54 protein-coding genes, 1 tRNA gene and 1 pseudogene (1 of these 56 running past the window's edge) are annotated in these 56738 nt (G+C 74.5%); 35 read left to right on the forward strand and 21 right to left on the reverse strand.

Going from position 1 to position 56738, the window contains the following annotated elements; translation table 11 throughout:
• A partial coding sequence (locus C5N14_RS24840) for a DMT family transporter (protein ID WP_371685900.1) occupies positions 1 to 522 on the reverse strand: 522 nt, incomplete at its 3' end.
• A 29-nt stretch (positions 523 to 551) separates the two neighbouring features.
• A complete protein-coding gene (gene glpX / locus C5N14_RS24845; RefSeq protein ID WP_117671206.1) occupies positions 552 to 1583 on the reverse strand; it encodes a class II fructose-bisphosphatase in 1032 nt (343 codons plus the stop codon).
• A 261-nt stretch (positions 1584 to 1844) separates the two neighbouring features.
• Between glpX and C5N14_RS24850 the strand changes: the two genes are divergently transcribed.
• Positions 1845 to 2654: a DUF4245 domain-containing protein gene (locus C5N14_RS24850; protein WP_117671304.1), complete on the forward strand. Its 810-nt coding sequence runs from the start codon at positions 1845 to 1847 to the stop codon at positions 2652 to 2654.
• 213 nt (positions 2655 to 2867) lie between these two features.
• Complete coding sequence (locus C5N14_RS24855) at positions 2868 to 3725, forward strand: hypothetical protein (RefSeq protein ID WP_117671208.1); 858 nt, start codon at positions 2868 to 2870, stop codon at positions 3723 to 3725.
• A 46-nt stretch (positions 3726 to 3771) separates the two neighbouring features.
• Here C5N14_RS24855 and C5N14_RS24860 read toward each other — a convergent pair whose 3' ends face one another.
• Both C5N14_RS24860 and xseA read right to left on the reverse strand, forming a co-directional pair.
• Entirely contained in the window at positions 3772 to 3996 is a 225-nt protein-coding gene (locus tag C5N14_RS24860) for an exodeoxyribonuclease VII small subunit (protein WP_117671210.1), read from the reverse strand.
• A 121-nt stretch (positions 3997 to 4117) separates the two neighbouring features.
• A complete protein-coding gene (gene xseA / locus C5N14_RS24865; RefSeq protein ID WP_117671212.1) occupies positions 4118 to 5338 on the reverse strand; it encodes an exodeoxyribonuclease VII large subunit in 1221 nt (406 codons plus the stop codon).
• A 176-nt stretch (positions 5339 to 5514) separates the two neighbouring features.
• Between xseA and C5N14_RS24870 the strand changes: the two genes are divergently transcribed.
• Both C5N14_RS24870 and C5N14_RS24875 read left to right on the forward strand, forming a co-directional pair.
• Positions 5515 to 6507 carry a 4-hydroxy-3-methylbut-2-enyl diphosphate reductase gene (locus tag C5N14_RS24870; RefSeq protein WP_117671214.1) on the forward strand — a complete coding sequence of 331 codons (993 nt, stop codon included), beginning with the start codon at positions 5515 to 5517 and terminating at the stop codon, positions 6505 to 6507.
• A 130-nt stretch (positions 6508 to 6637) separates the two neighbouring features.
• Positions 6638 to 7075: a hypothetical protein gene (locus C5N14_RS24875; RefSeq protein WP_117671216.1), complete on the forward strand. Its 438-nt coding sequence runs from the start codon at positions 6638 to 6640 to the stop codon at positions 7073 to 7075.
• A gap of 78 nt (positions 7076 to 7153) precedes the next feature.
• Here C5N14_RS24875 and C5N14_RS24880 read toward each other — a convergent pair whose 3' ends face one another.
• On the reverse strand, positions 7154 to 8332 hold the full coding sequence (locus C5N14_RS24880) for a DNA recombination protein RmuC (protein ID WP_117671218.1): 1179 nt from the start codon (positions 8330 to 8332) through the stop codon (positions 7154 to 7156).
• Between the two features lie 54 nt (positions 8333 to 8386).
• Between C5N14_RS24880 and C5N14_RS24885 the strand changes: the two genes are divergently transcribed.
• Complete coding sequence (locus C5N14_RS24885) at positions 8387 to 9163, forward strand: hypothetical protein (protein ID WP_117671306.1); 777 nt, start codon at positions 8387 to 8389, stop codon at positions 9161 to 9163.
• A gap of 164 nt (positions 9164 to 9327) precedes the next feature.
• On the opposite strand, the gene ppc is transcribed toward C5N14_RS24885, so the two are convergent.
• The gene (gene ppc / locus C5N14_RS24890; RefSeq protein ID WP_117671220.1) at positions 9328 to 12114 is read right to left on the reverse strand and encodes a phosphoenolpyruvate carboxylase; all 2787 of its coding nucleotides are present in this window, start codon (positions 12112 to 12114) and stop codon (positions 9328 to 9330) included.
• A 130-nt stretch (positions 12115 to 12244) separates the two neighbouring features.
• Positions 12245 to 13297: a hypothetical protein gene (locus tag C5N14_RS24895; RefSeq protein WP_117671222.1), complete on the reverse strand. Its 1053-nt coding sequence runs from the start codon at positions 13295 to 13297 to the stop codon at positions 12245 to 12247.
• 95 nt (positions 13298 to 13392) lie between these two features.
• Here C5N14_RS24895 and C5N14_RS34285 point away from each other — a divergent pair.
• From C5N14_RS34285 to C5N14_RS24920, 5 genes and pseudogenes are all read left to right on the forward strand, one after another.
• Positions 13393 to 13669: pseudogene (locus C5N14_RS34285) on the forward strand (LD-carboxypeptidase); the annotation flags it as partial.
• A 118-nt stretch (positions 13670 to 13787) separates the two neighbouring features.
• Positions 13788 to 17468, forward strand: a complete 3681-nt coding sequence (gene mfd, locus C5N14_RS24905) for a transcription-repair coupling factor (protein WP_117671308.1) — start codon at positions 13788 to 13790, stop codon at positions 17466 to 17468.
• Positions 17469 to 17566: 98 nt separating this feature from the next.
• Positions 17567 to 18370 (forward strand): hypothetical protein, encoded by an 804-nt coding sequence (locus C5N14_RS24910; protein WP_117671224.1) that lies wholly within the window; start codon positions 17567 to 17569, stop codon positions 18368 to 18370.
• Positions 18367 to 19353 carry a nucleoside triphosphate pyrophosphohydrolase gene (locus tag C5N14_RS24915; protein WP_117671226.1) on the forward strand — a complete coding sequence of 329 codons (987 nt, stop codon included), beginning with the start codon at positions 18367 to 18369 and terminating at the stop codon, positions 19351 to 19353. The genes C5N14_RS24910 and C5N14_RS24915 overlap by 4 nt, the downstream gene beginning before the upstream one ends.
• 107 nt (positions 19354 to 19460) lie before the next feature.
• On the forward strand, positions 19461 to 21080 hold the full coding sequence (locus C5N14_RS24920) for a DUF885 domain-containing protein (protein ID WP_117671228.1): 1620 nt from the start codon (positions 19461 to 19463) through the stop codon (positions 21078 to 21080).
• An 11-nt stretch (positions 21081 to 21091) separates the two neighbouring features.
• Here C5N14_RS24920 and C5N14_RS24925 read toward each other — a convergent pair whose 3' ends face one another.
• Together C5N14_RS24925 and C5N14_RS24930 are read right to left on the reverse strand one after the other, a co-directional pair.
• Positions 21092 to 21904, reverse strand: a complete 813-nt coding sequence (locus tag C5N14_RS24925) for an NAD(+) diphosphatase (protein ID WP_243640008.1) — start codon at positions 21902 to 21904, stop codon at positions 21092 to 21094.
• A gap of 32 nt (positions 21905 to 21936) precedes the next feature.
• Positions 21937 to 22629 (reverse strand): hypothetical protein, encoded by a 693-nt coding sequence (locus C5N14_RS24930; protein WP_117671232.1) that lies wholly within the window; start codon positions 22627 to 22629, stop codon positions 21937 to 21939.
• Between the two features lie 214 nt (positions 22630 to 22843).
• On the opposite strand from C5N14_RS24930, the gene eno reads away from it, so the two are divergent.
• Genes eno through C5N14_RS24960 form a run of 6 tightly spaced genes read left to right on the forward strand, consistent with a single transcriptional unit; the run spans position 22844 to position 28161 of the window.
• Positions 22844 to 24127 carry a phosphopyruvate hydratase gene (eno, locus tag C5N14_RS24935; RefSeq protein WP_117671234.1) on the forward strand — a complete coding sequence of 428 codons (1284 nt, stop codon included), beginning with the start codon at positions 22844 to 22846 and terminating at the stop codon, positions 24125 to 24127.
• Positions 24128 to 24161: 34 nt separating this feature from the next.
• Positions 24162 to 24794, forward strand: a complete 633-nt coding sequence (locus tag C5N14_RS24940; protein WP_117671310.1) for a septum formation initiator family protein — start codon at positions 24162 to 24164, stop codon at positions 24792 to 24794.
• A gap of 38 nt (positions 24795 to 24832) precedes the next feature.
• Positions 24833 to 25390: a DUF501 domain-containing protein gene (locus C5N14_RS24945; RefSeq protein ID WP_117671312.1), complete on the forward strand. Its 558-nt coding sequence runs from the start codon at positions 24833 to 24835 to the stop codon at positions 25388 to 25390.
• Between the two features lie 2 nt (positions 25391 to 25392).
• Positions 25393 to 25902 carry an amino-acid N-acetyltransferase gene (locus C5N14_RS24950; protein WP_117671236.1) on the forward strand — a complete coding sequence of 170 codons (510 nt, stop codon included), beginning with the start codon at positions 25393 to 25395 and terminating at the stop codon, positions 25900 to 25902.
• Between the two features lie 31 nt (positions 25903 to 25933).
• On the forward strand, positions 25934 to 27211 hold the full coding sequence (locus C5N14_RS24955) for a hypothetical protein (RefSeq protein WP_207892863.1): 1278 nt from the start codon (positions 25934 to 25936) through the stop codon (positions 27209 to 27211).
• An 8-nt stretch (positions 27212 to 27219) separates the two neighbouring features.
• Complete coding sequence (locus C5N14_RS24960; protein ID WP_117671238.1) at positions 27220 to 28161, forward strand: Ppx/GppA phosphatase family protein; 942 nt, start codon at positions 27220 to 27222, stop codon at positions 28159 to 28161.
• 105 nt (positions 28162 to 28266) lie between these two features.
• On the opposite strand, the gene C5N14_RS24965 is transcribed toward C5N14_RS24960, so the two are convergent.
• Positions 28267 to 28458: a hypothetical protein gene (locus tag C5N14_RS24965; RefSeq protein WP_201753284.1), complete on the reverse strand. Its 192-nt coding sequence runs from the start codon at positions 28456 to 28458 to the stop codon at positions 28267 to 28269.
• Positions 28459 to 28743: 285 nt separating this feature from the next.
• On the opposite strand from C5N14_RS24965, the gene C5N14_RS24970 reads away from it, so the two are divergent.
• From C5N14_RS24970 to C5N14_RS25035, 13 genes are all read left to right on the forward strand, one after another.
• Entirely contained in the window at positions 28744 to 28947 is a 204-nt protein-coding gene (locus tag C5N14_RS24970) for a hypothetical protein (RefSeq protein ID WP_128763655.1), read from the forward strand.
• A gap of 60 nt (positions 28948 to 29007) precedes the next feature.
• A complete protein-coding gene (locus C5N14_RS24975; protein ID WP_117671242.1) occupies positions 29008 to 29232 on the forward strand; it encodes a hypothetical protein in 225 nt (74 codons plus the stop codon).
• Positions 29233 to 29724: 492 nt separating this feature from the next.
• A complete protein-coding gene (locus C5N14_RS24985) occupies positions 29725 to 30057 on the forward strand; it encodes a PadR family transcriptional regulator (protein ID WP_117671319.1) in 333 nt (110 codons plus the stop codon).
• Positions 30054 to 31094 (forward strand): hypothetical protein, encoded by a 1041-nt coding sequence (locus C5N14_RS24990; RefSeq protein WP_207892864.1) that lies wholly within the window; start codon positions 30054 to 30056, stop codon positions 31092 to 31094. The genes C5N14_RS24985 and C5N14_RS24990 overlap by 4 nt, the downstream gene beginning before the upstream one ends.
• 180 nt (positions 31095 to 31274) lie before the next feature.
• Positions 31275 to 31979, forward strand: a complete 705-nt coding sequence (locus tag C5N14_RS33395) for a hypothetical protein (protein ID WP_243640012.1) — start codon at positions 31275 to 31277, stop codon at positions 31977 to 31979.
• 278 nt (positions 31980 to 32257) lie between these two features.
• On the forward strand, positions 32258 to 32944 hold the full coding sequence (locus C5N14_RS25000; RefSeq protein WP_117671246.1) for a dienelactone hydrolase family protein: 687 nt from the start codon (positions 32258 to 32260) through the stop codon (positions 32942 to 32944).
• Between the two features lie 19 nt (positions 32945 to 32963).
• A complete protein-coding gene (locus C5N14_RS25005; protein ID WP_117671248.1) occupies positions 32964 to 33677 on the forward strand; it encodes a uracil-DNA glycosylase in 714 nt (237 codons plus the stop codon).
• Positions 33678 to 33695: 18 nt separating this feature from the next.
• Complete coding sequence (locus tag C5N14_RS25010; protein WP_117671249.1) at positions 33696 to 34445, forward strand: DUF4129 domain-containing protein; 750 nt, start codon at positions 33696 to 33698, stop codon at positions 34443 to 34445.
• The gene (locus tag C5N14_RS25015; protein WP_117671251.1) at positions 34442 to 35023 is read left to right on the forward strand and encodes a hypothetical protein; all 582 of its coding nucleotides are present in this window, start codon (positions 34442 to 34444) and stop codon (positions 35021 to 35023) included. The genes C5N14_RS25010 and C5N14_RS25015 overlap by 4 nt, the downstream gene beginning before the upstream one ends.
• Positions 35023 to 36030, forward strand: a complete 1008-nt coding sequence (locus C5N14_RS25020; RefSeq protein WP_117671253.1) for a MoxR family ATPase — start codon at positions 35023 to 35025, stop codon at positions 36028 to 36030. Before C5N14_RS25015 ends, C5N14_RS25020 begins: the two co-directional genes overlap by 1 nt.
• Complete coding sequence (locus C5N14_RS25025) at positions 36027 to 37403, forward strand: DUF58 domain-containing protein (RefSeq protein WP_117671322.1); 1377 nt, start codon at positions 36027 to 36029, stop codon at positions 37401 to 37403. The genes C5N14_RS25020 and C5N14_RS25025 overlap by 4 nt, the downstream gene beginning before the upstream one ends.
• 28 nt (positions 37404 to 37431) lie before the next feature.
• Positions 37432 to 38001: a hypothetical protein gene (locus tag C5N14_RS25030; RefSeq protein ID WP_117671324.1), complete on the forward strand. Its 570-nt coding sequence runs from the start codon at positions 37432 to 37434 to the stop codon at positions 37999 to 38001.
• 103 nt (positions 38002 to 38104) lie between these two features.
• Positions 38105 to 39433, forward strand: a complete 1329-nt coding sequence (locus tag C5N14_RS25035) for an NAD(P)/FAD-dependent oxidoreductase (RefSeq protein WP_117671255.1) — start codon at positions 38105 to 38107, stop codon at positions 39431 to 39433.
• A 50-nt stretch (positions 39434 to 39483) separates the two neighbouring features.
• Here C5N14_RS25035 and C5N14_RS25040 read toward each other — a convergent pair whose 3' ends face one another.
• Entirely contained in the window at positions 39484 to 41364 is a 1881-nt protein-coding gene (locus tag C5N14_RS25040) for a hypothetical protein (protein ID WP_117671257.1), read from the reverse strand.
• Between the two features lie 101 nt (positions 41365 to 41465).
• Here C5N14_RS25040 and C5N14_RS25045 point away from each other — a divergent pair.
• The 3 genes from C5N14_RS25045 to C5N14_RS25055 all read left to right on the forward strand — a co-directional run bounded on the left by C5N14_RS25045 (position 41466) and on the right by C5N14_RS25055 (position 42942).
• A tRNA-Leu gene (locus C5N14_RS25045) sits at positions 41466 to 41546 on the forward strand.
• A 120-nt stretch (positions 41547 to 41666) separates the two neighbouring features.
• A complete protein-coding gene (locus C5N14_RS25050) occupies positions 41667 to 42482 on the forward strand; it encodes a Bax inhibitor-1/YccA family protein (RefSeq protein ID WP_117671259.1) in 816 nt (271 codons plus the stop codon).
• A 139-nt stretch (positions 42483 to 42621) separates the two neighbouring features.
• On the forward strand, positions 42622 to 42942 hold the full coding sequence (locus tag C5N14_RS25055; protein ID WP_117671261.1) for a hypothetical protein: 321 nt from the start codon (positions 42622 to 42624) through the stop codon (positions 42940 to 42942).
• 45 nt (positions 42943 to 42987) lie between these two features.
• Here the strand turns inward: C5N14_RS25055 and C5N14_RS25060 are convergent, their stop codons facing one another.
• The 3 genes from C5N14_RS25060 to C5N14_RS25070 form a co-directional block, all read right to left on the reverse strand.
• Positions 42988 to 44250: an acetyl-CoA C-acetyltransferase gene (locus tag C5N14_RS25060; protein ID WP_117671263.1), complete on the reverse strand. Its 1263-nt coding sequence runs from the start codon at positions 44248 to 44250 to the stop codon at positions 42988 to 42990.
• Between the two features lie 107 nt (positions 44251 to 44357).
• Positions 44358 to 45188, reverse strand: coding sequence for an SGNH/GDSL hydrolase family protein (locus tag C5N14_RS25065; protein WP_117671265.1), 831 nt, complete (start codon positions 45186 to 45188; stop codon positions 44358 to 44360).
• Positions 45185 to 46237 (reverse strand): SGNH/GDSL hydrolase family protein, encoded by a 1053-nt coding sequence (locus tag C5N14_RS25070; RefSeq protein WP_117671267.1) that lies wholly within the window; start codon positions 46235 to 46237, stop codon positions 45185 to 45187. The genes C5N14_RS25065 and C5N14_RS25070 overlap by 4 nt, the downstream gene beginning before the upstream one ends.
• A gap of 130 nt (positions 46238 to 46367) precedes the next feature.
• Between C5N14_RS25070 and C5N14_RS25075 the strand changes: the two genes are divergently transcribed.
• On the forward strand, positions 46368 to 46724 hold the full coding sequence (locus tag C5N14_RS25075) for a YkvA family protein (protein WP_117671326.1): 357 nt from the start codon (positions 46368 to 46370) through the stop codon (positions 46722 to 46724).
• Between the two features lie 75 nt (positions 46725 to 46799).
• Positions 46800 to 48170 (forward strand): cystathionine beta-synthase, encoded by a 1371-nt coding sequence (locus C5N14_RS25080; protein WP_117671269.1) that lies wholly within the window; start codon positions 46800 to 46802, stop codon positions 48168 to 48170.
• Positions 48171 to 48187: 17 nt separating this feature from the next.
• Here C5N14_RS25080 and C5N14_RS25085 read toward each other — a convergent pair whose 3' ends face one another.
• From C5N14_RS25085 to C5N14_RS25115, 7 genes are all read right to left on the reverse strand, one after another.
• Positions 48188 to 48718, reverse strand: coding sequence for a GNAT family N-acetyltransferase (locus tag C5N14_RS25085; protein WP_117671271.1), 531 nt, complete (start codon positions 48716 to 48718; stop codon positions 48188 to 48190).
• Positions 48715 to 49644 carry a ribonuclease Z gene (locus C5N14_RS25090; protein ID WP_117671273.1) on the reverse strand — a complete coding sequence of 310 codons (930 nt, stop codon included), beginning with the start codon at positions 49642 to 49644 and terminating at the stop codon, positions 48715 to 48717. Before C5N14_RS25090 ends, C5N14_RS25085 begins: the two co-directional genes overlap by 4 nt.
• Before the next feature lie 643 nt (positions 49645 to 50287).
• Entirely contained in the window at positions 50288 to 51475 is a 1188-nt protein-coding gene (locus C5N14_RS25095; RefSeq protein ID WP_117671275.1) for an osmoprotectant NAGGN system M42 family peptidase, read from the reverse strand.
• On the reverse strand, positions 51472 to 53310 hold the full coding sequence (gene ngg / locus C5N14_RS25100) for an N-acetylglutaminylglutamine synthetase (RefSeq protein ID WP_117671277.1): 1839 nt from the start codon (positions 53308 to 53310) through the stop codon (positions 51472 to 51474). The genes C5N14_RS25095 and ngg overlap by 4 nt, the downstream gene beginning before the upstream one ends.
• 2 nt (positions 53311 to 53312) lie before the next feature.
• Positions 53313 to 55097 (reverse strand): N-acetylglutaminylglutamine amidotransferase, encoded by a 1785-nt coding sequence (locus tag C5N14_RS25105; RefSeq protein ID WP_117671279.1) that lies wholly within the window; start codon positions 55095 to 55097, stop codon positions 53313 to 53315.
• A gap of 241 nt (positions 55098 to 55338) precedes the next feature.
• A complete protein-coding gene (msrA, locus tag C5N14_RS25110; RefSeq protein WP_117671281.1) occupies positions 55339 to 55998 on the reverse strand; it encodes a peptide-methionine (S)-S-oxide reductase MsrA in 660 nt (219 codons plus the stop codon).
• Positions 55999 to 56145: 147 nt separating this feature from the next.
• Entirely contained in the window at positions 56146 to 56565 is a 420-nt protein-coding gene (locus C5N14_RS25115; RefSeq protein ID WP_117671283.1) for an HIT family protein, read from the reverse strand.
• 33 nt (positions 56566 to 56598) lie between these two features.
• On the opposite strand from C5N14_RS25115, the gene C5N14_RS25120 reads away from it, so the two are divergent.
• A protein-coding gene (locus tag C5N14_RS25120) for a cystathionine gamma-synthase (protein WP_117671285.1) crosses the window boundary here: on the forward strand, positions 56599 to 56738 show its 5' end (the start). The gene runs 1003 nt beyond the window's last position; only the first 140 of its 1143 coding nucleotides appear in the window; the start codon lies at positions 56599 to 56601; its stop codon lies off the right edge, out of view.

The raw sequence follows: 56738 nt of genomic DNA on the forward strand, positions 1-56738 counted from the left end.
GGCCAGCAGCGGCAGCACGGCCAGGCCCAGCGTGCCGGGGTCACCCAGCCGGTGGCCGACCGCCAGCAGCACGGCCAGCACGGTCAGCACCGCGCCGACCAGGCGGTTCGGGGTGACCGCCTGGCGGCCGGCCGGACCGATCCCGGCCCGGTCGACCAGCAGGCTGCTGCCGGACTGCCCGGCGACCACCGCCACGGTGAACACGGCCACGCCGAGCGTGCCGATGGTCAGCCCCTGGCTGGCTACCAGGAACGCGCCGCAGACGCCGCCGAGGCACTGCCACGGCCGCAGCGAGCCGTCCGCCAGCGCCGCCCGCAGCGCGGACAGGCCCCGCCGCCCGGCCGGGGTGGCGGGGACCAGCACCAACAGCACCAGCAGGCCGAGGCCGAACGAGACCACCGCCGCGGCGATCCCGTCGGCCAGGCGTACGCCCAGTTCGCCGTTGATCCGGGACTGCACGGCGACGGCGAACCCGGAGGCGACGGCCAGCCCGACGCCGGCGATCCGGCGGGTGGCCGTCAAGGTCGGCGGCGCGGTCGTGGTGGTGCCCGTCACTCCTGCTCGGCCAGCGGACGACCGTCGAAGTCGACCGCCGAGTACAGCGCCAGCTTCTCCAACCGGTGGTACGAGTCGATCACCCGGATCGTGCCGCTCTTGGAGCGCATGACGATCGACTGCGTGTACGCCCCGCCGGCCCGGTAGCGCACGCCGCGCAGCAGGTCGCCGGAGGTGACCCCGGTCGCGACGAAGAAGCAGTTGTCGCCGGTGACCAGGTCGTCGGTGGTGAGCACCCGGTCCAGGTCGTGCCCGGCGGCGAGCGCCTTCTCCCGCTCCGCGGAGTCGCGCGGCCAGAGCTTGGCCTGCATCACCCCGCCCATGCACTTGAGGGCGCAGGCGGCGGTGATCCCCTCCGGGGTGCCGCCGATGCCCATCAGCACGTCGACGTCCGACTCGCCGCGGGCGGCGGCGATGGCGCCGGCGATGTCGCCGTCGGAGATGAACCGGATGCCGGCCCCGACGCGGCGGACCTGGGCGACCAGGTCGTCGTGGCGCGGGCGGTCCAGCACGCAGACGGTGACCTCGGAGACGTCGGTGCCCTTGACCTTGGCGATCCGGCGCAGGTTGTCGGCCACCCCGGCGTTGATGTCGACCACGTCGGCGTAGGCCGGGCCGACGGCCAGCTTCTCCATGTAGAAGACGGCGCTCGGGTCGAACATCGCCCCCCGCTCGGCCACCGCGAGCACGGCGAGCGCGTTCGGCATGCCCTTGCTCATCAGCGTGGTCCCGTCGATCGGGTCCACCGCGACGTCCACCTCGGGGCCGGTGCCGTCGCCGACCTCCTCGCCGTTGAAGAGCATCGGGGCATTGTCCTTCTCGCCCTCGCCGATCACCACGACGCCCCGCATCGGGATCGAGTTGATCAGCTTGCGCATGGCGTCGACGGCTGCCCCGTCGCCGCCCTCCTTGTCGCCCCGGCCGACCCACCGGCCGGCGGCCATCGCCGCCGCCTCGGTGACCCGGACCAGGTCGAGGGCGAGGTTGCGGTCCAGATCCTGGGGGGTCCGCGTCCTGGTGCTCGTCATGACGGCTTTCCTCCTCGCGACGTTGCGGGGTGGACCGGCGGCACACGGTCGTCACCGCCGCCGGCTTTGTCGCTGATCCTCACACGATCGTCAACCTATCGCCGGGTCGGGGCGCTGGTGGCCAGCTTCCCGCCAACCGGGTGGTGGGACGGATCACCCTTTCCCCCTGCCGCCCACCGCCGGCAGCCGGCCGGGGGGACGCGCCGGCTGCCGGCGGTGGTGGGCCGCTTCCCGGTCGCCGGGGGCTGGAAGAATGGGGAGGTGGATCCCGCCCAGCCCGCCGAGCACACCCCCGCCGAGCCGACCCCGCCGACGCCCGCTCCGTCGGACCCGGCTCCGCCCGCCGTAGCCGGGGACCCGGCTCCGCCCGCCGCCGCCGGGGACCCGGCCCCGCCCGCCGCCGCCGGGGACCCGGCTCCGCCCGCCGCCGTCGGGCAACCGGCCCTGGTCGAGTCGGCGTCCGCGAGCCAGGCCGGTCCGGACGAGCACCCCGTGCCGCCCCCGGGCCGGCCGGCGGTGTCCCCGGGCCGGCCCGGGGGCCGGCCGGCGGGCAAGGAGAAGGCCAGGTCCGAGCGGTCGCCGAAGGACATGGCGATCTCGCTGCTGGTGCTGCTGGTCCCCATCGCCCTGCTGCTCGCCTTCTACCGGGGCTTCCTCGGTGGCGACCAGCCGAGCACCGTCGACCCGGCCCCGGCCCTGGAGCAGGCCCGCGCGGCCAGCGCCTTCCCGGTGAGCCAGCCCACCGGGCTCGGCGACGACTGGAAGACGGTCAGCGCCAGCTACCGCAGCGTCGAGGGCGGCTCCAACCTGCGGATCGGCTACCTGACCCCGGAGGGGCGGGGTGCCCAGCTCGTGCAGAGCGACGTGCCGCCCGAGCGGCTGCTGCCCGCCGAGCTGACCGCCGAGGGACAGCCCCAGGGCCCCACCGAGCTGGGCGGACGTAGCTGGCAGCGGTACACCGCCCGGGGCAACGAGCAGGCCCTCGTGCTGCTCGAACCGGGCCGCACGGTGATCGTGGTCGGCGACGCCCGGGAGAACGAACTGCGCCGGCTCGCCGACGCCGTCCGCTAGGGCGGGCTGCCCCGGCACCGGGCCGCCCGGGTGGGCCGGCGGGGGCGACGGACCGGACATGGATTGCCGAAGACGGCGACCGGGAACAGAAGGGGTGCGACCCCGCAGGCGCAGCCAGCCGGGCGGGACTCGTGCGTCGGAGCCAGCGCTCGGGCTGCGGCGCGCCGCCTCCGGCGCCTGTGTGGGCCGGACGACCCACTTGGAGAGGTTCACGTGACCATTCGTCGCTTCAGCGCGGCGGTCTTCGCCGCGACGCTGCTCACTCCTGCTCTGGCCGCCTGCAACAGCACCGGGACCGGCGAGGCGGGGGCCTCCGCGTCCCCGACGGTCTCCGGGAGCGCGGCTCCCGGCAGCGCCGCCCCGGGCAGCGCCTCGCCCGGTACGGGCGACGCCAAGCAGGCCCTGCTGAACTCGACCAACGAGATCCGCAACGGCAACTTCCGGTTCACCATGGCCGGCGTCGGCAGCACCGCCCAGGGGCAGGTGCACGAGCCGAGCCAGAGCGCCGAGATGAAGCTGACCATCGGCGACGCCTCCTCGGACGTGCAGATGAGGCTGGACCTGGTGCACCTCAAGCCGGACAGCTGGGTCAAGCTCGACCTCGGCGGCCAGGCGGCCAAGCTGCCCGGCGTGCAGAGCCTCAACCTCGGCAAGTACCAGCACCTCGACCAGTCCCGGATCAAGGGCAACCGCAACCTGGCCTTCGACTTCGACAAGGTCGACCCGGCCGGCAGCGAGGTGCTCACCCAGGGGGTCACCGAGGTCCGGCAGACCGGCGAGGGTGCCTACGCGGGCACGATCGACGTGACGAAGGCCGCCGAGGCCGGCTCGCTGAACGCCGAGCTGATCAAGGCGCTCGGCCAGCAGGCCCGGTCGCTGCCGTTCACGGCGAAGCTGGACCCGCAGGGCCGACTCAGCGAGCTGGTCATCCAGATCCCGGCGTCCGGCCAGAACAAGGCGCAGGACATCAAGATCACGTACGCCGACTACGGCGCGGCGAGCGCCGCCCAGCGCCCGCCGGCCGACCAGGTCGTCGAGGCCCCCAACGAGCTGTACAACCTGTTCAACTGAGACTCGGCCGGGTGCGGGGCCGGCCGCCGCCGCCCCGCACCCGCCGTCAGGCGTCCGGCGGCTGCTGACGGGCCGCGTCGATGCGGGCCCGCGCGCCGTCGAGCCAGCGCTGGCAGATCTCGGCCAGCCTCTCGCCGCGCTCCCAGAGTGCCAGCGACTCCTCCAGCGAGGTGCCGCCCTTCTCCAGCCGTTCCACCACCGAGGCCAGCTCGGCGCGGGCCTGCTCGTAGCTGAGCCGCTCGTCCGGCCCGGCGTTCTTCTCGTCAGTCATCGGTCCCATCCCAGCACATCCCCGCCCGTCCGCCGCGTCGGGCGCTCCGCCGTCGGGCGCCGGACGGCCTGTCGGCTGTCCCGTGCCACGCCGCCTGCGTCCTCGCGGCGCCCCGGGGCGCTCAGCCGTCGGCCGTCGCAGCCAGTTCGCCCTCGGCGAGGCGTACCCGCAGCGGGTCGCCCCCGCTCACCTCGCCCGCCGACCGGACCACGTGGCCGTCGGCCCGCTGGACGATCGCGTAGCCCCTGTCGAGGGTGGCGGCGGGGGAGAGGGCACGCAGCCGGGCCAGGGTGTGTCGCAGCTCCTCCCGGGCCGCGCCGAGGCGGTGGTCCAGGCACCGCCCGGCCCGTTGGCGCAGCGCGGCGACCTCGGTGGCCCGCTGCTCCACCATCACCTGTGGCCGGGCCAGCACCGGCCGGGACCGCAGCCCGTCGAGGCGGTGCGACTCCCGGTCGACCAGGTTGCGCACGGCCCGCTCCAGCCGGTGCCGGGCCTGTCCGATCAGGCGCAACTCCTCGCCCAGGTCGGGCACCACCCGCTTGGCCGCGTCCGTCGGCGTCGAGGCCCGCACGTCGGCGACGTAGTCGACCAGCGGCGCGTCCGTCTCGTGGCCGATCGCGCTGACCACCGGCGTACGGCAGGCGAACACCGCCCGGCACAGCGCCTCGTCGGAGAACGGGAGCAGGTCCTCGATGCCGCCGCCGCCCCGGGCGATGACGATCACGTCGATGGTCGGATCGGCGTCGAGGACCCGCAGCGCGTCGACGATCTGGGTGACGGCGCCCGCGCCCTGCACGGCCACGTTGACCGTGCGGAACTCCACGGCCGGCCAGCGCCGCCGGGCGTTGGTCAGCACGTCCCGCTCGGCGGCGGAGGCGCGGCCGGTGATCAACCCGACCCGCCCGGGCAGGAAGGGCAGCCGCCGCTTGCGGGCCCGGTCGAACAGCCCCTCGGCGGCCAGCAGCTTCTTCAGCTTCTCCAGCCGGGCCAGCAGCTCGCCGAGCCCCACCTGGCGGATCTCGTCGGCGCGCAGGCTCAGCGTGCCCCGGGCCGCGTAGAACTCGGGCTTGGCGTGCAGCACCACCCGGGCGCCCTCGCTCAGCTCGGGTGCGCCCGCGTCGAGCACGTCCCGGTTGGTGGTCACGGTCAGGCTCAGGTCGGCCGACGGGTCCCGCAGGGTGAGGAAGACGGTGCTGGCCCCGGGCCGCCGGCTGATCTGCGCCACCTGCCCGTCGACCCACACCCAGCCGAGCCGGGCGATCCACGCCCCCACCTTCTGGCTGACCACCCGCACCGGCCACGGCTCCTCGGAGCTGCTCCGCCCATTCTCACCCGTACTCACCCCCACACCCTACGGACGCCCGCGCAGACCGGGCGGGACGCGTCGCCCGACGGGCGTTCCGCCGGCCGGACCGCCGGTACACCGGACCGGCGGCGACGCCCCGGGCGGCGGGTGGCGGGAGCTGTGGCGGCGGTCGCAGCCGATGTCGGGTTCGGGGGGACACGTAGGATGGGCGGGTGACCGAGGCTCAGGCGACCCCCCAGACCGGCAAGCGCGTGCTGCTGGCCAAGCCCCGCGGCTACTGCGCGGGCGTCGACCGGGCGGTGCAGACCGTCGAGGAGGCGCTCAAGCTCTACGGCGCGCCGATCTACGTGCGCAAGCAGATCGTGCACAACAAGCACGTGGTGCACACCCTGGAGGCCCAGGGCGCGATCTTCGTGGAGGAGAACGACGAGGTGCCGGAAGGCGCCACCGTGATCTTCTCCGCGCACGGCGTCGCCCCCGAGGTCTACGAGCAGGCGAAGGTCCGCTCGCTCAAGGCGATCGACGCGACCTGCCCGCTGGTGACCAAGGTCCACCAGGAGGCGAAGCGGTTCGCGGCCGAGGACTACGACATCCTGCTGATCGGCCACGAGGGGCACGAGGAGGTCGTCGGCACCGCCGGCGAGGCCCCCGCGCACATCCAGCTCGTCGACGGCCCCGACGACGCCGACAAGGTCACCGTCCGCGACCCGAGCAAGGTGGTGTGGCTCTCCCAGACCACGCTGTCGGTCGACGAGACGCTGGAGACCGTGGCCCGGCTCAAGGCCCGGCTGCCGCTGCTCCAGTCGCCGCCCAGCGACGACATCTGCTACGCCACCTCCAACCGGCAGCACGTGGTCAAGGAGATCGCCCCCGAGTGCGACGTGGTGCTCGTCGTCGGGTCGCGCAACTCCTCGAACTCGGTCCGGCTGGTCGAGGTCGCCCTGGACGCGGGTGCCCGCGCCGGCCACCTGGTCGACTTCGCCCACGAGATCGACGACGCCTGGCTGGCCGGGGCCCGCACCGTGGGGCTGACCTCGGGCGCGAGCGTCCCCGACGAGCTGGTCCAGGAGGTGCTGGCGCACCTCGCCGAGCGGGGCTTCGCCGACGTGGACGAGGTGGTGACCGCCAACGAGCGGCTGACCTTCTCCCTGCCCCAGGAGCTCAAGCGGGACATGAAGGCCGCCGCCGCGGCCGTCCGCGCCTGACGGCCGTCCGGCGGTCGGTCGTGCCCGGTGGTCTCACCCGTCCGCTCCGGTGGGGGTTCGTCGCCCTCGGCGGCGAACCGTGGCTCTGACGCCTCGGAACGGATCGTCGTCCGGACGCGTCCCAACAGGTATGAAGACTCCTCGGATGGCCCTCGCCGCCCTGGTCGTCTGCGCCGCGCTGAGCGCCTGCGGCGGGCAGGGGGCCGGTGACGGCACACCCGCCCCAAGTCCCTCGGGAGGATCGCCGGTGACCGACGCGACCAGCACCGGCCCGGCGGATCCGGCCGACCCGACCGCCGCCGTGCCGTCCCCGCCGGTGCCCACCAAGACCCCGGGGCACGGCCCGAGCCTCCCGCCGGGCCCCGGCGCGGCCACGCTGACGGGCACCGTCGAGGCCGGGGTGGAGCCCGGCTGCCGGCTGCTCGACGGCCACCAACTCGTCGGCGGCCCCGCCGACGTGCTCACCCCCGGCACGAAGGTCACGGTCACCGGCCAGGCCAAACCGGACATGATCACCACCTGCCAGCAGGGCATCCCGTTCGTCGTCGAGTCCGCCCGCCGGGCCTGACCCGTACCGGCCGACCCGGGACGACCGGGGAAGCCCGTCCCCGCCCGACGGAGACGGTCCTCGGTGCCGCTGTGCGGGCTAACGCTCCGTCGACCCGGGCCGGTCGGCCAGAGCTGAGGTCGGCTCCGCCAGCTCCGGCGCCTGCGGCTGCCGGGGAGCCACCTCGATCTGCGCGGGGACGGCCAGCTCCTGGTCGGACACGCCCAGATCGGCGAGCTTGCGGGCGCTGACCAGCACCCGTGCCTCCAGCGAGCCGACCGCCCGGTTGTACGCCGTCACCGCCCCGCCGAGCGACGCGCCGAGCTTGCCGACGTGGTCGCCCAGCGTGGACAGCCGGCCGTACAGCTCGCGGGCCAGCGAGTGCACCGCGACCGCGTTGCGGGCCAGCGACTCCTGCCGCCACGAGTACGCCACCGTACGCAGCAGCGCCACCAGGGTGGCCGGCGTCGCCAGGACCACGTCGCGGGCGAACGCGTGCTCCAGCAGCGTGGGGTCGCGCTGCAACGCCACGTCCAGGAACGGGTCGGCCGGCACGAACAGCACCACGAACTCGGGGGTCGAGTCGAACGCCGCCCAGTAGGACTTGGCGGCCAGCGCGTCGACGTGCGCCCGCAGGTGCTTCGCGTGCGCGTCGAGCTGGGTGTCCCGGCCGCGCTCGTCGCGCGCCTCCATCGCGGTCAGGTACGCGTCGAAGGGCGCCTTCGCGTCCACCACCACGGTGCGCCCCCCGTGCAGCCGGACGACGAGGTCGGGGCGTACCCCCTGGTGGTCGGTCGCGGCGGTGACCTGCTCGTCGAAGTCGCAGTGCTCCAGCATGCCGGCGGCCTCGACGATCCGGCGGAGCTGGTGCTCGCCCCAGCGGCCCCGCACCTGCGGTGCGCGCAGCGCCGCCACGAGCTGCTTGGTCTCGGTGCGCAGCTCGCCCGAGACCGTGCTCATCGCGCGGACCTGCTCGCGCAGCTCGGCGTACGCGTCGACCCGGTCGTGTTCGAGCTGGGCCACCCGGGACTCGTATCGGCGCAGGGTGTCGTGCAGCGGCGCCACCGCCCGGGCGACCGCCTCCTGCGACTGCGCGGTCGCCTCGTAGCCGAGCGCCCGCATCGACTGCTCCAGCCGCCCCTCGCCCTCCCGGGCCGCGGCGAGGGTGGCCTCCAGCCGGGCGATGTCGGCCGCCGCCCGGGACCGGGCCGCGAACCAGCCCAGCGCGGCACCGGCGGTGAGGCAGAACACCACCACGGCCAGCGTCGAGAAGCTCATCACCAGAGCTTGCCAAACATGTACCACGTGACGGCGCCGGGTACGTTCGAGAGCATGGAATTTCTGCTCGTGGTCCTTCTCGCGGTGCTGCTCGTCGGCGGCCTCCTCTGGTGGCGCCGGGAGAGCGCGGCCCGGGAGGCCCGCAGCCTGGCCGACGTGCGCGCCGACGCCCAGCGCTGGTACGAACGCCTCGGCGGCCAGGTGATGAACCTGCACGGCGACGACCCGGCGGTGCGGCAGGCCCTGGTCGACGCCGGCGAGCGGTACAACGCGGCGGGCAGCCAGCTTGAGCAGGCCCGCACGGTCCACCAGTACCGGCTGGCCCGGGAGACGGCCCTGGAGGGGCTGGCGTACGCCCGGGCGGCCCGGATCGCGCTGGGCATCGACCCCGGTCCCGAACTGCCGCCGCTGGCCTCCGCGCAGGGCACCGGCCAGCTCACCCGGGAGCGCGAGGTCAACGTGCAGGGGCAGACCTTCCGGGCCGGCCCGCAGCCCGGCCGGGCCACGCCCTACTACTACCCGGGTGGCCGGATGCAGGGCCGGCCGGTGCCGGCCGGCTGGTACTCGACGCCATGGTGGAAGACCGCGCTCGGCGCGGGCGCCGGGGTGCTCGGCGGGATGCTGATCGCGGACGCGCTCTTCTCCCCGGCGTTCGCCGACCCCGGCTACGGCTACGAGGCCGGCTACCAGGAGGGATTCGGCGACGGCGCCGACTTCGGCGGTGACCAGGCCGGCGACTTCGGCGGCGGCGACTTCGGGGGCGGCGATTTCGGCGGCGGGGACTTCGGCGGCGGGGATTTCGGGGGCGGGGACTTCGGCGGGGACTTCTGACCCGGAGCGGATACTCGGCGGCCGAGCCTGGCCACCCGGCTGCGTCCGGCCGACGCCTGGCCACCCGGCCGACGCCCTGACCACCCGTCCGGCGACGAGCAGAAAGGGCCCCTGGCCACGCGGTCCACGCGTGAACAGGGGCCCGTTCTGCGTCTCGGCGGGCCTCAGCCGGTGTTGCGCATGCCGGCGGCGATGCCGTTGACCGTGGTCAGCAGGGCCCGCTCCAGGGCCGTCCCGTCGTTGGGGGCGCGCCGGCCGCCCGGGGCGGTGGCCACGGCCCGGCCGGCCGCGCCCGAGTCCCGGTACTGCCGCAGCAGCGCCACCTGGAGGTGGTGCAGCGGCTCCAGGTAGGTGTCCCGCACCGCGAGGGTGCGCTGGAGCACCGGCGAGTTCTCCAGCAGTGCCGGCGAGGAGGTGACCGCCAGCACCTCCTGCTTGGTCAGCTCGTACTCCTGCTCGATCTTGGTGAAGATCGGGTGCAGCTTCTTCGGCACCAGGGTCTCGACGTACCGGCGGGCGATGCTCAGGTCGGTCTTGGTCAGCATCATCTCGACGTTCGACAGGAACGTGCGGAAGAAGTGCCAGTTGCGGTGCATCTCGGCCAGCACGTCCTGGAGGCCGGCCTCGCGCGCCGCCGCCAGCCCGGAGCCCACCCCGAACCAGCCCGGCACGATCTGCCGGGTCTGGGTCCAGCCGAACACCCACGGGATGGCCCGCAGCCCGGACAGGCCGGCCCCGGTGTTCGGGCGCTTCGCCGGCCGCGAACCGATGTTCAGCGCGCCCAGCAGCTCGGTCGGGGTGGACGCCCAGAAGTACTCCGGCAGGTCCGGGTCCTCCACCAGCGACCGGTACGACCGGAACGCCGCGTCGGAGACCACGTCCATCGACGCGTCCCAGCGCTCCAGCATCTCGGCGGGCTGCCGGGGCGCGGTGTGCAGCAGGGTGGCCTGGAGCACCGCCGCGACGGTCAGCTCCAGGTTCTCCCGGGCCAGCGCCGGCAGGGTGTACTTGTCGGAGATGACCTCACCCTGCTCGGTGACCTTGATCGCGCCGTCGAGGGTGCCGTACGGCTGGGCCAGCACCGCGTCGTGGGTGGGGCCGCCGCCGCGCCCGACGGTGCCGCCCCGGCCGTGGAACAGCCGCAGGTGCACCCCGTGCCGGGCGGCCACGTCGCGCAGCGCCCGCTGGGCCCGGTGGATCGACCACTGGCTGGTGGTGATGCCGGCCTCCTTGTTCGAGTCGGAGTAGCCCAGCATCACCTCCTGCACGTCGCCCCGGGCCGCCACCAGGGACCGGTACGCGGGCAGCGACAGCAGCTCGTCCAGCAGCTCGCCACCGGAGTCCAGCTCGGCCGGGGTCTCCAGCAGCGGCACGAAGCCGATCCGGGACCGGCCGCTGTGCACGTCCACCAGCCCGGCCTCGCGGGCCAGCAGCACCGCCGCGAGGACGTCGTCCACGCCGAGGGTCATCGAGATGATGTACGACTCGATGACCTCGGAGCCGAACCGGTCCTGCGCCTCGCGGATCGTGCCGAACACGTCGAACGTCTTGCGGGCGCTCTCGGTCAGCGGGGTGTCCAGCGTCGACAGCGGCCGGCGGCCGGTCAGCTCGTCGGCGAGGAGCTTGGTCCGCTCCAGGCGGGTCAGCGACGGGTAGTCGGACACCTCGCCGACGGCCGCGTAGAGCTGGGTGAGCACCTCGTGGTGCTTCTCGGCGTGCTCCCGTACGTCCATGGTCGCCAGGTGCATCCCGAACGCGGACACCGTGCGGATGGTGGAGGCGAGGTGGCCGACGGCGGTGAGCTGGCCGGAGTTGCGGGCCAGCGAGGCGCGCAGCAGCTCCAGGTCGGCGATCAGCTCGGCCGAGCCCCGGTAGTCCCGGCCGGCCACGTGCGGGGTGCCCCGGCGCAGCCGCTCCCGGGTGTTGGCCAGCTTCGCCTTCACGCACCGGGCCTTCAGCCGGTACGGCTCCTCGGCGTTGACCCGGCGGAACCGGGGCGCCACCTCGGGCAGCGCGTCCAGGTCGGCGGCGAGGCTGGCGGAGAGGTCCAGCGACACCCCACGCAGCCGGCGGGAGACGGACACCTCGTTGATCAGATGCTCCATCGCCGCCTCGGTGGCCGCGATGCCGTGCTCGTGCTGGATCCGCAGCACCTCCCGGGTGACCGCCGGGGTGACGAACGGGTTGCCGTCCCGGTCGCCGCCGATCCAGGTGCCGAAGGTCAGCGGCCGGGACGTCGGCGAGGTCTCCACCCCGAGGGTGCGCAGCGTGTCGGCGAGGTCGTCGAGCACCTGCGGGGCGGCCTCGGCGTACAGGTCGCGCAGGTAGTAGATGGCGTTGCGGGCCTCGTCGGTCGGGTCCGGCCGGTCCAGCCGCAGCTCGTCGGTCTGCCACATCAGGTCCAGCAGCTCGGCCAGCCGCCGGTTCGCCGGCCCCTCGTCGCTGGCCCCGTAGAGGATGGCGTTGGCGGTCTCCGCGTCCAGCTCGTCGGCGATCGCCCGCAGCTTCGACAGGATCGACCGGCGGGCCGCCTCGGTCGGGTGGGCGGTGAACACCGGGCGGACCGCGAGCCGGCGGGCCGCCGCCGCGATCTCCTCGGCCGGCACCCCGCGCTCGGCGATCATCTTGGCCGCCTGGTCGAGCCAGCCGCCCTGCACCGCCCGGCGGCGGCGCAGGTCCCGGGCCCGGTGCACCTGTTCGGTGATGTTGGCCAGGTGGAAGTAGGTGGAGAAGGCGCGGGCCAGCTTGGTGCCGGTGGTCACGTCCAGCCCGCCGAGGCGCTGTGCGGCGGTGGGGGCGTCGGAGCGGACCAGGGCGCGGATCTCCTCGACCAGGTCGAGCAGCGGGCGACCCTCCTGCCGGGCGAGAGTCTGCCCGAGCAGCGTGCCGAGGCGGCGGATGTCGGCCCGCAGTGCGGCGTCCGGGCCGTCGTGGTCGTGCTGGTCGGTCACGGTGCGCTCCTTACCCGAGTACGAAGGACAGCGCTGTCCGACTTCCTGGATGGTATCCGCGACGACCCGTCGGAAAGGAGGGGGTCCGGCGCGTCCCGTTTCCCGGACCGCCCGGCCGCCGTCGCTGCCCTCACTCGGCGGATCGGGCATCCGTGCTGGTGGGCGCGGTGCTGGCCGGCCGCCGGGCGGCGCTGCGCCGGCCGCGTACCAGCGTGGCCGTGAGCAATCCCACGACGCCGAGCGCCGCCCAGAGCACCAGCCCGCCCACCGGCCACCCCGTCGAGCGGCGGTCGAAGTACACCGCCGACTTGATCAGGTCGGTGGTCAGCCCGGGGACGTTCCACCGGTGCATCCCGCGCAGCCAGCCGGGCAGGAACTCCGGGGCGTAGACGCCGCCGGAGCCGGGGTTGCCGAGCACCACCAGCAGCAGGATGACGAGGCCGGTGCCGAGCAGGCCGAGCCAGCCCTGCACGGCGGCGGCGACCATCGCGGCGGCGAACACCGCGAGGGCCCCGGCCGCGGCGAGCGCCGGCACGTCGTGGTCCCACACGTCCAGCACCGGTCCGACGATCGTCGCGCCCAGCACGCCGAGCACCACCGCGTACGCGGCGAGGGCGGCGATCCGCAGCCCGGCGCGGCGCAGGCTGCGGGGCGTGGTGCCGGTCTTCAGGCCCAGCGCGGTGGAGGCGAGGTAGCCGCCGAGGACGTAGCCGACCGCCAGGTAGAACGGGACGAGGCCGCGCGGGTCGCTCCCCTCGACCGGCACCTCGTCGGTGACCTGGAGCGGCAGGTTCGCCTGCCGGGCGGCCTGGCCGAGCACCTGGTCGACCAGTTCGGTGGCGGCCGGCGCGGAGGCGCTGGCGGTGGTCAGGCGCAACCCGCCCCCAGGGGCGGAGGTGAGCACCGCGTACACCTCGCGGGCGGTCAGCCCGTCGTCGGCGGCCGCGGGGTCGTCGTACTCGACGGGCTTGATCGTGTCGGTCGCGCCGCGCACGGCGGCCAGCACCGCCCGGGCGCGCTGGTCGCCGAGGGCCACCCCGACCGGCACGTCGCGCGGGGTCGGCTGGTGCAGCGCCCCCACGTACGCGGCGATGAACGCGCTGGCCAGCGCCAGGGTGCCGACCAGCAGGGCGGCGGTGCGGGGCAGCCAGTCGCGCACCGGGATGTCCGGCTCCTCGTCCACCAGGTCAGCCTAGGGGTGATCTAGCCGCCTTGCGGCTTTTCGCCCGGTGGTGGACGGCGGCGAAAAGCGGTTGGGTTCGCCGGTAGCGTTCGATCATGGAGTCGCCGCGCTATCCGCCGAAGCCCCGGCCCGGGGACCGGGTCGCGGTCGTGTCACCCTCCGCCGGTCTGCCGGCGATCTTCCCCCACGTGTACGAGCTGGGCCTGCGCCGGCTGCGCGAGGAGTTCGGCCTGGAGCCGGTCGAGTACCCGACCACCCGAGTCATGGGCGCGGACCCGCGCGACCGGGGCCCGCGACCTCACCGCCGCCTTCGCCGACCCGTCGGTCACCGCCGTGCTCGCCACGGTCGGCGGGGACGACCTGATCACCGTGTGGGAGCGGGGTGGGTGTCGGCGGGCAGGGATAGGCTGAGGTGCTGTCAACCCCCCGTCCGGGTCGGACGCGGGGGAACTGTCGTGTGCCACGACCGCGTCACTGGGAAGTGATCGAATTGCTCACCGGACTCTTCGCCGCCGCTCTGGCCAACCCCGGGCTGGTCCGGGCGCGTGACCTGGCGCGCTCCGGTGCCGCCCAGGTCGACGGGCTGGACCTGACCGCCCCGGCGGCGCTGCGCCCGTTCGCCGTCGCCGCCGTCGCCGCCGACCCGGTCACCCCCGGGCCCGACGGGAGCGCGGGCTCAGGTGGGGGCGCGGGGCGGCCGGTGCTGGCCGTGACCGCCACCAGCCGGGAGGCCGACGACCTGGCCTCGGCGCTGGGCAGCCTGCTCCCGGCCGAGCAGGTCGCCGTCTTCCCGTCCTGGGAGACCCTGCCGCACGAGCGGCTCTCGCCCCGCTCCGACACCGTCGGCCGGCGGCTGGCGGTGCTGCGCCGGCTCGCCCACCCCGACGCCGTCGACGCGCACGGGCGCAGCGGGCCGCTGCGGGTGGTCGTCGCGCCGGTCCGCTCGCTGCTCCAGCCGCAGCTCAAGGGCCTCGGCGACCTGGAACCGGTGCAGCTCGCCGCCGGCGACGAGGCGGACCTGGAGCAGGTCGCCCGCCGGCTCACCGACATGGCGTACGCCCGGGTCGACCTGGTCACCAAGCGCGGCGAGTTCGCGGTGCGCGGCGGCATCCTCGACGTCTTCCCGCCCACCGACGAGCACCCGTCCCGCGTCGAGTTCTGGGGCGACGAGGTGGAGGAGATCCGCACCTTCGCCGTCGCCGACCAGCGGACCATCGCGGCCGTACCGGCGCTGTGGGCGCCGCCGTGCCGGGAGCTGCTGCTCACCCCGGCCGTCCGGAAGCGGGCCGCCGCCCTGGCGCAGGAGCACCCCGAGCTGGCCGAGATCCTGGACAAGCTGACCGAGGGCATCCCGGTCGAGGGGATGGAGTCCCTGGCCCCGGCGCTGGTCGGCGCGGACTCGCTGGAGCTGCTGCTGGACTGCATGCCGGCCGGCACCCACGTGCTGCTCTGCGACCCCGAGCGGATCCGCACCCGGGCGCACGACCTGGTCCGTACCTCGGAGGAGTTCCTCCAGGCGAGCTGGGCCGCCGCCGCCGTCGGTGGCCAGGCCCCGGTCGACCTCGGCGCCGCCGCCTTCAGGACCCTGGCCGACGTACGCGCGGCAGCCCGCGCCCTGCGCCGCCCCTGGTGGACCCTCGCCCCGTTCGGCCTGGTCGAGGCGGACGCGCCGGCACCGGCCCGGCAGCCCTGGGAGGACGATCCGGTCGAGGTCGACGTCACCGGGGACGACGCGATCGCGGTGACCCTGGCCGCCCAGCCCGCCCCGCTCTACCACGGCGAGACCGCCCGGGTGGTCGAGGACCTCAAGCGCTGGGCCGGCGAGGGCTGGGCGGCGGCGCTGGTCTTCGAGGGCCACGGCCCCGCCCAGCGGGCCGTCGAGGTGATCCGCGACGCCGGCCTCGGCGCCCGGTTCACCGACCAGGTGCCGGCCGCGCCCGCCCCCGGCGAGCTGCTGGTCACCTGCGGCAGCCTGACCAGCGGTTTCGTCGACGAGGCGGCCCGGTTCGTGCTGCTCACCGGCGACGACGTCACCGGCGGCCGGGGCACCTCGACCCGGGACATGCGCAGGATGCCGAGCCGGCGGCGCAACACCATCGACCCGCTGGAGCTGAAGGCCGGCGACCACGTGGTGCACGAGCAGCACGGCATCGGCCGGTACGTCGAGCTGGTGCAGCGCACCGTCAACGGCGCGTCCCGGGAGTACCTGGTCATCGAGTACGCCGCGAGCAAGCGCGGCCAGCCCGGCGACCGGTTGTTCGTCCCCACCGACCAGCTCGACCAGCTCTCCCGGTACGTCGGCGGCGAGCAGCCCACCCTGCACAAGATGGGCGGCGCGGACTGGCAGAAGTCCAAGGCCCGGGCCCGCAAGGCGGTCAGGGAGATCGCCGCCCAGCTCATCCAGCTCTACGCCGCCCGGAAGGCGTCCAAGGGGCACGCGTTCGCCCCGGACACCCCGTGGCAGCGCGAGCTGGAGGACGCCTTCCCCTGGCAGGAGACGCCCGACCAGCTCGCCGCCATCGACGAGGTCAAGCGGGACATGGAGCAGGTCGTCCCGATGGACCGGCTGATCTGCGGCGACGTCGGGTACGGCAAGACCGAGATCGCGGTGCGGGCGGCGTTCAAGGCGGTGCAGGACGGCAAGCAGGTGGCCGTGCTGGTGCCCACCACGCTGCTGGTGCAGCAGCACTACAACACGTTCGCCGAGCGGATGAGTCAGTTCCCGATCCAGATCCGGCAACTGTCCCGCTTCCAGACCCCGAAGGAGTCCGAGCGGACCCTGGAGATGGTCGCCGACGGCACCGTCGACATCGTCATCGGCACCCACCGGCTGCTCCAGACCGCCACCCGGTTCAAGTCCCTCGGCCTGGTGGTCGTCGACGAGGAGCAGCGCTTCGGCGTCGAGCACAAGGAGCACCTGAAGACGCTGCGCGCCTCGGTCGACGTGCTGAGCATGTCGGCCACCCCGATCCCGCGGACGCTGGAGATGGCGATCACCGGCATCCGGGAGATGTCGACCATCGCCACCCCGCCGGAGGAGCGGCACCCGGTGCTGACCTTCGTCGGGGCGTACGACGACCGGCAGGTGGCCGCGTCCATCCACCGCGAGCTGCTCCGCGACGGCCAGGTGTTCTACCTGCACAACCGGGTCGAGTCGATCGAGAGGACGGCGCGGAGGCTCCGCGAGCTGGTGCCCGAGGCCCGGGTGGCGGTGGCGCACGGCCAGATGGGCGAGGAGGCGCTGGAGAAGGTCATGGTCGGCTTCTGGGAGAAGGAGTTCGACGTCCTGGTCTGCACCACGATCGTGGAGTCGGGCATCGACATCCCGAACGCCAACACCCTGATCGTGGAGCGCGCCGACCTGCTCGGCCTGGCCCAGCTCCACCAGATCCGCGGCCGGGTCGGCCGGGGCCGGGAGCGGGCGTACGCGTACTTCCTCTACCCGCCGGAGAAGCCGCTCACCGAGCACGCCCACGAGCGGCTGGCCACCATCGCCCAGCACACCGAGCTGGGCGCCGGCATGTACGTGGCGATGAAGGACCTGGAGATCCGGGGCGCGGGCAACCTGCTCGGCGGCGAGCAGTCCGGCCACATCGAGGGCGTCGGCTTCGACCTGTACGTCCGGATGGTCGGCGAGGCGGTGCAGGCGTTCAAGGGCGAGCGCCCCGAGGAGGAGACCGACGTCAAGATCGACCTGCCGGTCGACGCGCACCTGCCGCACGACTACGTCGGGGTGGAGCGGCTGCGCCTGGAGATGTACCGCAAGCTCGCCGAGGCCCGCGACGACGAGCGGCTGCGCGAGGTGGTCGCCGAGATGACCGACCGGTACGGCGAGCCGCCCGCCCCGGTGCAGAACCTGGTCGCGGTGGCCCGGTTCCGGCTGCTGGCCCGCCGGTACGGCCTCACCGACGTCTCGATGCAGGGCAAGCACCTGCGGTTCGGCCCGCTGCCGCTGCCCGACTCCAAGCAGCTCCGGCTCAAGCGGTACCACCCCGACTCGGTCTACAAGACCGCGCTCGACCAGGTCAGCGTGCCCCGGCCGAGCACCCGACGGGTGGGCGGCGAGCCGCTGCGCGACCAGGCGCTGCTGGAGTGGTGCGCGCAACTGCTTAAGGACGTGCTGGGCGATCCGGCCCCCGCGGCCCAGTCGGCCGGGGCGGGCGCCCGGTGAGCCGGCGCGCGGGCGCGGCGGGTCGGCGCGTGCGGTGACCAGCCCCGGGGCGGTGGGCGGCGGCATCGCCGGTGGGCCCGCATGAGAGAGTGACGGTCATGCGTGCTCGCCGTCTCATCGCCGCCGCCAGCGTCGCGGCCCTCGGTGTCCTCTCCCTCGGTGCGTGCGGGAAGTCCGCGCCGGACGTCGCCGCGTACGTCGGCGACACGCGGTACTCCGTCGACCGGGTGGACGAGATCTACGACAACGCCCAGAGCCTGTATGCCGCCGCCGTGAGCGCCGAGGCCGGGCAGACCGGGGCCACCCCGTCGCCGGAGCAGCTACGCTCCTCGGTGACCCGGCAGGACGTGCTGAACCTGCTGGTCAGCATCGAGCTGGGCAAGCGGGTGGTGGCCGCGCAGGGCCTCCAGGTGCCCGACGAGGTCAAGCCGGAGCAGTTGGAGCAGCAGCTCCGGATCCCGGCCGCCGCCGAGTACGCGAAGCTGTGGGGCGAGTGGGTGGACATCTCCGCCGTGCTGGGCGCGAAGCTGCCCCCGGTCGAGGTGAGCGACAAGTCGATCATGGCCGTCTACCACGCCATCGAGCGGACCGGGGCGATCCAGTCCGGGCTGAGCGTCGCCGAGGTCCGGCAGGCGTTCGGCGAGACCGGCGAGGGCGGCGGGGGCAGCTTCGTGCGCGGCGCCACCGCGCTCAGCTCGGCCCTCCAGGAGGAGGCGGCGAAGGCCGGCGCCTCGATCAACCCCCGGTACCGGCCGATCGGCGTGCCGTCGGTGGTCAGCACCGGCCAGTCGCTGGTCTTCTACTCGCTGCCGTACATCGACGAGGACGGCCCGGTCACCGACATCTCCACCCCCGAGGCCCCGGCCGGGGAGTCGGCCGCCCCGGCCACCCCCGGGGTATGACGGCCCGGATCGTCCTGCTGGTCACCTCGCCCCGGCTTCCGGTCGGGCTGCTGACCGCCGCCGCCTGGGACGTCGTCCGCGGCAACCCGGTGCTGGCCGGCGCGGAGAGCGAGCTGACCGCCGCGGTGCGGGCGGCGGGCGGCGAGGTGACCGTGCCGGACGGCCCGGCGACGCCGGCGCTGTTGGCCGCGGCGGCGGCGCACGGCGCGGTGGTCTGGCTGGCCGGCCCGGCCGGCGACGAGGCACTGGCCCGGGAGCTGGGGCTGCGGCTGGCCCGCGAGCCGGGCCTGGCCGAGCTGGAGCTGATGTACGGCTCGTGGGACCCGCCCGGGGCCCGGCTGCTCGACGCGGTCGAGGTGATGGACCGGCTGGCCTCGCCCGGCGGCGACCCGTGGAAGCGGGCGCAGACCCACCACAGCCTCGCCGGCTTCCTGATCGAGGAGTGCTACGAGGCGTACGACGCCATCGGCGCCGACGACACCGACGCGCTCCGCGAGGAGCTGGGCGACGTGCTGCTCCAGGTGCTGCTGCACGCCCGGCTGGCCGAGGAACTGCCCGAGGGCGAGCGGTGGAACGTCGACGACGTGGCCGGCGGCCTGGTCGACAAGATGGTCCGGCGCAACCCGCACGTCTTCGCCGACGACCGGGCCACCACCCTGGACGAGATCACCGCCAACTGGGAACGGATCAAGCGGGAGGAGAAGGCCCGGGACTCGGTGCTGGACGGCATCGCGCCGAGCCTGCCCGCGCTCGCCCTGGCCGGCAAGATCCTGGAGCGCGCCGCCCGCGCCGGCCTGGCCGTACCTCCGCCCCTGGCCGACTCCCAGGTCGACCCGGAGGCGCGACTCGGCGCGAGCCTGCTGGCCACGGTCGCGGCGGCCCGCGACGCGGGCCTGGACCCGGAGGCCGCCCTGCGCCGCGCCGCCCTGGCGTACGCGGACGCCGTCCGCAAGTCCGAGTCCCCACCTCCCCCGTCACCGTGAGTTGATCAAGAGGTTCACGTCGCGATCCGGCCCGAACCTCTTGATCATCGAGCCGGGCCGGGCCGGGCCGGGCCGGTGGGGCAGGGCGCGGTCGGTAGGGTCGGGGGGTGGAAGAGTTCGTGCCGCTCGCGGAGCGGGTTGTCGATGCGGTGCTGGAGTCGCGGCCTGGCCTTGCCGCGTCCGCCGGCGACCATCGGTGCGACGGGCGGCTGCCGGACCTGTCCGCCGACGCCGTCGCCGCCGACCGGGGGATGCTCCGGGACGCGGCCGACGCGCTCGCCGAGCTGGACCCGGACTCCCTCGACGTCGACGAGCGGGTCGACCACGCCCTGCTCACCGCCCTGATCGACCGGGAGCTGTTCGAGGCCGACGAGATCCGGGCGCACGAGTGGGACCCGCTGCGGCACAACCCGGGCCCGCTGCTGCACGCCCTGCTCGCCCGCCCGTACGCCCCGGCCGAGGTGCGGCTGACCAGCCTGGCGGGCCGGCTCGCGGCCGTACCGGACGCCCTGGCGACCGCGCGCGCGACGCTGCGCGACATGCCCCGGGTGCACGCCGAGACGGCGGTCGGGCAGTTCACCGGCACGGCGGCGCTGGTCCGCGACGAGGTGCCCCGGCTGCTGGCCGAGGCGCCCGCGCTGTACGACCGGGTGGAACCGGCGGCGACCGCGGCGATCGCCGCGCTGGAGGAGTTCGTGGCCTGGCTGCGCATCGGCCTGGCGGCCGACGCCGGCCCGGGGCGCGACCCCCGGCTCGGCCGGCGGCGCTGGGAGGCCCGGCTCTGGCACACCCTCGACACCGAGCTGGGCGCCGCCGAGGTGCAGCGCCGCGCCTGGGCCAACCTGGAGCGGGTCACCGCCGAGATCCGCGAGGCGGCCGTCGAGCTGGTCGGCGGCCCGGCCGACGACGAGACGGTACGCCGGGCGCTGGACCTGCTGGCCGCCGAGCACCCCGACGACCACACCATCGTCGACCTGGCCTCGGGAACCCTCGACGAGGCGACCGACTTCGTCCGCGCGCACGACCTGGTAACCCTGGTCGACGACCCGTGCGTGATCCAGGAGATGCCCCAGTTCGCCCGGGGCGTGGCGGTGGCGTACTGCGACTCGCCCGGCCCGCTGGAGACGGCGGCCGTGCCCACGTTCTACTGCATCGCGCCCACCCCGGCGGACTGGCCGGCGGCCCGGGTCGAGTCGTTCTACCGCGAGTACAACAACCACATGATCCGCAACCTGACCGTGCACGAGGCGATGCCGGGGCACTTCCTCCAGCTCGCCCACGCCCGCCGGTACGCCGGTTCCACCCGGGTCCGGGCGCTCGCCGAGTCCGGGCCGTTCATCGAGGGCTGGGCGGTGTACGCCGAGGAGCTGATGGCCGGCCTCGGCTTCGGCGGCCTGCCGGTGCGGTTGCAGCAGCTCAAGATGCAGCTCCGGATGACCATCAACGCGCTGCTCGACCAGCTCGTGCACTGCGACGACCTGCCCGAGTCGGAGGCGATGGCGCTGATGACGGGCCGGGGCTTCCAGGAGGAGGGCGAGGCGGCCGGCAAGTGGCGGCGGGCCCTGCTCACCTCCACCCAGCTCTCCACCTACTTCGTGGGCTACAGCGAGATCGCCGAGATCGCCGCGCTGCGCCCCGCCGGGGTGTCGGTGCGCGAGTGGCACGACGCGATGCTCGCCCACGACTGCCCGCCCCCGCGCCACCTGCGCACCCTGGTCGGCGGGTGAGGAGGGGCGGGTCAGCCCGCCGGACGGGCGGCGACGTGGTCGACCAGCCACCGGGAGATCGAGTACGCCGAGGGCAGCTCCGCCGGCAGCGCGTCGAGCGGGAACCAGCGGGCCTGCACCAGCTCCCTCCCGTCGACGACCGGCTCGGCGGCCGGGTCGGCGGCGGTCGCGGTGAAGCCGGCCAGCAGCACCCCCGGCCCGGACACCGCCCAGGGCTGGCTGCCGAAGTAGGAGACCTGGTCGAGGGTCAGCCCCACCTCCTCGCCGACCTCCCGGCGGGCCGCCGCCTCCAGCGACTCGCCGGCCTCCACGTACCCGGCGACCAGCGCCCACAGCTCCGCCGGCCCGTCCGCGTGCCGCACCAGCAGCAGCTCGTCCGGGCTGCCGGCCGGGCCGGGCCGGGTGATCGCCACCAGCACGGCGGCGGAGAGCTGCATCGGCACGTACAGGCCGCAGTCGGGGCAGCGCCGGGACTGCTCGCCCGGCACGTCGGCCAGCTCGGCCCGGCACGCCCCGCACCACCGGTGGGTACGCCGCCAGGTGAGCACGGCCAGCGCCCGGCCGGCCAGGTCGGCCAGCGGGGCGGGCAGCTCGGCGGCGAGCGCCCGCCAGCTCCGCCAGCGACCCGGGTGGGCCTCCTCGCCGGCCAGCTCGGCACCCCAGGCGGGCACCCCGTCGAGGGTGCCGAGCGGCACCCAGGCGGTGTCGGCGGGCAGCTCGGCCACCCGGGGAAAGCCCTCCGCGCCGGTCAGCAGCTTCCGCCCGGCCACCACCAGGGCGAGGTCCCCGGGCTGCGGCGTCCCGGCCCGGTCGGCCCCTGGCACGAACCCGCCCCGGAGGGGCGTCGGCCCGGCGGTCACGAGCTGACGGAACGACGGTCGACCACGCCGGCGCCGGCCGGCAGCGCGAAGCTCGCCCCGTCGACCGTGTCGCTGTAGCGGGTCAGGGCCAGCTCCACCGGCCGGTCGTCGAGCTTGCCGGTGAAGCTGCCGAGCACGCCCTCGGTGGTCACGCAGGCGGTGAAGTCGCCGGCCGAGCGCTGCACCTCCAGGCAGGTGGCGTGGTGCCCGGCGAGGGTGGTGTCGTTCTGGGCGACGACCGCCTCCGGGTCGAGCGCGGCCTCGGTGAGCAGCCCGAGCACCACCGGCGGGGTGACCAGGCCCCGCTGGTTGGCCTCGGTGAACAGGGCCACCGAGGGCTTCGCCGTGGTCGCGGGCGGGGCGAGCAGGGTGCACACGGTCCGGGCCCCGCCGGTCTCGCACCGGGTGGTGGCCTCGGCGGTGACGGTCAGCCTCCCGCCCGGCCAGGTGTACGCCGAGCGGGCCGGGTCCTGGCCCTGGGCGATGGAGGCGGTCCGGCCGCCGGAGAGCTGGTAGTCGGCCGAGTAGGTCAGCTCCAACGCCCGGTCCAGCCGGGCGGCGAGGTCGTTGACCAGGTCCGCCCGCCCGATCGCCCGTCCGGCGTCGTCGAGGGCCTGGCAGCCGGTGACCGAGAGCGACGCGATGACCGACAGGGCGAGCGCGCGGAGCGTGGTCGATGCGGCGGGCATGGCGACCAGCCTTGTCGATCGGGTCCGTGTCGCGCAAACCCGTTGCCGGTTGAGGGCCGAGAATCCGGGAATGTCCGACGTCGGCCCTCCGCCCCGGTACGCCGGGCGACGCGGTGCGCCGAGCCGCCGCCCGATACGCTGCGTTCAACACCTGCCTCAGCCGCACCGTCGCGGCCCATACCGGACCGGAACCACACATACGAGGAGCGACTCAGTGGCAACCATCGAGGGAATCGTCGCCCGGGAGATTCTCGACTCGCGGGGCAACCCGACGGTCGAGGTCGAGGTCGGGCTCGACGACGGCACGATCGCCCGCGCCGCGGTGCCGTCCGGCGCCTCCACCGGCGCCTTCGAGGCGATCGAGCTGCGCGACGGTGACGCCGGCCGCTACCAGGGCAAGGGCGTCGAGAAGGCGGTCTCGAACATCGAAGACAGGATCGTCGACCAGCTCATCGGGTACGAGGCCAGCGAGCAGCGGCTGATCGACCAGAAGATGCTGGACATCGACGGCACGGACAACAAGGGCGAGCTGGGCGCGAACGCCATCCTGGGCGTCTCCCTGGCGGTGGCCAAGGCGGCGGCCGGCAGCGCCGAGCTGAGCCTCTTCCGCTACCTGGGCGGCCCGAACGCGCACCTGCTCCCGGTGCCGATGATGAACATCCTCAACGGTGGGGCGCACGCCGACTCCAACGTCGACATCCAGGAGTTCATGATCGCGCCGATCGGCGCGCCCAGCTTCCGCGAGGCGCTGCGCTCCGGCGCGGAGGTCTACCACGCGCTGAAGTCCGTGCTGAAGAAGAAGGACCTCTCCACCGGGCTCGGTGACGAGGGCGGCTTCGCCCCCAACCTGCCCACCAACGCCGCCGCGCTGGACCTGATCGCCGAGGCGGTCGAGAAGGCCGGGTACCGGCTGGGCACCGACATCGTCTTCGCCCTGGACGTGGCCGCCACCGAGTTCTTCGACAACGGCACGTACACGTTCGAGGGCGTGGCCAAGTCCGCCGAGGAGATGAGCAACTACTACACCAAGCTCGTCGGCGACTACCCCATCGTCTCCATCGAGGACCCGCTGTCCGAGGACGACTGGAGCGGCTGGGCCACCCTCACCGCCGCCGTCGGCGACCGGATCCAGATCGTCGGCGACGACCTGTTCGTCACCAACCCGCAGCGCATCGCCCGGGGCATCGCCGAGCGGGCCGCCAACGCGGTGCTGGTGAAGGTCAACCAGATCGGCTCGCTCACCGAGACCCTCGACGCGGTCGAGCTGGCCCACCGGGCCGGCTTCTCCTGCATGATGAGCCACCGGTCCGGCGAGACCGAGGACACCACCATCGCCGACCTGGCGGTGGCCACCGGCTGCGGCCAGATCAAGACCGGCGCGCCGGCCCGCTCCGACCGGGTGGCCAAGTACAACCAGCTCCTGCGGATCGAGGAGGAGTTGGCCGACGCGGCGCGCTACGCCGGGGCGGGCGCCTTCCCGCGTTACCGTTCCGCCTGAGACGCCCACCGAGCCTCGGGGGAGGGGTGTGACGATGCAGCAGCGCCGCACGCCGGGTGGTCAGCGTCCCGCCCGCCGGCCGGGTCACTCCGGCCGGCCGGGCGGGGCCCGTGCCCGGACGTCGACCCGCGACGGCGTCCGCGCGGAGGCGCGCGCCGCCGGCCGGTCGCCCGGCTCGGCCCGCGCCGCCGACCAGGTACGCTCCGCGAACCGCCCCGCCGCGGCCCGTCGCACGGCGGCCGGCGGCAGCGTCAAGCGGCTCTCCGCACCCCACCCCCGGCGCTTCACCGGGCGGGCCACCGTGCTCTTCGCGGTGCTGATCGCCCTCGCCCTCGCCTACACCTACCCCGTCCGGGTCTACCTGGACCAGCAGGCGGACATCGAGCGGATGGAGGCGGCCCAGGCCGCCCAGCGGCAGCTCATCGCCGACCTGTCCGCCGAGGCGGACAAGTGGCAGGACGACGAGTACATCCGCATCCAGGCCCGGGAGCGGTTCTACATGGTCTACCCGGGCGAGGTCCCGGTGATCGTGCTCAACGACCCGGCCGGCGCGGCCCGGGACGCGGGCGGCGGGAAACCCCCCGCCCAGCCGCAGGCCCCCGACCCCTGGTACGACACCCTGTGGTCGAGCGTGCGGGCGGCGAACGCCGACCGCCCCGGCCAGTGAGCACAGCACCGACTGGGCACCGACGAAAGATGGGCACCGTGACTGTCGTACCCCCGCAGCACCCGGCGGCGGACTCCGTACCCCCGCCGGACCGGAAACCGGCCACCGAGCGCGACCTGGCCGCGGTGGCCGCCCAGCTCGGACGCACCCCGCGCGGCACCCGGGCGGTCGCCCACCGCTGCCCCTGCGGCCTGCCCGACGTGGTGGAGACGACCCCGCGCCTGGCCGACGGGACGCCCTTCCCGACGCTGTTCTACCTGACCTGTCCCCGGGCGACCGCCGCGTGCAGCCGGCTGGAGTCGGCCGGGCTGATGAAGGAGATGGCCGAGCGGCTGGCCGCCGACCCGGAGCTGGCCGCCCGGTATCGGGCGGCGCACGAGGACTACCTGGCCCGGCGGGACGCGATCGGCGAGGTGCCGGAGATCGCCGGCATCTCGGCCGGCGGCATGCCCGGCCGGGTGAAGTGCCTGCACGTGCACCTCGGCCACGCCCTCGGCGCGGGCCCGGGGGTCAACCCGTTCGGCGACGAGACGCTGGCGCTGGTGGAGAAGTGGTGGGCCGTCGGTCCCTGCGTGGACGTGCCGGCGGGCGAGTGAGCATGCCGGCGCCCGACGAACTCGCGGTGCGCCGCGCCCGCACCTCGGATGTGCGCGGCATCCGGCGGCTGGTGGACACCTACACCGACGACCGGCGGCTGCTCAGCAAGGCCACCGTCACCCTGTACGAGGACGTGCAGGAGTTCCGGGTGGTCGACGACGGCGGCGCGGTGGTCGGCTGCGGGGCGCTGCACGTGATGTGGGAGGACCTGGCCGAGATCCGCACGGTCGCCGTCGACCCGGCGTACCGGGGCCGGCGGCTCGGGCACCGGATCGTCGGCGAGCTGATCGACGCGGCCCGGGAGATCGGGGTGGCCCGGATCTTCGTGCTCACCTTCGAGACCCGGTTCTTCGGCTCGTTCGGCTTCACCGAGATCGACGGCGCGCCGGTGCCGCAGCCGGTCTACGAGCAGCTCCTACGCTCGTACGACGAGGGTGTCGCGGAGTTCCTGGACCTGGAGCGGGTCAAGCCCAACACCCTCGGCAACACCCGGATGCTGCTGCGCCTGTAGCGCCCTTGATCACCCCGGTCATGCTGTCCTGGTGAGCTTCGTTCGTCGGGTCTGCGCGGTGCTGCTGAGCGCCGTCGCCCTGCTCGGGGCGGTACGCCTCCTGGCGCCGGCCACCGCCGGCCCGGACGGCGAGCCGCCGGGGGTGGCCCGGCAACTCACCTTCCTGCGCGCCGCGCTCGACGACGGCGCGGGCTCCGACGCCCAGGCGCTCTTTCCCGAGGGCTGGTTCTTCGCCCACGCCCTGTACGGGCTGGCCCGGGTCGAGCTGGGCCTGCGCGAGCCCGTCGGGGGGCGGGCCACGGCGCTGCGCGAGGCCCGCTGGGCCCTGGCCCGGCTGGAGTCGCCGGCCGGCACCGCCCCGTTCGACCCCGGCCTGACCCCCGCGTACGGGATCTTCTGGCAGGGCTGGACGAACTGGCTGCGCGGGGGCGTGCTCGCCCTGCAACCGGCGGACCGGCGGGACCCGGCCGAGGCGGCCCGGTTCGCCGAGGCGTCGGCGGCCGTCGGGGCGGCGTTCGACGGGTCCGCCTCGCCGTACCTGGCCGCGTACCCGGGGCAGGCGTGGCCGGTGGACTCCACGGTGGCGGTCGCCTCGCTGCGGCTGCACGACGCGCTGCTGCCGCCCCGCTTCGCCGGCACCGTGACACGCTGGCTGGACGGCGTGCGGCAGCGCCTCGACCCGGGCACCGGGCTGCTGCCGCACCGGGTGGACCTGGCCACCGGCGCCCCGGCCGAGGTGGCCCGGGCGACGTCGCAGAGCGTCATCCAGCGCTTCCTGGTCGACGTCGACCCCGCCTTCGCCCGCGAGCAGTACCTGCGCTTCCGGGACCGGTTCGTGGCCACGCCGCTCGGGCTCGGCCCGGCGGTGCGCGAGTACCCGGACGGGACGGCCGGGCCGGCCGACGTGGACTCCGGGCCGCTGCTGCTCGGGGTGAGCCTGTCGGCCACCGTGGTCACCCTCGGCGCGGCCCAGTCCCAGGGCGACGCCGCGCTCGCCGGGGCGCTGGCCAACTACGGCGACCTCGTCGGCCTGCCCGTGGACACCCCGTCGACCCGCCGGTACGCCCTCGGCGTCCTCCCGGTCGGCGACGCGTTCCTGGCCTGGGCGAAGACCGCCCGCCCGTGGGTCGCCGACCAGCCGGACCCGCCCCCGGCCAGCGTGCGCTGGTGGTGGCGGCTGCCGCTGCTGTCGGCGCTGCTGCTCGCCGGCACGGCCCTGTGGCTGCCGGACCTGCCGCGCCGCCGTCGGGGGCGCGGCGGAACGCGTGACGTGGCGGGCGGGGCGGCTGTCGTAGGGTTGCTGCCGTGACGACGCGCGTGGCCTCCATCGACTGCGGGACCAACTCGATCCGACTGCTGATCGCCGACCTGCCCGACCCCTCCGCCGGGCCGGAGGCACCGCTGGTCGAGCTGAGCCGCCGGATGGAGATCGTCCGGCTCGGCCAGGGCGTCGACCGGACCGGCCGGCTCGCGCCCGAGGCGATCGAGCGGACCCGGGTGGCCCTGGCCTCGTACGCCGCCGAGATCGGGAAGCTGGGCGCGGAGCGGGTGCGGATGTGCGCCACCTCGGCGTCCCGGGACGCCTCCAACGCCGGGGACTTCCGGGCCATGGTCGAGCAGACCCTCGGCGTCACCCCGGAGGTGGTCACCGGCGACGAGGAGGCGCGGCTCTCCTTCACCGGCGCGGTGCGCGGTCTGCCCGCCGACGCGCAGGCGCCGTACCTGGTCGTCGACATCGGCGGCGGCTCCACCGAGTTCGTGGTCGGCACCCGTTCCGGCGGCGTCGAGGCGGCGATCTCGGTGGACATCGGCTGCGTCCGGATGACCGAGCGGCACCTGCACGGCGATCCGCCCGGCGCGGCCGAGGTCGCCGCCGCGCAGGCCGACATCACGGCCGCCGTGGATCGCGCGCTGGAGGCGGTGCCGGGGCGGCAGGCCGCCACCCTGGTCGGGCTCGCCGGCTCGGTCACCACCGTCGTGGCCCTCGCCGAGGGCCTGACCGAGTACGACCCGGAGCGCATCCACCACGCCCGGGTGTCGTACGACGAGGTGGCCCGGGTGACCGTCGACCTGCTCGGCAAGACCCGCGAGCAGCGCCTCGCCACCCCGGTCATGCACCCGGGGCGGGCCGACGTGATCGGGGCGGGCGCCCTGGTGCTCCGGGTGATCATGGAGCGGGCGGGGATGTCCTCGGTGGTCGCCTCGGAGCACGACATCCTCGACGGCATCGCCTGGAGCCTGCTGCCCACCGCCGGCTGACCGACCCCCGGCATCGCCGCTTCTCCGGCCCGGCGTCCGGCGGCTGTCGCCGGCGCTCGACGGCTGACGACTTTAGAGCAACAAGGGGCCCCGCCGGGGTCCTTATCAGTCTGTCGCCAGGTCTGGCCGGTGCTCTTTGATCCACTTCTCGACGTCGGTCTTCCGCCAAATCTGCCCCATCACCAGCACCTGGTAGGGGGCGGGGAAGTCGCGCCGGGAGGCAACCACGGACGCACGGGCACGCGACACACCGCCGAGCATGCCTCGTATCTCAGCGATCCCCACGAACTCACCCATGGGTTGACGGTAGGTATCGGCGATTGTCGGACGATCGATAACAGCGATCGGGGTTGACGACCGCCAACATTGGTATCACGATCGGGGGATGACTACGTCGAACGCGTCGAACGCTGCCGTCGGCCATGGCTGCCGGCCTCGGGTCGTCCGCCTGCCCGCCCCCAAGGTCGGCAGCAGGAGCGCCGGTGGGGACCGGTGGTGATGGAGGAGCACCCTCCGGAGTACCCGGGTGGGCCCTGTCTCGGGTGCGGGGAGCCGTGGCCCTGCATTCCGCGGCGAGCGGCCATGCTGAAGGAATTCGCCAAAGCTCCCAATGAGGCCATCACGTACATGGGTGCGTGGGTTCAGGCGGGCGTTCTGGAGCTGAACAGCCGCAACCGCCCTGTCGACCCAGGCATGTCGGAACGGCATCTGGCGTGGGTTGGTCTCCTGCTGGAGGCTCAAAAAATCGTGGCGGACACGCGTGACCCGGACAAGTCCGATGACTGAGCCTCGGGTGCCGAAGTCGGGAGACTCCTCCACCTCACCCGGGCAGCCAGTGTTCAGTTCGTGAAGCCGATCGTGTTCCGCGTGATTCGGGTTCATGACTGGCCTACGTACGACGGGTGGCTTTGGGCGGACGGCTACCAGCTCGACAGGCGTGGGGACGCGGTTGCCCGGCGGTCCCTGTTCGTCATGGCTGCCGGGTTGCAGTGGCTGAACAATCCGGCCAGTGAGCGGCCGGCCCACCGTCAACCCGTACCCCGGTCTCGTGCACGGGCGCGTGCGGGGTGAAGCCCCAGGATCATTGCGTTGTCGTGGGCGCGGTCCCTGGTTGGCCCGGGGGTCGTGGCCCGGGGTGGAGCTGTGGGTGGGGCGGTCGATGCCGTTGGGGCGGCGCCTATGGAGCTGAGTCGTTTACGTCATCACCGCCGGTCGGGCCACCGCCGTCGCGTTACCCACCGCCCCGTCGGGTCGTCGCTTGCGGTCGCCGATCGCGGCGGGCGTGGGTGATGTCGTATCCGACTCAGCTCCATAGGCACCGGAAGGCATACCAGCCGTTGAGCGGCACCCACGCCAGGGCCCTAGACCTCCTGATCGAAGCGCTCCCGCCCGACTTCGCGATCGCCCTGGGTGAAGCCCGCCGCCCGCTCCACTCGGGCCGCCCCTTGATCGTCTGCTGGTCACCGGCGCGACACGCCGGGCGGGACGCCGGTACGCGACAGGTGCTCTCCGTGGTCGCCGAGATCGTTGCGGTATTTCGCACTGCACAGTAGTGTGCAGTGCGTGGATACCACGCAGCTGTTGAAGGGCGTGCTGGATCTCGCGGTCCTGGCCGTGCTCCGGGAGGAGGACGGTTACGGTTACGACATCCTGCGCCGCCTGCGGGAGGCCGGCCTGGGCGAGGTCGGCGACGCCTCGGTCTACGGCACGCTGCGGCGGCTCTTCGCCGCCGGCCTGCTGACCACCTACGTCGTGCCGAGCGAGTCCGGCCCGCACCGCAAGTACTACTCGCTGAACGCGGCCGGCCGGGACCAGTTGACCCGCTCCGGCAAACTCTGGCGCTCGTTCGCCACCACCATGGACACACTGCTCGACGATCGGGGGGTGACGGCATGACCGTCATGGAGCAGGAGATCGTGGACTACGTGACGCGGGTCCGGGCGGCGCTGGCCGACCTGCCGCCGACGGTCCGGGACGAGCTGACCGAGGACCTGGCCGAGCACCTGGCCGAGGTGGCCGCCGAGGGCGACGGCCCACTGGCCGACCGGCTGGGCACGCCCGAGGCGTACGCGGCGGAGCTGCGGGCGGCGGCCGGCGCGGGGGGCCCGGCCGCCGCCCGCAACCTGGACCAGCGGGCCGCCGCCGTCGCTTCCTGGCTCCGCGCCCGGCTGCGCGCGACCGACCTGCGGATCGGCCCGATCCTCGGGTACGCCGCGGCGAGCGAGTACCTGCGGCTGCTCCGCCCCGCCTGGTGGATCCTGCGCGGGTACCTGGCCGCCATGCTGATCACGGTGATCACCACGGGCGCGCCGTTCGGGCTGCTGCCCCGGCTGGGCGGCAGCTCGCTCGCCGCGCTGCTGCTGCTCGCCGTCTGCGTGGTGGCCTCGGTGTGGCTGGGCAGGCGCACCCCCACGCTGGGGCGCTGGCCCCGGATCGCGGTGGGCGCCGGCACCGCGGTCCTCGCCGTCTTCGCGTTCGCCGGCTTCGTCGACGCGGACGACCGGCTCGGCTGGAACGAGTCCGGCTACGAGCCCACCTCGGTGCAGGTGCCGTACGTGCGCGACGTCTTCGTCTACGACAGCGAGGGACGGCTGGTGGAGAACGCCCGCCTGTTCGACCAGGACGGCAACCCGATCCGGCTCGGGTACCGGGAGTGCGTGCGCGAGAGGCTGCCCGAGGGGACGAAGACGTTGGTGCCCGCGTACCCGTACTGCCCGGAGCACGCGCCGTTCCGGACCGGGCCGGTCGGGCCGGTCCCGTCGTCCGGCCCGCCGACCGTGGGGCCGGTCCCGTCGTCCGCCGTGCCGACCGAGGGCCCGACCCCGCCCGGTACGCCGACGGTCGGGCCGACTCCATCGCCGGCGGCGACCATCGACCCGCTGCCCGCCCCCGGCGGGCCGGTTCCGACCGCGTCGCCCACGACCACCTCCTGATCCGCCTTTACCCGCCACGCGTCGGGGTGTCCGGGCCGCCGGACGCCCCGACGCGTTCGTCCGTGACCGAGGTGAACCGGGGGTGGAAATTGACTGAACGGACGAGCCGAACGGGACAGCGTCTCTCGATGTTGATCGCTACGGTGTCGTCTGCTCATCCACCCCTCGGAAGGAACCTCAGTGCCAGAGCAGGTCGCACCGCCCGCCAACCCGCCGTCCGAGGACGCGCCGCGACCCGCCGACCCGCCGGCCGACCGCACGGCGGAGCCGCCGGCCGTCGCCGGTGAGCCGTCCGCGGGGGAACCGGCCGGGAAGCCTGCCGCGCCGCCGGCCGCCGCCGCCGAGCCCGCCGCCGACGAGCCCGCCGCCGCCGAGCCCGCTGCCGCCGCGCAGCCGGAAGCCGCCGCGTCGGCCCCGGCCGGGCTGCCGGGCGACGCCGCACCGGCCGCCGCCGGGCTGCCGGAACAGCGGGCGGAGGAGCCGGAGGCGAAGCGGTCCGCCGGCCGCAAGGTGCTCGGTGTGGTCGGCGCGCTGCTCGCCATCGGGGTGGTCGCGGCGCTCAAGTTCGGCCTCGGCACCGCCGTGGCCGCCGCGTTCGACAAGGACGGCACCGCCGACGCGAAGGCGGGCGACTGCCTCGCCGAGCTGCCCGACGTGGCCGAGGGCGAGCGCAAGGACGCCAGCGGCGCCGAGGTGGTCGCGTGCACGTCGACCGAGGCCGTGTACACCGTGGTGGGTCGGGTGGACGGCCAGACCGAGGCCCAGGCGCGGACGGGGAAGGCCTGTGAGCCGTTCCTCCAGCCGGGCCAGGAGGGCTACTTCTTCTACAACATCAAGCCGGGCAGCACCGGCTACCTGCTCTGCCTGACCAGGAAGGCGGCCTGACCGGGCCGGTACGACGTGCCGGGCCCGGACCCGAAACGGGCCCGGTGCCGGCGGCGACGGCGGCGCGCGGAACCGCGCCGCCGTCGGCGTACCGGAGACAGCGGGCGGGGCTGCCGGGGAGACAGCCTTCGGCATACCAGCTGTCACCGGTGGGGGAACAGGAGGTGAATGCCACTGTTCCGGCGTCTTCCCGGCGGCGGTCGCGGCGTGGCAGGCTACCGGCACGTAGGAACACCCTGCGACCAGCCAACGTTGACTGACCGCTAGGAGGACGGCCGATGGGCGAGATGGTGAGCTTCGCCAGCGACGGGGGGACGAGCGAGGGGTATCTCGCGATACCCTCCACCGGTGCGGCCAGCCCGTCGGTCATCGTCATCCAGGACTGGTGGGGCCTCGTGCCCCACATCCGGTCGGTCGTGGACCGGTTCGCCGAGGCGGGCTTCGTCGCCCTCGCCCCGGACTTCCGGCACGGCCTGCCGGCCAGCCGGCCCAGTGAGCCTCGGCACATGTTGAACAGCGCGCAGCTGGACGAGGCGTCGGCGGAGATCGCCGTGGCGGCGGAGTACCTGGCCGGGCGGCCCGAGGTCGCCGGCAAGTCCGGCTGCGCCGGGTTCTGCGCCGGTGCCAGCCTGGCCCTCTGGGCGGCCACCCGGTCCGAGCGGATCGTGGCCACCGCCGCCTTCTACCCCCGGCTGCCCTGGGACGGGATGAGCCCGCAGTGGAACGGGTACGCGGGCAAGGCCGCCGTCATCCACTGCTCGGAGGCCGACGGCACCTCCACCGCGGACGGTGTGCAGACCGTCCGTCGGGCCGTCGAGACGGCCGGCGGTAGCTGCCAGACGTACGACTACCCGGGCACCGCGCACGCGTTCTTCAACGAGGACCGGCCGGAGAACTTCGACCAGCGGGCCGCCGCCACCGCCTGGGCCCGCACCCTCGAACTGTTCCGGGCGAAGCTTGGCTGAGACCCGTACCCCGGACGAGGTGGTCGCGCGCGCCGCGCGGGCGACCGACCTCGCCGACCTCGACGGCGCGGTCAGCGACTGCTTCGCCTGCCCGCGCCTGGTCGACTGGCGGGAGAAGGTCGCCCGGACGAGACGGGCGGCCTTCCGCGACCAGCGGTACTGGGGGCGGCCCGTGCCCGGCTTCGGCGCGGCCGACGCCCGGCTCGCGATCCTCGGCCTGGCCCCCGCCGCGCACGGCGGGAACCGCACCGGGCGGATCTTCACCGGGGACCGTTCCGGCGACGTGCTCTTCGCCGCGCTGCACCGGGCGGGCCTGGCCAACCAGCCGACCAGCGTCGCCGCCGACGACGGGCTCGCCCTGCGCGACACCCGGATCTTCGCCGCCGTGCGCTGCGCGCCGCCGGACAACAAGCCCACCCCGGCCGAGCGGGACACCTGCGCGCCGTGGCTGCACCGCGAGGTCGCGCTGATCAGACCCACCCTGCGCGTCGTGGTCGCGCTGGGCGCGTTCGCCTGGGCCGCGTGGTGGCCGGCGTTGCGCGAGGTGTACGGGGTCCGCCCGCCCAGCCCGCGACCGGCGTTCGGCCATGGGGCACACTGGTCCGGCACGACCGCACCGGCGCTGCTCGGCTGTTACCACGTCAGCCAGCAGAACACCTTCACCGGGCGGTTGACGCCGGGGATGCTGGACGACGTGTTCGCCCGGGCGAAGCAGTTGGCCGGAGTGGACTGACGGCGTGGGACGGTGGCGATGGACCTCAGCGTGCTGCGCAGGTGGTGGCCGGTCGGCGCGGTGACCGTCCTGCTCGCCGTCGCCGCGCTGGCCGCCGGCCACTCGTCGCTCGGCGCCAGCCGCATCCCGCCCGCCGCCGACAACATCCCGTACGTGCCGGAGTACCCGTCGGTGGCCCCGCCGCCCTCGATCCCGGCCGAGCCGCGCGACGCCGGGGAGGCCACCCGCGCGCACCTCCCCGAGTGGCTCGGCACCGTCGCCGTCGCGCTGCTCGGGCTGGCGATCGCCGTCGCCCTCGGCTACCTGGCCTGGACGCTGGCGCGCGGGGTGGCCCGGCGCACCACCCGGGCGCTGCCGTCCAGCCGGGCCCGGCGCACCGCCGAGGGCACCGCCCGCGAGGTGGTCGCCGCCCTCGACGCCGGCCTCGTCGAGCTGGACGACGCCGACGTCGATCCGCGTACCGCCGTGATCGCCTGCTGGGTCCGCCTGGAGGAGGCCGCCGCCGCGGCCGGGGTGGACCGGCGGACCGGCGACACCCCCACCGACCTGGTGACCCGGCTGCTGCGCGGCGACCCCGACGCCGGGGTGCCGGCGATCGTCAGCGCCGACGTGCTGGCCGAGTTCGCCCACGTCTACCGCGAGGCCCGGTACGCCACCCGCCCGGTCGACGAACGCACCCGCGACCAGGCCCGGGCGGCGCTGCGCCGGCTGCGCGGCGAGCTGACGGCGGTGGCCGCCGGGGCGCCGGTCGAGGGGGCCCCGGCGTGAGCACCAGCATCGACGACCTGCTCGCCTTCGAGGAGGAGCCGGCGCCGCAGGCCCAGGCCACCCGGGGCGGCCGGGTCAGGGGCGGGTTGAAGGCCGTCGCGGTGACCGGGGCGCTCACCGCGGTCGTGGTCGCCGGGCTGCGCACGGTCGGCCTCCAGGTCTCGCTGGCGGTCGTCGTCGCCGGGGTGGTCGCGCTGCTCGCCGTCCGCCGGGTCACCGCCGCGCTCGCCCCGCCGCCCCCGCCCCGGGGCGGGGCCCGCGCGCCCGCCGGCGAGGAGGACGGCCACTACCACTGGGCGGCCCGGGACGCGCTGCGCGCCGCGATCAACGGCTGGGAACGGCCGCTGGACTGGTCGTCGGGCCGGCCGGAGCGGTTCGCCGAACGGATCCTGCCCCGACTCGGCGAGCTGGCCGACGAGCGGCTGCGCCAGCGGCACGGCGTGACCCGCGAGTCCGACCCGGCCCGTGCCCGCGCCCTGCTCGGGGAGCGGCTCTCGACGTTCCTGGACACCCCACCCCGCCGCACCCCGTCGTCGCGCGACCTCGCGGCGATCGTCGCCGAACTGGAGAAGATCTGATGAACGACGTGGACCGCACCGTGCCCACCGCCGAGGTCGGCCGCCTGGCCCGGGCGGTGCTGGACGCGGTCGGCTCGGTCGTGGTCGGCAAGCGGGACGCCCTGGAGCTGGTCCTCGCCGGCATCCTGGCCGGCGGCCACGTGCTGCTGGAGGACCTGCCCGGGCTGGGCAAGACGCTGACCGCCCGCTCCTTCGCCCAGGCCCTCGGGCTGGACTTCCGCCGCCTCCAGTTCACCCCCGACCTGCTGCCCGCCGACGTCACCGGCTCGTTCCTGTACGACCAGCGCAGCGGCGACTTCTCCTTCCGCGCCGGCCCGGTGTTCACCAACCTGCTGCTCGCCGACGAGATCAACCGCACCCCGCCCAAGACCCAGTCGGCGCTGCTGGAGGCGATGCAGGAGAAACAGGTCTCGGTGGAGGGCGTCACCTACCGGCTGGACGAGCCGTTCCATGTCCTGGCCACCGCCAACCCGATCGAGTACGAGGGGACGTACCCGCTGCCGGAGGCGCAGCTCGACCGGTTCCTGCTGCGGGTGTCGTTCGGCTATCCCGACCACGAGGAGGAGTGGGAGGTGCTGCGCCGGCGGATCGGCCGCCGCCGCGAGGAGGCCGACATCAAGCCGGTGGTCGACGCCGCCACCCTGCGGGCCATGCAGGCCGCGCTGGAGGACGTGGTGGTGGAGGACTCCGTCGGCCGGTACATCGTGCAGTTGACCTCGGCCACCCGGGAGCACCCGTCGGTGCTGGTCGGGGCCTCCCCGCGCGGCTCGCTGGCGCTGCTGCTGCTGGCCCGCGCCCGGGCGGTCTTCGCCGGCCGGGACTACGTGGTGCCGGAGGACGTCAAGGAGGTGGCCGCGCCCGCCCTGGCGCACCGGATCACGCTGCGCCCGGAGATGTGGCTGCGTCGGGTCGACCCGTCCTTCGTGGTCGGCGAGGTGCTCGACCAGACCCCGGCCCCGGCCAGCGGCGCGCTCCCGAGCTACGCCGCCGGCCGGCCGGGACGCTGACGGCCGTGCCCACCGACGAGGGCCAGCAACCGGCGGCGGGCTGGGCGCCCACCCGGGCGCTCGGCCGGGCGGTGCTGCTCACCGGCCTGCTGCTGATCGCCGGGGTGCTGCTGGGCCGGGTCGACCTGGTGGTGCTGGCCGCGCCGTTCGCGCTCGGCACCGCGTACGCGCTGCGCCGCCGGCCGACCGCCGGGCCGCAGGTGTGGGTCGCCGCCGACGAGGGTCACCTGGTCGAGGGCGGCGAGTTCACCGGCACGGTCACCGTCGGCAACCCGGACACCGTCGGGTACGACGTGGCCGTGGTCCGTACCCGCGTCTCGCCCTGGCTGCCGGTGGATCGGGCCCGGGTCGGCGGGGCCCGGGTCGACCTGTCCCGCAGCGGCGTGGACCGGCCCTTCGTCACCGTTGTGGACACCGGCACGGCCGTCGACCTGGAGCTGACCGGGAAGGCGCGGCGCTGGGGCCGGCACCCGGTCGGCCCGGCCGGGGCCCGGGTCGCCGCCGCCGGCGGGCTGCTGGTCTCCCGGGCGGCGGTCACCGAGCCGGCCCGGGTGCGGGTGTACCCGAGGACGGAACCGTTCGAGGCGGTGGAGGCGATGCCCCGGGCCGCCGGACTGGTCGGCGCGCACCACTCCCGCCGCCCCGGCGAGGGCGGCGAGCTGGCCGGCGTGCGGGTCTTCGGCCCCGGCGACCGGCTGCGCCGCATCGACTGGCGGGTCTCGCTGCGGGCCCGGCAGCTGCACGTGGCGGCCACCCTGTCGGACCGGGACGCCGAGGTGGTGGTCCTGCTCGACGTGCTCGCCGAGGCGGGCCGCTCCGGTGGCGTCGGCGGGACCGCCTCGGTACTCGACACCACGGTCCGGGCCGCCGCCGCGATCGGCGAGCACTACCTGCACCGCGGCGACCGGGTGGCGATGCTGGAGTACGGGCCGGCGGCCCGCCGGCTGCGCCCCGCCACCGGTCGCCGGCAGTACCTGACGGTGCTGGAGTGGCTGCTCGACGTGCGGGCCGAGTCGTCCCCGCACGAGCCGTACGACCAGGTCTTCGGCCCGCAACTGCTCTCCTCGGACGCGCTGGTGGTGGTGCTCACCCCGCTGCTGGACGAGCGGTCCGCCCAGATGTTGGCCCGACTGGCCCGGTCCGGGCGGTTCGTGGTGGCCGTGGACACGCTGCCGGCCGACCTCGCGCCGCCCGGCCGGCAGGGCTGGGCCGAGGTGGCCTTCCGGCTGTGGCGGCTGGACCGGGACACCATGATCGGCCAGCTTCGCGAGCACGGCGTGCCGGTGGTCCGCTGGGCCGGCGCGGGCAGCCTGGACCAGGTGCTGCGGGACGTGGCCCGGCTGGCCACCGCTCCCCGGGTGGGTGCCCGGTGACGGCCACGGGGACGAAGGGGCGGAATCGGTGAACCCGGTCGAGGTGGTGACGGAACGCGTCCGGGCGGTGCGTTCGGCGGTGGTCCGGGTGAGCCCGGCGCCGCTGCTGGTCCGCGCCGGGATCTTCGGCACGGTGCTGGCCGGCCTGCTGCTGGCGTACCCGGTGCAGGTCCTCACCGGTCGGCCGCTGGCCGCCCTCGCGGTGGTGGCGCTGCTGCCGGCGATCGCGCCGCGCCGCCTCTGGCCGACCTTCGCCGCCCTGGTCACGGTGGGCGGGTGGCTGCTGGCCACCGAGGGGTACGACCGGCCGATCGCGCTGTGGCGGCTGCTGGCCGTGGCGGTGGCGCTCTACCTGGCCCACTCGCTGTGCGCGCTGGCCGCGCTGCTGCCGTACGACGCGGTGGTGGACCCGGAGCTGGTCGTGCGCTGGCTCACCCGGGCCGGCGGAGTGCTGCTCGCCTCGGCGGCGCTCGGGGTGCTCCTCGTCGAGGTGTCCGGCCTCGGCGCGGACCGCGGCTTCCTCGCCGCGACGGTCGTGGGGCTGCTGGGCGCGGTGGCGCTCAGCGCGCTGCTGGGGTGGCTGTGGCGTCGCAGATAGCGGGACGTTAGAGGTACGTCGCGCAGGTCACAGGTGTTGTGCTCGGTCACAGAAGGGGGTCTCGGACGGGATTAGCCGAGCCGCCCGGGGAAAGATAGATGACGTGAATCCGAAGCGGATCCTTGTCGTCGGTGCCGGGCATGTCGGTCTCTATGCCGCCCTGCGCCTGTCGAAGAAGCTCTCCTCGCGTGAGGCTGAGGTCATCGTCGTCGACCCGCAGCCCCACATGACGTACCAGCCGTTCCTCCCGGAGGCGGCGGCGGGCAACATCTCCCCCCGGCACTCCGTGGTGCCGCTGCGGCGGGAGTTGCGCCGGTGCAAGGTGGTGGCGGGTACGGTCACGCGGATCGAGCACGACCGCAAGGTGGCCACGGTGCAGCCGATCAGCGGCCCGACCACCGAGATCGCCTACGACCACGTGGTCGTGGCCCCCGGCGCGGTCTCTCGGACGCTGCCGATCCCCGGCCTGCACGAGCACGGCATCGGCTTCAAGACCATCGGCGAGGCCATCTACCTGCGCAACCACGTGCTGGACCGGCTCGACGTGGCCGCCGCCACGCCGGATCCGGACGTCCGGCGCAGCGCGTTGACGTTCACCTTCGTCGGCGGCGGGTACGCGGGCATCGAGGCGCTGGCCGAGATGGAGGACATGGCCCGGGACGCCCTGCGCTACTACCCGGAGCTGAAGCCGGAGGACATGCGCTGGGTGCTGGTCGAGGCGACCCAGCGGGTGCTGCCCGAGGTCGATCGGGACATGGGCGCCTACACGGTGCAGCAGCTGCTGAAGCGGAACATGGACATCCGGCTGGACACCCGCCTGGAGTCCTGCGTCGACGGGGTGGTGAAGCTCTCCGACGGCGACAGCTTCCGCTCCGACACGATCGTCTGGACGGCCGGCGTCAAGCCGTCGCCGATGCTCGACGCGACCGACTTCCCGCGCGACGAGCGCCGCCGGGTCACCTGCCTGCCGACGCTCCAGGTCGTCGACGGTGACCGGGTGGTCGAGGGCGCGTGGAGCGCCGGCGACTGCGCGGCGGTGCCGGACCTGACCAAGGAGCCGGGCAACTTCTGCTCGCCGAGCGCCCAGCACGCGGTGCGCCAGGCCGCCCGGATGGCCGACAACATCGCGAACGTGGTCCGCGGGCGCGAGCCGGTGGACTACAAGCACAAGCACGCGGGCAGCGTGGCGAGCCTCGGCCTGTACAAGGGCGTGGCCCAGGTGTACGGCATCAAGATGACCGGCTGGCCGGCGTGGTTCATGCACCGGACGTACCACATGAGCCGGATTCCCTCGTTCAACCGCAAGGTCCGGGTCGTGGTCGACTGGTCGCTGGCGTTCTTCCTCAAGCGCGAGGTGGTCGCCCTGGGCCAGTTGCACGACCCGCGCGAGGAGTTCGTCGAGGCGTCCCAGCCGATCACCCCCCGCGTCTGAGCCGCACGAAGAAGGCCCCCTCGCCGAGGGGGCCCTCTTCGTACGCAACCTCAGACCCGCCACACCCAGGCGTCGGCGATCCGGGTGGACGGGCCGTAGAGCTGGTCCAGGACGGCCCGCAGGTCGTCGGCGCGGGGCGTGCCCTCGGCCAGCGCGAAGCAGGACGCGCCCCAGCGGTCGGCGTCCCGGGCGGCCTGCTGGCGCTCCGCGTCGCCGACCACGGGCTGGCCGCCCCGCTGCGCCACGTCCGTGAGCAGGGCCGACGTGGGCCGCTTCCAGGTGCCCATGGCGGCCGTGTCGCCCCGGCCGTACGGGCCGATGAAGAAGCCCTCCGGCATGCCGAAGGCCGCGTCCGCCGCGGTCGCCCAGCGCATCGGCCACGGATCCTTCGGGGTGGGCAGCGGCACCGGCACCAGCACCCCGCCGGGGCGGACGCACTCCCGCCAGTGGCCGCCGGTGACGAACTCCGGCAGGGCCGGCCGCTCGGCGGTGGGCAGCGGTGCCGGCAGGACCGGCAGCAGCGCGACCCCGACCGCCGCCGGGACCAGCCGGCGGGCCGCCCCGGTGCCGCGCAGCGCCCGGTCCACGGCCAGCACCAGCAGCGTCGCGGTCACCGGGAGCACCGCCAGGGCGAACCGCATCGGCAGCGCCCCGTCGACCACCGGCAGGCCACCGAGCAGGGCGTACGGGCCGGGGACGGTGGTCCGGTCGCCGCCGAGGACCACGTCCGGGCCGAGCGAGAGCGCGCCCATCGCCAGCGCCCCCGCCGCGCAGGCGATCACCAGCGGGCGGCGGCCCAGCCAGACCGCGCAGCCGACGGTGACCACCAGCAGCGGCCAGCCGAGGAAGGTGTTGTATTCGGCCGGACCGGTGGTGAGCCGGGCCGCCTCGTCACTGCCCACCACCGACAGCGGGGAGACGGTCCACCAACTGCTCAGGTCGGCCGAGAAGTAGTGCGGGCTGAACATCCCGTCCGCGACGCCCAACGGGCCGGCGAACTGGAACCACAGCGGGTACCCCAGCACCAGCAGGGCCAGCCCGGCGGCGACCAGCATCCCGCCGGCGAAGCCGGGCAGCGCCCGGCGCAGCAGCGCCCGGTCGGCCAGGGCGTACGCGACCGCCATCACCAGCAGCGTCACCGCGCAGAGGAAGAGCACCTCCTCGCCGACGAAGACCTGGACGCTGACCGCGGCGGCCAGGCCGACGGCGGAGGTGAGCATGCGGCGCCGGTCCGGACCCGTCCCGCCCGCGTCGCCCGCCCGGCCCGGGGGGCGGCCGACCCGGTGGCCCACCCGGCCCAGCGGGTCGGCGGCGCGCAGCAGCCGGACCACCAGCCAGATGATCACCGGGACCAGCCACTGCGCGGTCATGTGCAGGTGGCTGTTGGTCTGCGAGATCATTCCCGGGCCGAAGCCGCACAGCCCGGCGCCGAGCGCGGCGGCGGCCCGGCGGGCCCGGAGGACCCGGGTGAACAGCAGGTACCAGGCGAGCGCGGTGCCGGCCAGGTTGAGCGCCGCGAGCAGGGCGAAGGTGACCGGCGCGCCCAACAGCAGGGTCACCGGGGCGAAGAGCACGCCGAGGGCGATGACCGTGGTGTTGGCCATCAGGTTCACCCCGTCCGGGGCGTTCAGCCGGTCGGTGAGCAGACCGAAGTCGCCGAGCAGGGCGCGCGAGTCGACGGCCAGGAACCACTCGTACAGGGCCTGGTCCTCCGGGTTGAGCGCCAGCACCCGGCCGGCGGGGTCCGGCCACAGGCCGTGGGTGAGCCAGCCCGCGAGGGCCGCGAAGAGCAGCCCGACGAGCAGGTCGGCCCGGTGTCTGGCGGCGGCGTCCCCGAGCCTGGCCCACCGGGAACCGGCCGGAGCCGGGGCATCGGAACGGAGTGCCTGGTCGGGGGCGGCGTCGGGGGCCGTGGGGGCTGCGCTGCTCACGCCTCGACCCTAGTGCGGCAGCGGAAACGGAGTACGCCGGGTCGTCGCGGACCCGCTACGGTGACACTGCACCGATGTGTGTCGACGCGTCGGCGTACCCCGCCCGGGTGGTGGAACGGCAGACACGGCCGCCTTAAAAGCGGCTGCCGCAAGGCGTGCGGGTTCGACCCCCGCCCCGGGCACCCCGCCTCTCAGCTTCTTCACAGCTCCTGCCTCGCTCGGTGATCTCCACGGCGTCGATCGTGGCGTTTACCCTTGAAGGGCACGTTCACGTGCGACGACCCCCTGAGGGAGGCCAGACAGTGAAGACTTCGAACCCGGTGCTCGCCCGACTCGGCCAGGCGGCCGAGCGGGAACGCGCCACCGGGTACGCCCCAACCGGGCCCTACGGGCAGCCCGGCTATCCCCAGCAGTACCCGGGCGCGACCGGATACCCGGCCGCGCCGCCCACCGTGACGCCGATGTCCATCGACGACGTGGTGGTCAAGACCGTCACGCTCCTCGGCATCCTCGGCGTGTCCGCCGCGGCGGCCTGGGTGCTCGTGCCGGACTCGCTGCTCGGCGTCGCCTGGATCGGCGCGGCAGTGGTCGGCCTGGTGCTCGGCCTGATCATCTCGTTCTCCCGGATGGCGAACCCGGCGCTGGTCGTCGCGTACTCCGTCGTCGAGGGCGTCTTCGTCGGCATGGTGAGCAAGGCCTTCAACTCGCTCTACGACGGCATCGTGCTCCAGGCCGTGGTGGCCAGCTTCGGCGTGTTCTTCCTGATGGCCATGCTGTACAAGGCACGGGTCATCCGGGCGACGCCGAAGTTCGTCCGCGGCATGGTCGCGGCGATGGTCGGTCTCTTCGCGGTGATGCTGATCAACCTGGTGCTGTCGCTGTTCGGCGTCAACACGGGCCTGCGTGACGGCAGCCCGCTGGCGATCGGCTTCAGCCTGGTCTGCATCGTGGTCGCGTCGCTGAGCTTCGTGCTCAGCTTCGCGGAGGTGGAGGAGGGCGTCCGGATGGGCCTGCCCCAGCGCTACTCCTGGACGGCCGCGTTCGGCATCCTGGTCAGCCTGGTCTGGCTCTACATCGAGATCCTGCGCCTGCTGAGCTACTTCCAGGGCGACGACTGACCCGCGTCGCCGACGGCGCCCGCCCCCGCGACCCGCGGCGGCGGGCGCCGTCGTCTGCGGGCCGGCCGCCGCCCGTCGGGCCCGGGCCACGGCGCTTGCCCGTCGCCACCGACCCGGCGGCGGCCCTAGACTCGGCGCGGTGAGCGCAGCGGAACTGGACCGGGCGGTGGGACTGCTGGTCCGTCAGGTCGGGCACTGGCAGCAACCGCGCTGGGCAGCGGTCGCCGGGGGCGGCAACGTGTCCCGGGCCGACCTGGTGCACCGGCTGGTGCAGGAGCTCGCGAACCTCGCCGCCGACGCCGAGGGGCAGCCCCGCCGGGCGGTGCCCCGGCTCGGCAACGACCTCGCCCTGCCCGACCAGCTCCGGGTGGTCGCCGCCGATCTGCTGGCCGCAGCCCCGGCCGCCGATCTGCTGGCCCGGGCCGCCGCCGAGGTGACGGCGACCCGTACCGCGCTCTGACCGCCGCCGGGTCCGGTACCCGCCCGGCCCGCCGGTGGACCGGGCTCAGCCGAGGCGTTCGAGGACCATGGCCATGCCCTGACCGCCGCCGACGCACATGGTCTCCAGGCCGACCGACCCGTCGTGCCAGTCCAGGGCGTTGAGCAGGGTGCCGGTGATCCGGGCGCCGGTCATGCCGAACGGGTGGCCGACGGCGATCGCCCCGCCCATCACGTTCAGCTTCTCCTCGGGGATGCCGAGCTGCCGGTAGGAGGGGATCACCTGGGCGGCGAACGCCTCGTTGATCTCGACCAGGTCGACGTCGTCGATGGTCATCCCGGCCCGCGCGAGCGCCTGCCGCGACGCCTCGACCGGGCCGAGGCCCATGATCTCGGGGGACAGGGCGGTGACCCCGGTGGAGACGATCCGGGCCAGTGGGGTGATGCCCAGGTCCCGGGCCCGCTGGGCGCTCATGATCACCACGGCGGCGGCGCCGTCGTTGAGCGGGCAGCAGTTGCCGGCGGTGATCCGGCCGTCGGGGCGGAACACCGGCTTCAGCCCGGCGACCCCCTCCAGGGTGACTCCGGGCCGGGGCCCGTCGTCGGCGCCGACCACGGTGCCGTCGCCAGTGGTGACCGGGGTGATCTCGCGGGCCCAGAAGCCGTCGGCGATCGCCTTCTCGGCCAGGTTCTGGCTGCGCACGCCGAAGGCGTCCATGTCGGCGCGGGTCACGTCGTACACCTGGGCCAGGTTCTCGGCGGTCTGCCCCATGGCCAGGTAGACGTCGGGCAGCTCACCGGACCCGCGCGGGTCCGTCCAGACCTCCGCGCCGCCCTGTCCGCGCCGCGCCGACCGCTCCCGCGCCGCCCCGAAGCTCGGGTTCTCCCAGCCGCCGCCCACCAGCGCCTGCGCCTCGGGCGGCAGCCCGTCGGAGTTGCCCCGGGCGTACCGGGAGACCATCTCGACGCCGGCGGAGACGAACACGTCGCCCTCGCCGGCCCGGATCGCGTGCATCGCCATCCGGGTGGTCTGCAGCGAGGAGGCGCAGTACCGGGTCAGGGTGGCGCCCGGCAGGCCGTCCAGGCCCATCAGGGTGGCGACCACCCGGGCCATGTTGAAGCCCTGCTCGCCGCCGGGCAGGCCGCAGCCCAGGTAGAGGTCGTCGATCTCGGTGGGGTCGAGCTGGGGGACCTTGTCCAGGGCGGCCCGGACGATGGTGGCGGCGAGATCGTCGGGGCGGACGTCGCGCAGCGAACCCTTGTGCGCCCGGCCGATGGGGGACCGGGCGGTGGCGACGATGACGGCGTCGCGGGACGACTCAGTCGGCATGAACCAACGTTAACTTGCCAGTAACTTGGCGGGGAAGCGTCCCGCCCGGCGGGAAATGTCACCCCGGGCCGGCCGCGTCCGGGCCGCCGCGCACCCCGTAGCGCCGGTCAGTGGCGGGAGGCGACGTTCGCCGCGGCGGCGACCGCCGGGATCAGCGCGTGCGCCCAGATCCGGTACCCGTCGGCGGAGGGGTGGAACCCGTCATGGCAGAAGGTGCCGGCGTCGGCCCGGAACACCGGGCCGGTCTCGGCACCCAGGTCGACCACCGTGCCACCGCCGTCGAGCACGGCGATGGTCTGGGCCCGGGCCACCCGCCGGCCGGACCAGCCGACCACCTGCCGCAGCGGCGGGGCGATCGCGCGGACGGCGCCGAGGTCGGGACAGGTCCCGACGACCACCTCCACCCGCGCCTCGCGCAGCCGCCGCACGGCCGCCCCCAGGTACGCCCCGGCCTCCGCCGGCCGGCGCAGTGCGGTGGCGTCGTTGGCGCCGATCAGGATCACCGCCACGTCGGGGCGCGGGCCGAGCAGCGCCCGGGCCACCTGGGTGGCCAGGTCGGTCGAGCGGGAGCCGGAGACCCCGACGCTGGACAGGTGCACCCGGCGGCCCGCCGGCCCCTCGGCGAGCAGGTTGGCGAGCTGCCCGCCGACGGTGTCGCCCAACCGGCCCACGCCGACCCCGAGGGCGGACGAGTCGCCGAGCAGGACCAGCCGCAGCGGCGGGGCGCCGGCCCGCCCCACCGTGGCGCGCAGGGCCAGCCCCAGCTCCGGCTGGGCGTAGGGGCGGTTGCGGGCGACGAACGCCTCGCCGGCGAGGACGGCCGCGCCGCCGATCGTCCCGGCGATCAGGGACAGGGCCGCGGCCCGGCCCAGCCGGAGCGCGAGTTCCGCGCCCAGGCCCCGGTCACCCGCGCCGTGGCTGCCGCTGTGCTCGGTCATGGCCGTCCCTCCAGGGTGGGTGAGTCGGCGGCCGGGCCGGGGTGCGGCACCGCGCCGACGCCGAAGAAGGCCCGCCGACGCAGCTGCGCCCACCGCCCGGCCGGCCCGCGGTCGCGCCCGCGGACCTGGGTGGCGCTGACCTCCGTGCCCGCGTGCCGGGCCGCCTCCTGGGCGGCCTCCGGCAGCGACCGTACGCCCTCCCCGCGGGCGAGGCCAGGGCGACGGTCCTGCCCGGTACCGAGCGCCGAGAGCACGGTCGGCAGCAGCGCGGCGGCGGCCATCGCGTACCCCTCGGCGGAGGGATGGAACCGGTCCCAGGCGAACATCCTGGTCGGCTCGGCCGCGAACCGGGGACCGAGCAGGTCGCCGAGGGAGACCGCCCAGCCGCCCGCCTCCACCACCGCCATCGTCTGGGCGGCGGCGAGCTGCCGGCTCCACCGCCGGGCCAGCCAGCGCAGCGGCGGCCGGATCGGCTGGATCGCCCCGAGGTCGGGGCAGGTGCCGACCACCACCTCGCAGCCGGCCCCGCGCAGCGCGTGGACCGCGTCGACCAGGTAGCGCACGGCCAGGCCCGCCGGGGTGCGGTTGGTGACGTCGTTGCCGCCGATCAGGATCACCGCGACGTCGGGCAGGCACTCCAGCGCGGACTCCACCTGTGGCTTGAGCCCGGAGGAGATGGCGCCCACCACGGCGAACCGGTGCAGCCGCACCGGACGGTGCAGGCGGCGGGACAGCCCGGTGGCCAGCAGCGAGCCGGGGGTCTCCCGGCGGCGGTGCACCCCGTACCCGGCGGCGGAGGAGTCGCCGAGGATCGCCACGGTCAGCGGCGGGCCGGGAAGCTTCGCGCCGTAGACGCCGTCGCAGCGGGGCGGGGGCGCCTCGGCCATCGGGATGGTCCGGCGGGCCTGCCGGGCCTGGCCGATCAGCACCCCGCCCGTGGCGACGGCGGCAGCGGCGGTGGCACCCGTGCCGAGCGCCGCCAGGCGGGCGACCCGCCGGGCGCGCCGCCAGCGCGGACCAACCGGTACGACGGAACCAGCGACCCCCATACCGCGACATTATCGCGCCGGCACGACATGCCGCTGTCGTCGTGCTGCCCTCTCCGATGGCTGGGATCCGACGGTTTCGGGTACCACTTGCACCGATACCGCACGCTGTCGGACGGAGAGGGGCGTGGAGATGGGAAAGACACTGAAACGCGGCGCGGCGTTCACGGCGCTGGCCAGGGCGCTGACCGCCGGGGCGCGGGGTGGCCCGTCGCTGGGCGCCCGGCTGAAGGCGCTGCCCCGGATGATCCGGGCCACCACCCGGGGCGAGTACGACGGCGGCCTCCGGCTGGCCCTGATGACCGCGGCGACGGCGTACATCGTCTCGCCGATCGACCTGCTCCCGGAGATCCCGCTGGCGATCTTCGGGCTGGCCGACGACGCGGTCATGGTGACCTGGCTGGCCGGCGCCGTGCTGGCGGAGACCGAACGGTTCCTGGAGTGGGAGACCCGCCGAAGCTCGGTCATCCCGGGGCATGTGACGCCCTGACGGCACGTACCCTGGGCGTCGAATCAACGTCTGCCCGGCCGCCGTCGCCGGAGCTGCAACGGAGGGCACAACGAGGTGCAGTACTACGACAACGTCGTCGAGCTGATCGGCAACACCCCGCTGGTACGGCTGCGCAACGTCACCGAGGGCATCCGGGCGACCGTGCTCGCGAAGGTGGAGTACCTCAACCCGGGCGGTTCGGTGAAGGACCGGATCGCGCTGCGGATGGTCGAGGACGCCGAGGCCGCCGGGATCCTGCGGCCGGGCGGCACCATCGTCGAGCCGACCAGCGGCAACACCGGCGTGGGGCTGGCCCTGGTGGCCCAGCTCAAGGGCTACCGGTGCGTGTTCGTCTGCCCGGACAAGGTCAGCCAGGACAAGCAGGACGTGCTGCGGGCGTACGGCGCGGAGGTGGTGGTCTGCCCGACCGCCGTCGCGCCGGAGGACCCGCGCTCCTACTACAACGTCTCCGACCGGCTGGCCCGGGAGATCCCCGGCGCGTGGAAGCCCGACCAGTACAGCAACCCGGCCAACCCGCGCTCGCACTACGAGACCACCGGCCCGGAGCTGTGGAAGCAGACCGGCGGCGGGCTGACCCACTTCGTGGCCGGGGTGGGCACCGGCGGCACCATCTCCGGCATCGGCCGGTACCTGAAGGAGGCCTCCGACGGGCGGGTGAGGATCGTCGGCGCGGACCCGGAGGGCTCGGTCTACTCCGGCGGCACCGGCCGGCCGTACCTGGTCGAAGGGGTCGGCGAGGACTTCTGGCCCGAGACGTACGACCGGGGCATCACCGACGAGATCGTGGAGGTCTCCGACAAGGCGTCCTTCGAGATGACCCGGCGGCTGGCCCGCGAGGAGGGGCTGCTGGTCGGCGGCTCCTGCGGGATGGCCGTGGTCGCCGCCCTGGAGGTGGCCCGCGCCGCCGGCCCGGACGACGTGGTCGTGGTGCTGCTGCCGGACAGCGGCAAGGGGTACCTGTCGAAGATCTTCAACGACGACTGGATGGCCCGGTACGGCTTCCTGGACAACTCGGGCAGCGAGCCGACCGTTGCCGACGCCCTCGCCGGCAAGCCGGGCAGGCTGCCCGAGCTGGTGCACGTGCACCCGACCGAGACGGTCCGCGACGCCATCGACTACATGCGCGAGTACGGCGTCTCCCAGCTCCCGGTGCTCAAGGCCGAGCCGCCCGTGGTGACCGGCGAGGTGGCCGGCTCGATCGCGGAGAGGGACCTGCTCGATGCCCTGTTCACCGGCCAGGCGCACCTGCACGACATGATCGAGCGGCACATGGCCGACCCGCTGCCGATGATCGGTGGCGGCCAGCCGGTGAGCGAGGCGGTCGCGCTGCTGGAGAAGTCCGACGCGGCGCTGGTGCTGGTGGACGGCAAGCCCAAGGGCGTGCTGACCCGGCAGGACCTGCTCGCCCACCTCGGTGCCCACTGAGCATCCAGCAGCGGCGGCTACCTCGGGGTGACCACCTTTTCAATCTCGCGGGCGTAGCGGAGCTGGGGGGTGCGGGTGGTGCCGATGTGCTCGTCGCGGCACTCCCCGGTGGGGTGCCAGCCGCCGCGCTCGTAGAACCGGCGGGCCCGGGCGTTGCGCTCCAGCACCCACAGCACCGCCCGGCGCCAGCCCCGGCCGCGCATGGTGGCCAGCGCGTCCACCATCAGCGCCCGGCCGGTGCCCCGGCCCCGCTCGTCCGGGTCGAGGTGAATGGCGTTGAGCAGGCCGGTCGCCGGGTCGTCCTGGTCGTCCGGGCCGAGGTAGCTGAACCCCACCAGCCGGCCGTCCCGCTCTGCCACGGTCATCAGGTTGGTGTCCCGCTCCCACGTCCAGCGCTCGGCCCAGTACGCCCCCATCGCCTCCGGTGTCGGGTCGGCCAGCGCCGCCGCCTGCAGGAACGACGAGTACGCCGCCACTCGGGACCGCTGGTGCAGCGCCCCCACCGGGCGCAGGTCGTCGACGGTCGCGTGGCGCAGGGTGATCGTCACCCGCCCGAGGCTACCCGCCGGGGCGGCACTGGCACGGTGGTCAGGTCCTCGGCGACCACCAGCTCGCCGGCGAAGTGCTCCCGGGCCTCGTCGGCGAAGCGCCGGGCGTCGGCGTACCGCTGGGAGAAGTGGGTGAGCACCAGTGTGCGTACCCCCGACTCGGCCGCCACCCGGGCGGCCTGGCCGGCCGTGAGGTGCCCGACCTCGGCGGCGAGCGCGGCCTCCGACGCCAGGAACGTCGACTCGATGACCAGCAGGTCGGCGTGCTCGGCGAGGGCGTACACCCCGTCGCAGAGCCCGGTGTCCATGACGAAGGCGAACCGCTGCCCCGGCCGGGTCACGCTCACCTCGTCCCGGCTGACGCGGCGTCCGCCGACCTCCAGGTGGCCGGCGCGGAGCAACTCCCCGACGGCCGGTCCCGCGATGCCGTACGCGGCCAGCCGCTCCGGCAGCATCCGGCAGCCGTCCGGCTCGACCAGCCGGTAGCCGTACGTCTCGATCGGGTGCCGCAGCCGGCGGGCCTCCAGCGTGCCGGCGCGCAGGGCGATCCGCTGCCCGTCGGCGGTGATCGGCTCGACGGCCAGCTCGGCGGTCTCGTGGAAGCTCGACGCGTGCCGCAGCCGGGCGAAGTACTCGGCGCCGCCGGCCGGGAAGTGCACCGCCACCGGGCGCGGGACCCGGTCCAGGGAGAGCCGCTGGATGGTGCCGGGCAGGCCGAGGCAGTGGTCGCCGTGGAAGTGGGTGACGCAGATCCGGGTCAGGTCGGTGGCGGTGACGCCGGTGTGCAGGAGCTGCCGCTGGCTGCCCTCGCCCGGGTCGAACAGGATCACCTCGTCGTCCCAGCGCAGCACGTACCCGTTGTGGTTGCGCGCCCGGGTCGGCGCCTGGCTGGCCGTCCCGAGCACCACCAGCTCACGCATGGACAAAGCGGCCTCCCCGGCTGAGCTGACCGGTCCGGCTCCGCCGGACATGAAGCGACCCCCGGGGCTTCCGTGCTCGCGCACGGGCCGGCTGGACTGGGCCGGCACCCCGGGGGTCGGGTGGCTGTCGTGGTTTCGCCGCACCGCTGCCACACGGTCTCGACGATGGTGCATTTGCCCGCCTCACGGCGGGCGAGTTTTCACTGTCGAGGACAGCGGCTAGCGGACAGCCACCTCACGAGTCCGATTGCTATACAAGTCTGGACCACCTCCTTTCCCGTGTACGACCACGCTATCCACTTCCCCGGGGTGGCGGCAACGGATTTCGATCACAGGGCCGGAAGGGCGGCGACCGTTCGTGCCGGCGTCCCTGGTCAGGAGGTAGTTGTGCGGACGCTTTGGAGCTGAGTCGTCTACGACATCACGCGCCCGGCGCCCGATCCGTCCACGGCATCACGCGCCCGGCGCCCCGATCCGTCCACGACACGCGCCCGGCGCCCGATCCGTCCACGACATCACGCGCCCGGCACCCGATCCGTCCACGACATCAGCTCCAAAGGGAGCCGACGAGGTCTCCGGCCGCCCTCGACCGTCGGCTCACCACTACCGAACCGCCCCCGCCATGCGCACAGTCAGCCGAGGGGGGCGTTCAGTCGGTGATCCCAATCGGGCCCTCGCGCGGGCCCTCCTCGCTGGCCGGCTGCACCGCCAGCGAGGGGAAGTCGGCCAGGTCGCCCTCCGGCTCGGCGTCCCACTCGGGGAAGACCAGGTCGCTCTGGAGGTAGAGGCAGAGGAGCTGGGTCAGGTGGGCCAGCCCGTCGAGGTGGGTGCGCTCGTGGCCGTGGGTCGCGTCCACCCCGAAGCCGAGCAGGGCCACCCGGGCGTGCGCGCCAGCCTCGACCGCCGCCGCCACGTCCGAGCGGTAGTAGTCGAAGACGTCCCGGACCAGGTTTACCCCGTGCTCCCGGGCGATCGCCGCGAGGTTGCGGGTGAGGTGGTAGTCGAACGGGCCGACGCCGTCGCCCATCGCCAGGGTGGCCGCGTTCTCCCGGGACTGCTGCCCGGGGGCGACCACCGCGGCGTCCACGGAGACGATCTCCGCGACGTCCGGGTCCAGGCCGTGGCTGGCGCCGTGCCCGATCTCCTCGGTGACCGTGACCAGCAGGTGCGCGGTCACCGCCGGGGTCACGCCCGCGTCGACCATCGCCTTGAACGCGGTCAGCACCGCCGCCACCCCGGCCTTGTCGTCCAGGTGCCGGGACTTGACGTACCCGCTGGGGGTGACCGCCGGGTTGGGCAGGAACGCCACGAAGTCCCCGGCGTCGATGCCGAGGGCACGCAGCCCGGCCTCGTCGTCCACCGGCTCGTCGACCCGGACCTCGACCTGCTCCCAGCCGACCCCCTGGAGGTCGACGCCCTCGTTGTAGCGGTGCCCGCTGGCCTTGAGCGGCAGCACCTGGCCGGTGACCACCCGGTCCAGATCGTCGGTGAAGATCCGCACGTGTGCGCCCTCGGCGAACCGGGCGCTGTGCGTGCCGATCTGCTTCAGCTCCAGCCGGCCGTTCTCCTTGAGCCGCTTCACCATGCCGCCGATGGTGTCGGTGTGCACCACGATCGCCCGGTCCGCGCCGGTCTCCCTGGGGCCCGGCAGGCAGGCGCTGAGCGCGCCCCGCCGGGTCAGCGTGGAGGAGATCCCGAGCGCGGAGAGGCGCTCGCCGACGTACTGCTGCACGTGGTCGGTGCGCCCGGACGGGCTCGGGATCTCCAGCAGCTCCACCAGCACCTGGCGGAGGTAGTCCAGGTCGATCTTCAGCGGGACGGGATTGCGTGCGGTCATGCCGGAGAGCTTGCCGCACCCGCCGGTGACCAGAGTCGTCGCGGTGCCCGCGTGCCGGGGAAGAGCAGGTCGACGAAGCGCTCGGCGGTCGGTTGCGGCTCGTGGTTGGCCAGGCCGGGCCGCTCGTTCGCCTCGATGAACACGTGCTCCGGCCGGTCCGGGGCGCCGACCAGCAGGTCGAGCCCGGTGACCGGGATGTCCAGCGCCCGGCTGGCCGCCACGCACGCCTCGGCGATCTCCGGGTGCAGCTCGCCGGTGACGTCGTGGATCGTGCCGCCGGTGTGCAGGTTCGCGGTCCGGCGGACGGCCAGCACCGTCCCCTCGGGCAGCACGTCGCCCAGCTCGTACCCGGCCTCGGCGAGCACGTCCCGGGTCATGTCGTCCACCGGGATGCGGGACTCGCCCCCGGTCGCGGCGGCCCGGCGGCGGCTCTGCCGCTCGATCAGCTCGGCGATGTCGTGCATCCCGTCGCCGGTCACCTGCGCGGGCCGGCGGACGGCCGCGGCGACCACTTCGTGGTCGATGACGATCACCCGCAGGTCCTCGCCGTCGCGCAGCTCCTCGACGAGCACGTCCGGGCAGAAGCCCCGGGCCAGCGCGACGGCGGTGGCGAGCGCCTCCGGGGTGCGTACCCCGACGGTGATGCCGTTGCCCTGCTCGCCGCGCGCCGGCTTCACCACGGCCCGGCCGACCTCGGCCAGGAACGCGGCGTCCGCGGCGTCCCCGGTCGCGGTCCGGCCAACCGGCACCGACAGGCCCGCCTCGGCGAGGATCCGCCGGGTCACCCGCTTGTCGTCGCACCGGCTCATCGCCACGGCAGAGGTCAGCTCGGACAGCGACTCGCGGGTGACGATCGTCCGGCCGCCGTTGCTCAGCCGCAGCTCGCCCCACGCCGGGTCGGTGACCTCCACCCGGATGCCCCGGCGCATCGCCTCGTCCGCGACGATCCTCGCGTACGGGTTGAGCCGGTCGTACCCGGGCGGGGTGGCGGGCAGGAAGAGCCGCTCGTTGATCGGGTTCTTCCGCTTCACGCAGAGCGTGGCGGTGCGGTAGAAGCCGAGCCGCTCGTACAGCCGGATCGCCCCGGTGTTCTCGGCCAGCACCGACAGGTCGACGAACGCCCTGCCGCGCTCGGTGAGCCGGGCGGCCAGCTCGGTGAGCAGGGCCTGGCCGGTGCCGGGCGGCGCGGTGTTGAAGTCCACGGTGAGGCACCACAGGCTGGCGCCGTTGTCCGGGTCGGCGAAGACCGCGACGTGGTCCACGCCGGTGATCGTGCCGACCACGTCCCCGGTGGCGTCCTCGGCCACCAGGTGCAGGAACCGGTCGGTGCGGGCGTTGTCGACCAGTACGTCGACCGGGGCGGTGACCATGCCGTTGCGGGCGTAGATCCGGTTCACCGCGTCCGCGTCGTCGGCGTCGCGCAGCGTCCGGATCCGCAGCCCGGGCAGGTCGTCCTGCTCGTCGGGGTCCGGCCGGCCGACCGGGCCGGCGGGCAGCCGCAGCCGGTACGTCAGCGACGGGTCGATGAACAGTTCGTCGGGCAGCCGGGACACCAGCACGTGCGGGTCACGCAGGTAGATGCAGATGTCCCGGGCGCCGGCGGCCTCCGAGCGCAGCACCGCGGCCACGGCGGCCTGGTCGGCGAAGGTCTGACCGAAGACCAGCCGGCCCCAGCCGCAGTCGAGCACCACGCCGGCGTTCCGCTCCGGCCGCTCCGGGTCCCCGCTGCCGCCCGGGGCGACCGGGTCCCCGCCCGGCCCGACGCGCTCGCGTCGCCGGCCGAGCACCCGCTCCCGGTCGGTGGGCGCCGTCCCGGTAGCCAGTGTGTCGGTCACCGTCAGTCGATTCCGTGGCTCTGGAGCCACATTTCCAGGAGTCCCAGCTGCCACAGCTTGTTTCCGTTCAACGGGGTCAGTTCGGCGTTCGGGTCGGACAACAGCGCGTCGACGTACTCGGTGCGGAACAGGTTGCGGCGGCGGGCCTGCGGCGCATGCAGCGCGTCGCGTACCCGGTCGAGGAGCTTGCCCTCCAGGTGGGTGAGGCCCGGCACGGGGAAGTAGCCCTTCGGTCGGTCGATGACCTCGTGCGGCAGGACCCGGCGGCCGATCTCCTTCAGCACGCCCTTGCCGTCCTGGGCCAGCTTCAGCTCCGGCGGGCAGGTCGCGGCCAGCTCCACGAACTCGTGGTCGAGGAACGGCACCCTGGCCTCCAGCCCGTGCGCCATGGTCATGTTGTCGACGCGCTTCACCGGGTCGTCGGTCAGCATGACCTGGGTGTCGATCCGCAGGCCGGCGTCGACCGCCGTCTGCGCGCCCGCCCGGGCCAGGTGGGCGGCCACGAACTCCCGCGCCGGGTCGCCGTCGGCCAGCCACGCCGGGTCGAGGACCCGGGCCAGCCCGGCCGCGTCCCGGTCGAAGAACGCCTTCGCGTACGTCTCGGCGGCCCGCTCCCGGTCGACCCCGGCCAGCGGCGGGTACCAGTGGTAGCCGCCGAGGATCTCGTCCGCGCCCTGGCCGGACTGGACCACCTTGACGTGCTTCGACACCTCCTGGCTGAGCAGGTAGAACGCCACGCAGTCGTGGCTGACCATCGGCTCGCTCATGGCCGCCACGGCCGCCTCCAGGGGCGGCAGCAGGTCGCGGGCGGCCACCCGGATCTGGTGGTGGTCGGTGTCGAACGTCTTCGCCACCAGGTCGGAGTAGACGAACTCGTCGCCGGTCCGCCCGCCGACGGCGTCGAAGCCGATGGAGAACGTGGACAGACCGCGCTGGCCCTCGCCGGCCAGCAGGGCCACCACCAGGCTGGAGTCCAGCCCGCCGGAGAGCAGCACGCCGACCGGGACGTCGGCGACCATCCGGCGGCGCACCGCCGTGGTCAGCGACTCCAGCAGGGCGTCCTCCCAGTCGCGGGCGGACCAGCGGGCCCGCTCCTCGTGCCGGGTGAAGGACGGTTCCCAGTAGACCCGCTCGCGGGTGCTGCCGTCCGCCTCGTACACCCGGACGGTGGCCGGGGGCAGCTTGGCCACCCCGCGCAGGATCGTGCGCGGCGGCGGCACGATGCTGTGGAAGCTCAGGTAGTGGGCGAGCGCCACCGGGTCGATGGTGGTGTCCACGCCGCCGCCGGCCAACAGGGCCGGCAGGGTGCTGGCGAAGCGCACCACGCCCGGGGCCTCGGCCACATAGAGCGGCTTGACGCCGAGCCGGTCCCGGGCCAGCACCAGCCGGCCGCTGTCCCGCTCGCTGATCGCCACGGCGAACATGCCGACCAGGTGGTCGACGAAGTCCAGCCCCCACTCGGCGTACGCCTTGACGACCACCTCGCTGTCGCCGGAGGAGAAGAACCGGTGCCCCTTGGCCTGGAGTTCCTCGCGCAGCTCGCGGTAGTTGTAGACGCAGCCGTTGAAGACCCCGGTCAGCCCGGACGCCGGGTCGACCAGCGGCTGCCCACTGGCGGACGACAGGTCGATGATCTTCAGGCGGCGGTGGCCGAGGGCGGTCGGCCCCTGGGACCACACCCCGCTGTCGTCGGGGCCCCGGTCGCCCATTGTGGCCGCCATGCGCTCCACCGCCGCGACATCGGCCCGCGAGCCGTCGCGGCGAAACTCCCCAGCCAGTCCGCACATGCCAGGCAATGCTGCCAGAGGTGAGCGTGGTTCGCCTGTTGAGGTGATGTCACTGCCGTTACGGCTTGCTAAGATGCGCGCCACCGCGCACGCGAAAAGTCCGGCGGCCGGTCGTTTGCGCCCGCCCCCGGCCGCCTGCCCGGTTCGCCAGGCCGGACAGGTGTGACAAACGCCACTTTGGACCGTCGTCCTGTGGGCGGCCTGACGCCGGCCGGTCCCGCCGGCCGGCGTCCGTCGCCGGTCAGGCGGTGCGGGCGATGCCCACCGGGCAGCTCAGCCCGTTCGGCCCGTGGTTGCAGTACCCGTTCGGGTTCTTCGTCGGCGCGAGGTACTGCTGGTGGTAGTCCTCGGCGAAGTAGTAGTCGCCGAGCCGCTCGATCTCCGTGGTGATCTCGCCCTTGCCGGCCCGCGCCACGATCGGCGCGAAGGCGTCCCGCGAGGCCTGGGCGGTGGCGAGCTGCTCGTCGGTGCTCGCGTAGATCGCCGACCGGTACTGGGTGCCCACGTCGTTGCCCTGGCGCATGCCCTGGGTCGGGTCGTGGTTCTCCCAGAAGACCTTGAGCAGGTCCTCGTAGCTGATCGTCGTGGGGTCGTAGACCACCTGGACCACCTCGGCGTGCCTGGTCATGCCCGAGCAGACCTCCTCGTACGTCGGGTTCGGCGTGCTGCCGCCCGCGTAGCCGACGGAGGTGGTGAGCACGCCCGGCAGGGCCCAGAACAGGCGCTCGGCGCCCCAGAAGCAGCCCATGCCGAAGACGGCGACCTGCGAGCCCTCCGGGAACGGCCCTTTCAGCGACGACCCGAGGACCTCGTGCCGGTCGCCGATCGGCATCGCGATCGGACGGCCGGGCAGGGCCTGGTCGGGGGTGGGCAGTTCGCCCTTCATGCGGCGAAGGAACACGGTGGAACTCCTCTCGTACCTGTCCCCGCGTGCAACACCGCCGGGCCCCGGTTCCTTACCCGCCCAGCCCGCGATCAGGCCGCGCCGCCCCGCCGCGGTGGCGGACCCGGTCGGTGGCGGGTCCGCCCGACCGGCTCGCGCCCCGGTTCAGCCGCCGGCCAGGGCGGCGGCGACCCGTTCGGCGTACCCCCGCGCCTCGGCGTCGTCGGCGTAGCGGGTGCGGGGCCAGAAGAAGCCGCGCAGGCCGTCGCCCTTCGTCCTCGGCACGACGTGGGTGTGCAGGTGCGCCACGGACTGGGACACCCGGTTGTTCATCGCCACGAACGTGCCGCCCGCCGCCAGACCGGACTCCACCGCCGCGGCGAGCCGCTGGACCAGCCCGAAGTAGCCGGCCAGCGCGTCCGCCGGCAGGTCGGCCAGGGTGACCAGGTGGCCGCGCGGCACCACCAGCAGATGCCCCCGGAACACCGGCCGGGTGTCGAGGAAGGCGACCCCGTCCGGGGTGTCGGCCACCCGGAACGCCGGCACGTCGCCCGCCACGATCCCGCAGAACACGCACCCGCCCATCCGGCCAGGCTAACCCCGACTAACGTCTCGGGCATGAGTCACGGCTTCGAGACGCTCGCCATCCACGCCGGACAGGACCCCGAGGCCCGCACCGGCGCGGTGATCCCACCGATCTACCAGACCAGCACCTACGCCCAGGACGCCGTCGGCGCGCCCCGGCAGGGCTACGAGTA

It is taken from the genome of Micromonospora sp. MW-13, from assembly GCF_003434305.1.
In the GTDB taxonomy this organism is placed as follows: Bacteria; Actinomycetota; Actinomycetes; order Mycobacteriales; family Micromonosporaceae; genus Micromonospora.

Bases quoted from the DNA above. Each gene is read 5' to 3' on its own strand.
- glpX (WP_117671206.1), bottom strand. From the start codon at position 1,583: ATGACGAGCACCAGGACGCGGACCCCCCAGGATCTGGACCGCAACCTC.
- C5N14_RS24860 (WP_117671210.1), bottom strand. From the start codon at position 3,996: ATGACTGACGAGAAGAACGCCGGGCCGGACGAGCGGCTCAGCTACGAG.
- C5N14_RS24875 (WP_117671216.1), top strand. From the start codon at position 6,638: ATGAAGACTCCTCGGATGGCCCTCGCCGCCCTGGTCGTCTGCGCCGCG.
- C5N14_RS24880 (WP_117671218.1), bottom strand. From the start codon at position 8,332: ATGAGCTTCTCGACGCTGGCCGTGGTGGTGTTCTGCCTCACCGCCGGT.
- C5N14_RS24885 (WP_117671306.1), top strand. From the start codon at position 8,387: ATGGAATTTCTGCTCGTGGTCCTTCTCGCGGTGCTGCTCGTCGGCGGC.
- C5N14_RS24910 (WP_117671224.1), top strand. From the start codon at position 17,567: ATGCGTGCTCGCCGTCTCATCGCCGCCGCCAGCGTCGCGGCCCTCGGT.
- C5N14_RS24915 (WP_117671226.1), top strand. From the start codon at position 18,367: ATGACGGCCCGGATCGTCCTGCTGGTCACCTCGCCCCGGCTTCCGGTC.
- C5N14_RS24930 (WP_117671232.1), bottom strand. From the start codon at position 22,629: ATGCCCGCCGCATCGACCACGCTCCGCGCGCTCGCCCTGTCGGTCATC.
- C5N14_RS24940 (WP_117671310.1), top strand. From the start codon at position 24,162: ATGCAGCAGCGCCGCACGCCGGGTGGTCAGCGTCCCGCCCGCCGGCCG.
- C5N14_RS24950 (WP_117671236.1), top strand. From the start codon at position 25,393: ATGCCGGCGCCCGACGAACTCGCGGTGCGCCGCGCCCGCACCTCGGAT.
- C5N14_RS24965 (WP_201753284.1), bottom strand. From the start codon at position 28,458: ATGGGTGAGTTCGTGGGGATCGCTGAGATACGAGGCATGCTCGGCGGT.
- C5N14_RS24970 (WP_128763655.1), top strand. From the start codon at position 28,744: ATGCTGAAGGAATTCGCCAAAGCTCCCAATGAGGCCATCACGTACATG.
- C5N14_RS24990 (WP_207892864.1), top strand. From the start codon at position 30,054: ATGACCGTCATGGAGCAGGAGATCGTGGACTACGTGACGCGGGTCCGG.
- C5N14_RS25000 (WP_117671246.1), top strand. From the start codon at position 32,258: ATGGGCGAGATGGTGAGCTTCGCCAGCGACGGGGGGACGAGCGAGGGG.
- C5N14_RS25010 (WP_117671249.1), top strand. From the start codon at position 33,696: ATGGACCTCAGCGTGCTGCGCAGGTGGTGGCCGGTCGGCGCGGTGACC.
- C5N14_RS25020 (WP_117671253.1), top strand. From the start codon at position 35,023: ATGAACGACGTGGACCGCACCGTGCCCACCGCCGAGGTCGGCCGCCTG.
- C5N14_RS25060 (WP_117671263.1), bottom strand. From the start codon at position 44,250: ATGCCGACTGAGTCGTCCCGCGACGCCGTCATCGTCGCCACCGCCCGG.
- C5N14_RS25065 (WP_117671265.1), bottom strand. From the start codon at position 45,188: ATGACCGAGCACAGCGGCAGCCACGGCGCGGGTGACCGGGGCCTGGGC.
- C5N14_RS25070 (WP_117671267.1), bottom strand. From the start codon at position 46,237: ATGGGGGTCGCTGGTTCCGTCGTACCGGTTGGTCCGCGCTGGCGGCGC.
- C5N14_RS25075 (WP_117671326.1), top strand. From the start codon at position 46,368: ATGGGAAAGACACTGAAACGCGGCGCGGCGTTCACGGCGCTGGCCAGG.
- C5N14_RS25095 (WP_117671275.1), bottom strand. From the start codon at position 51,475: ATGACCGCACGCAATCCCGTCCCGCTGAAGATCGACCTGGACTACCTC.
- C5N14_RS25105 (WP_117671279.1), bottom strand. From the start codon at position 55,097: ATGTGCGGACTGGCTGGGGAGTTTCGCCGCGACGGCTCGCGGGCCGAT.
- C5N14_RS25115 (WP_117671283.1), bottom strand. From the start codon at position 56,565: ATGGGCGGGTGCGTGTTCTGCGGGATCGTGGCGGGCGACGTGCCGGCG.